The sequence below is a fragment of the Halobellus sp. GM3 genome (assembly GCF_052545375.1).
On the sequence record NZ_JBQWLT010000007.1, the window covers coordinates 166102 to 218142 of the forward strand.

General features: G+C 66.6%; 66 protein-coding genes, 1 tRNA gene and 1 pseudogene (1 of these 68 only partly in view). 45 read left to right on the forward strand and 23 right to left on the reverse strand.

The window, feature by feature from the left end; translation table 11 throughout:
- Positions 1–305: the final stretch of a CPBP family glutamic-type intramembrane protease gene (locus ACT3HL_RS12690; RefSeq protein WP_445087204.1), read on the forward strand. The gene continues 445 nt to the left of window position 1, outside the view; 305 of the gene's 750 nt are visible here — the last part of the coding sequence; the start codon falls outside the window, past its left edge; it ends in the stop codon at positions 303–305.
- A gap of 37 nt (positions 306–342) precedes the next feature.
- On the opposite strand, the gene ACT3HL_RS12695 is transcribed toward ACT3HL_RS12690, so the two are convergent.
- Positions 343–801, reverse strand: a complete 459-nt coding sequence (locus tag ACT3HL_RS12695; RefSeq protein ID WP_445087205.1) for an NOB1 family endonuclease — start codon at positions 799–801, stop codon at positions 343–345.
- Between the two features lie 15 nt (positions 802–816).
- Complete coding sequence (locus tag ACT3HL_RS12700; protein WP_445087206.1) at positions 817–1071, reverse strand: PRC-barrel domain-containing protein; 255 nt, start codon at positions 1069–1071, stop codon at positions 817–819.
- A gap of 295 nt (positions 1072–1366) precedes the next feature.
- On the opposite strand from ACT3HL_RS12700, the gene infB reads away from it, so the two are divergent.
- Both infB and ACT3HL_RS12710 read left to right on the forward strand, forming a co-directional pair.
- Entirely contained in the window at positions 1367–3181 is a 1815-nt protein-coding gene (infB, locus tag ACT3HL_RS12705) for a translation initiation factor IF-2 (protein WP_445087207.1), read from the forward strand.
- Positions 3182–3199: 18 nt separating this feature from the next.
- The gene (locus ACT3HL_RS12710) at positions 3200–3373 is read left to right on the forward strand and encodes a hypothetical protein (protein WP_445087208.1); all 174 of its coding nucleotides are present in this window, start codon (positions 3200–3202) and stop codon (positions 3371–3373) included.
- Positions 3374–3394: 21 nt separating this feature from the next.
- Here ACT3HL_RS12710 and ACT3HL_RS12715 read toward each other — a convergent pair whose 3' ends face one another.
- From ACT3HL_RS12715 to ACT3HL_RS12730, 4 genes are all read right to left on the reverse strand, one after another.
- Positions 3395–3775, reverse strand: coding sequence for a DUF5811 family protein (locus tag ACT3HL_RS12715; protein ID WP_445087209.1), 381 nt, complete (start codon positions 3773–3775; stop codon positions 3395–3397).
- 214 nt (positions 3776–3989) lie between these two features.
- Positions 3990–4460, reverse strand: coding sequence for a pyruvoyl-dependent arginine decarboxylase (locus ACT3HL_RS12720; protein WP_445087210.1), 471 nt, complete (start codon positions 4458–4460; stop codon positions 3990–3992).
- A 76-nt stretch (positions 4461–4536) separates the two neighbouring features.
- On the reverse strand, positions 4537–5766 hold the full coding sequence (gene pan2, locus ACT3HL_RS12725; protein WP_445087211.1) for a proteasome-activating nucleotidase Pan2: 1230 nt from the start codon (positions 5764–5766) through the stop codon (positions 4537–4539).
- Between the two features lie 256 nt (positions 5767–6022).
- Positions 6023–6493 carry a deoxyuridine 5'-triphosphate nucleotidohydrolase gene (locus ACT3HL_RS12730; RefSeq protein WP_445087212.1) on the reverse strand — a complete coding sequence of 157 codons (471 nt, stop codon included), beginning with the start codon at positions 6491–6493 and terminating at the stop codon, positions 6023–6025.
- Positions 6494–6742: 249 nt separating this feature from the next.
- Here ACT3HL_RS12730 and ACT3HL_RS12735 point away from each other — a divergent pair, with 249 nt between their 5' ends.
- The 7 genes from ACT3HL_RS12735 (at position 6743) to engB (ending at position 12534) form a co-directional block, all read left to right on the forward strand.
- Positions 6743–8719, forward strand: a complete 1977-nt coding sequence (locus ACT3HL_RS12735; RefSeq protein ID WP_445087213.1) for an aconitate hydratase — start codon at positions 6743–6745, stop codon at positions 8717–8719.
- 184 nt (positions 8720–8903) lie between these two features.
- The gene (locus tag ACT3HL_RS12740) at positions 8904–9449 is read left to right on the forward strand and encodes a GNAT family N-acetyltransferase (RefSeq protein WP_445087214.1); all 546 of its coding nucleotides are present in this window, start codon (positions 8904–8906) and stop codon (positions 9447–9449) included.
- A 75-nt stretch (positions 9450–9524) separates the two neighbouring features.
- Positions 9525–10004, forward strand: a complete 480-nt coding sequence (locus ACT3HL_RS12745; RefSeq protein WP_445087215.1) for a DUF5810 domain-containing protein — start codon at positions 9525–9527, stop codon at positions 10002–10004.
- Between the two features lie 193 nt (positions 10005–10197).
- Entirely contained in the window at positions 10198–10656 is a 459-nt protein-coding gene (locus ACT3HL_RS12750) for a DUF5809 family protein (protein ID WP_445087216.1), read from the forward strand.
- 58 nt (positions 10657–10714) lie between these two features.
- Positions 10715–11278 carry an NUDIX domain-containing protein gene (locus ACT3HL_RS12755; RefSeq protein WP_445087217.1) on the forward strand — a complete coding sequence of 188 codons (564 nt, stop codon included), beginning with the start codon at positions 10715–10717 and terminating at the stop codon, positions 11276–11278.
- Positions 11279–11328: 50 nt separating this feature from the next.
- Positions 11329–11832: a redoxin domain-containing protein gene (locus tag ACT3HL_RS12760; protein WP_445087218.1), complete on the forward strand. Its 504-nt coding sequence runs from the start codon at positions 11329–11331 to the stop codon at positions 11830–11832.
- An 81-nt stretch (positions 11833–11913) separates the two neighbouring features.
- On the forward strand, positions 11914–12534 hold the full coding sequence (gene engB, locus ACT3HL_RS12765) for a GTP-binding protein EngB (RefSeq protein ID WP_445087219.1): 621 nt from the start codon (positions 11914–11916) through the stop codon (positions 12532–12534).
- A 177-nt stretch (positions 12535–12711) separates the two neighbouring features.
- Here engB and ACT3HL_RS12770 read toward each other — a convergent pair whose 3' ends face one another.
- Positions 12712–14091 (reverse strand): NUDIX domain-containing protein, encoded by a 1380-nt coding sequence (locus ACT3HL_RS12770; protein WP_445087220.1) that lies wholly within the window; start codon positions 14089–14091, stop codon positions 12712–12714.
- 137 nt (positions 14092–14228) lie between these two features.
- On the opposite strand from ACT3HL_RS12770, the gene ACT3HL_RS12775 reads away from it, so the two are divergent.
- Positions 14229–14984 carry a coenzyme F420-0:L-glutamate ligase gene (locus ACT3HL_RS12775; protein WP_445087221.1) on the forward strand — a complete coding sequence of 252 codons (756 nt, stop codon included), beginning with the start codon at positions 14229–14231 and terminating at the stop codon, positions 14982–14984.
- 126 nt (positions 14985–15110) lie between these two features.
- Here the strand turns inward: ACT3HL_RS12775 and ACT3HL_RS12780 are convergent, their stop codons facing one another.
- Positions 15111–15356 (reverse strand): hypothetical protein, encoded by a 246-nt coding sequence (locus ACT3HL_RS12780; RefSeq protein WP_445087222.1) that lies wholly within the window; start codon positions 15354–15356, stop codon positions 15111–15113.
- A 97-nt stretch (positions 15357–15453) separates the two neighbouring features.
- Between ACT3HL_RS12780 and ACT3HL_RS12785 the strand changes: the two genes are divergently transcribed.
- A complete protein-coding gene (locus ACT3HL_RS12785) occupies positions 15454–15729 on the forward strand; it encodes a DUF7573 domain-containing protein (protein ID WP_445087223.1) in 276 nt (91 codons plus the stop codon).
- 85 nt (positions 15730–15814) lie between these two features.
- Positions 15815–16093, forward strand: coding sequence for a helix-turn-helix transcriptional regulator (locus ACT3HL_RS12790; protein ID WP_445087224.1), 279 nt, complete (start codon positions 15815–15817; stop codon positions 16091–16093).
- A 197-nt stretch (positions 16094–16290) separates the two neighbouring features.
- On the opposite strand, the gene ACT3HL_RS12795 is transcribed toward ACT3HL_RS12790, so the two are convergent.
- Both ACT3HL_RS12795 and ACT3HL_RS12800 read right to left on the reverse strand, forming a co-directional pair.
- A complete protein-coding gene (locus ACT3HL_RS12795) occupies positions 16291–17370 on the reverse strand; it encodes a type I restriction enzyme HsdR N-terminal domain-containing protein (RefSeq protein ID WP_445087225.1) in 1080 nt (359 codons plus the stop codon).
- A 161-nt stretch (positions 17371–17531) separates the two neighbouring features.
- Positions 17532–17602: transfer RNA gene (locus ACT3HL_RS12800), tRNA-Gly, on the reverse strand.
- 228 nt (positions 17603–17830) lie between these two features.
- On the opposite strand from ACT3HL_RS12800, the gene ACT3HL_RS12805 reads away from it, so the two are divergent.
- The 25 genes from ACT3HL_RS12805 to secY are packed head-to-tail and all read left to right on the forward strand — an operon-like array spanning position 17831 to position 32305.
- Positions 17831–18664 (forward strand): putative RNA uridine N3 methyltransferase, encoded by an 834-nt coding sequence (locus ACT3HL_RS12805; protein ID WP_445087226.1) that lies wholly within the window; start codon positions 17831–17833, stop codon positions 18662–18664.
- A gap of 4 nt (positions 18665–18668) precedes the next feature.
- On the forward strand, positions 18669–19685 hold the full coding sequence (locus ACT3HL_RS12810) for a 50S ribosomal protein L3 (RefSeq protein ID WP_445087227.1): 1017 nt from the start codon (positions 18669–18671) through the stop codon (positions 19683–19685).
- A gap of 3 nt (positions 19686–19688) precedes the next feature.
- Positions 19689–20435, forward strand: coding sequence for a 50S ribosomal protein L4 (rpl4p, locus tag ACT3HL_RS12815; RefSeq protein ID WP_445087228.1), 747 nt, complete (start codon positions 19689–19691; stop codon positions 20433–20435).
- Positions 20432–20686, forward strand: coding sequence for a 50S ribosomal protein L23 (locus ACT3HL_RS12820; protein ID WP_445087229.1), 255 nt, complete (start codon positions 20432–20434; stop codon positions 20684–20686). Before rpl4p ends, ACT3HL_RS12820 begins: the two co-directional genes overlap by 4 nt.
- Positions 20687–20688: 2 nt before the next feature.
- On the forward strand, positions 20689–21423 hold the full coding sequence (locus ACT3HL_RS12825) for a 50S ribosomal protein L2 (protein ID WP_445087230.1): 735 nt from the start codon (positions 20689–20691) through the stop codon (positions 21421–21423).
- Positions 21423–21845, forward strand: a complete 423-nt coding sequence (locus ACT3HL_RS12830) for a 30S ribosomal protein S19 (RefSeq protein WP_445087231.1) — start codon at positions 21423–21425, stop codon at positions 21843–21845. Before ACT3HL_RS12825 ends, ACT3HL_RS12830 begins: the two co-directional genes overlap by 1 nt.
- Before the next feature lie 2 nt (positions 21846–21847).
- Positions 21848–22318, forward strand: a complete 471-nt coding sequence (locus ACT3HL_RS12835; protein WP_445087232.1) for a 50S ribosomal protein L22 — start codon at positions 21848–21850, stop codon at positions 22316–22318.
- Complete coding sequence (locus ACT3HL_RS12840; RefSeq protein ID WP_445087233.1) at positions 22318–23268, forward strand: 30S ribosomal protein S3; 951 nt, start codon at positions 22318–22320, stop codon at positions 23266–23268. Before ACT3HL_RS12835 ends, ACT3HL_RS12840 begins: the two co-directional genes overlap by 1 nt.
- Positions 23268–23480, forward strand: a complete 213-nt coding sequence (gene rpmC, locus ACT3HL_RS12845) for a 50S ribosomal protein L29 (protein ID WP_445087234.1) — start codon at positions 23268–23270, stop codon at positions 23478–23480. The genes ACT3HL_RS12840 and rpmC overlap by 1 nt, the downstream gene beginning before the upstream one ends.
- 7 nt (positions 23481–23487) lie before the next feature.
- A complete protein-coding gene (locus ACT3HL_RS12850; RefSeq protein ID WP_445087235.1) occupies positions 23488–23994 on the forward strand; it encodes a ribonuclease P protein subunit in 507 nt (168 codons plus the stop codon).
- Positions 23985–24311, forward strand: a complete 327-nt coding sequence (locus ACT3HL_RS12855; RefSeq protein WP_445087236.1) for a 30S ribosomal protein S17 — start codon at positions 23985–23987, stop codon at positions 24309–24311. The genes ACT3HL_RS12850 and ACT3HL_RS12855 overlap by 10 nt, the downstream gene beginning before the upstream one ends.
- The gene (locus ACT3HL_RS12860) at positions 24311–24709 is read left to right on the forward strand and encodes a 50S ribosomal protein L14 (RefSeq protein WP_445087237.1); all 399 of its coding nucleotides are present in this window, start codon (positions 24311–24313) and stop codon (positions 24707–24709) included. Before ACT3HL_RS12855 ends, ACT3HL_RS12860 begins: the two co-directional genes overlap by 1 nt.
- A 7-nt stretch (positions 24710–24716) precedes the next feature.
- Positions 24717–25079: a 50S ribosomal protein L24 gene (rplX, locus tag ACT3HL_RS12865; protein ID WP_445087238.1), complete on the forward strand. Its 363-nt coding sequence runs from the start codon at positions 24717–24719 to the stop codon at positions 25077–25079.
- Entirely contained in the window at positions 25076–25876 is an 801-nt protein-coding gene (locus ACT3HL_RS12870) for a 30S ribosomal protein S4e (protein ID WP_445087239.1), read from the forward strand. The genes rplX and ACT3HL_RS12870 overlap by 4 nt, the downstream gene beginning before the upstream one ends.
- Positions 25873–26403, forward strand: coding sequence for a 50S ribosomal protein L5 (locus ACT3HL_RS12875; RefSeq protein ID WP_445087240.1), 531 nt, complete (start codon positions 25873–25875; stop codon positions 26401–26403). Before ACT3HL_RS12870 ends, ACT3HL_RS12875 begins: the two co-directional genes overlap by 4 nt.
- A complete protein-coding gene (locus ACT3HL_RS12880; RefSeq protein ID WP_445087241.1) occupies positions 26400–26576 on the forward strand; it encodes a 30S ribosomal protein S14 in 177 nt (58 codons plus the stop codon). The genes ACT3HL_RS12875 and ACT3HL_RS12880 overlap by 4 nt, the downstream gene beginning before the upstream one ends.
- A 2-nt stretch (positions 26577–26578) precedes the next feature.
- The gene (locus ACT3HL_RS12885) at positions 26579–26971 is read left to right on the forward strand and encodes a 30S ribosomal protein S8 (protein ID WP_445087242.1); all 393 of its coding nucleotides are present in this window, start codon (positions 26579–26581) and stop codon (positions 26969–26971) included.
- Between the two features lie 4 nt (positions 26972–26975).
- Entirely contained in the window at positions 26976–27512 is a 537-nt protein-coding gene (locus ACT3HL_RS12890; RefSeq protein ID WP_445087243.1) for a 50S ribosomal protein L6, read from the forward strand.
- Between the two features lies 1 nt (position 27513).
- Positions 27514–28215, forward strand: a complete 702-nt coding sequence (locus tag ACT3HL_RS12895) for a 50S ribosomal protein L32e (RefSeq protein WP_445087244.1) — start codon at positions 27514–27516, stop codon at positions 28213–28215.
- Entirely contained in the window at positions 28212–28667 is a 456-nt protein-coding gene (locus ACT3HL_RS12900) for a 50S ribosomal protein L19e (RefSeq protein ID WP_445087245.1), read from the forward strand. The genes ACT3HL_RS12895 and ACT3HL_RS12900 overlap by 4 nt, the downstream gene beginning before the upstream one ends.
- Positions 28667–29221: a 50S ribosomal protein L18 gene (locus ACT3HL_RS12905; protein ID WP_445087246.1), complete on the forward strand. Its 555-nt coding sequence runs from the start codon at positions 28667–28669 to the stop codon at positions 29219–29221. The genes ACT3HL_RS12900 and ACT3HL_RS12905 overlap by 1 nt, the downstream gene beginning before the upstream one ends.
- Positions 29218–29871, forward strand: coding sequence for a 30S ribosomal protein S5 (locus tag ACT3HL_RS12910; RefSeq protein WP_445087247.1), 654 nt, complete (start codon positions 29218–29220; stop codon positions 29869–29871). The genes ACT3HL_RS12905 and ACT3HL_RS12910 overlap by 4 nt, the downstream gene beginning before the upstream one ends.
- Complete coding sequence (locus tag ACT3HL_RS12915; RefSeq protein ID WP_445087248.1) at positions 29871–30335, forward strand: 50S ribosomal protein L30; 465 nt, start codon at positions 29871–29873, stop codon at positions 30333–30335. The genes ACT3HL_RS12910 and ACT3HL_RS12915 overlap by 1 nt, the downstream gene beginning before the upstream one ends.
- Positions 30332–30832, forward strand: a complete 501-nt coding sequence (locus ACT3HL_RS12920) for an uL15 family ribosomal protein (protein WP_445087249.1) — start codon at positions 30332–30334, stop codon at positions 30830–30832. Before ACT3HL_RS12915 ends, ACT3HL_RS12920 begins: the two co-directional genes overlap by 4 nt.
- Before the next feature lie 3 nt (positions 30833–30835).
- A complete protein-coding gene (gene secY / locus ACT3HL_RS12925) occupies positions 30836–32305 on the forward strand; it encodes a preprotein translocase subunit SecY (RefSeq protein WP_445087250.1) in 1470 nt (489 codons plus the stop codon).
- Positions 32306–32689: 384 nt separating this feature from the next.
- Here secY and ACT3HL_RS12930 read toward each other — a convergent pair whose 3' ends face one another.
- The 4 genes from ACT3HL_RS12930 to ACT3HL_RS12945 are packed head-to-tail and all read right to left on the reverse strand — an operon-like array spanning position 32690 to position 37684.
- A complete protein-coding gene (locus tag ACT3HL_RS12930; protein ID WP_445087251.1) occupies positions 32690–34090 on the reverse strand; it encodes a glycosyltransferase in 1401 nt (466 codons plus the stop codon).
- Positions 34081–35163, reverse strand: coding sequence for a HEAT repeat domain-containing protein (locus ACT3HL_RS12935; protein WP_445087252.1), 1083 nt, complete (start codon positions 35161–35163; stop codon positions 34081–34083). The genes ACT3HL_RS12930 and ACT3HL_RS12935 overlap by 10 nt, the downstream gene beginning before the upstream one ends.
- Positions 35164–35217: 54 nt before the next feature.
- Positions 35218–35586: a response regulator gene (locus ACT3HL_RS12940; protein WP_445087253.1), complete on the reverse strand. Its 369-nt coding sequence runs from the start codon at positions 35584–35586 to the stop codon at positions 35218–35220.
- Positions 35587–35632: 46 nt separating this feature from the next.
- Positions 35633–37684 (reverse strand): GAF domain-containing protein, encoded by a 2052-nt coding sequence (locus ACT3HL_RS12945; RefSeq protein ID WP_445087254.1) that lies wholly within the window; start codon positions 37682–37684, stop codon positions 35633–35635.
- Positions 37685–38064: 380 nt separating this feature from the next.
- Here ACT3HL_RS12945 and ACT3HL_RS12950 point away from each other — a divergent pair, with 380 nt between their 5' ends.
- A complete protein-coding gene (locus ACT3HL_RS12950; protein WP_445087255.1) occupies positions 38065–39318 on the forward strand; it encodes a tRNA (N(6)-L-threonylcarbamoyladenosine(37)-C(2))-methylthiotransferase in 1254 nt (417 codons plus the stop codon).
- Between the two features lie 191 nt (positions 39319–39509).
- Here ACT3HL_RS12950 and ACT3HL_RS12955 read toward each other — a convergent pair.
- The 5 genes and pseudogenes from ACT3HL_RS12955 to ACT3HL_RS12975 form a co-directional block, all read right to left on the reverse strand.
- A pseudogene (locus tag ACT3HL_RS12955) lies at positions 39510–40412 on the reverse strand (cation diffusion facilitator family transporter); the annotation flags it as partial.
- 474 nt (positions 40413–40886) lie between these two features.
- A complete protein-coding gene (locus ACT3HL_RS12960) occupies positions 40887–41465 on the reverse strand; it encodes an HIT domain-containing protein (protein WP_445087256.1) in 579 nt (192 codons plus the stop codon).
- Positions 41466–41476: 11 nt separating this feature from the next.
- Positions 41477–42367, reverse strand: a complete 891-nt coding sequence (gene map, locus ACT3HL_RS12965; protein WP_445087257.1) for a type II methionyl aminopeptidase — start codon at positions 42365–42367, stop codon at positions 41477–41479.
- A 129-nt stretch (positions 42368–42496) separates the two neighbouring features.
- Positions 42497–43141, reverse strand: a complete 645-nt coding sequence (locus tag ACT3HL_RS12970; RefSeq protein ID WP_445087258.1) for a dienelactone hydrolase family protein — start codon at positions 43139–43141, stop codon at positions 42497–42499.
- A complete protein-coding gene (locus tag ACT3HL_RS12975; RefSeq protein WP_445087259.1) occupies positions 43138–44139 on the reverse strand; it encodes a VOC family protein in 1002 nt (333 codons plus the stop codon). Before ACT3HL_RS12975 ends, ACT3HL_RS12970 begins: the two co-directional genes overlap by 4 nt.
- 99 nt (positions 44140–44238) lie before the next feature.
- On the opposite strand from ACT3HL_RS12975, the gene ACT3HL_RS12980 reads away from it, so the two are divergent.
- Positions 44239–44643 (forward strand): winged helix-turn-helix transcriptional regulator, encoded by a 405-nt coding sequence (locus ACT3HL_RS12980; RefSeq protein WP_445087291.1) that lies wholly within the window; start codon positions 44239–44241, stop codon positions 44641–44643.
- A 40-nt stretch (positions 44644–44683) separates the two neighbouring features.
- Here ACT3HL_RS12980 and ACT3HL_RS12985 read toward each other — a convergent pair whose 3' ends face one another.
- The gene (locus ACT3HL_RS12985) at positions 44684–45367 is read right to left on the reverse strand and encodes a DsbA family protein (RefSeq protein ID WP_445087260.1); all 684 of its coding nucleotides are present in this window, start codon (positions 45365–45367) and stop codon (positions 44684–44686) included.
- 135 nt (positions 45368–45502) lie between these two features.
- On the opposite strand from ACT3HL_RS12985, the gene ACT3HL_RS12990 reads away from it, so the two are divergent.
- From ACT3HL_RS12990 to ACT3HL_RS13005, 4 genes are all read left to right on the forward strand, one after another.
- Positions 45503–46363 carry a hypothetical protein gene (locus ACT3HL_RS12990; RefSeq protein ID WP_445087261.1) on the forward strand — a complete coding sequence of 287 codons (861 nt, stop codon included), beginning with the start codon at positions 45503–45505 and terminating at the stop codon, positions 46361–46363.
- A gap of 235 nt (positions 46364–46598) precedes the next feature.
- Positions 46599–47861, forward strand: coding sequence for an isocitrate dehydrogenase (NADP(+)) (gene icd / locus ACT3HL_RS12995; RefSeq protein ID WP_445087262.1), 1263 nt, complete (start codon positions 46599–46601; stop codon positions 47859–47861).
- 176 nt (positions 47862–48037) lie between these two features.
- Positions 48038–48574, forward strand: a complete 537-nt coding sequence (locus ACT3HL_RS13000; protein ID WP_445087263.1) for a DUF5817 family protein — start codon at positions 48038–48040, stop codon at positions 48572–48574.
- A 2-nt stretch (positions 48575–48576) separates the two neighbouring features.
- Complete coding sequence (locus ACT3HL_RS13005; RefSeq protein ID WP_445087264.1) at positions 48577–48972, forward strand: hypothetical protein; 396 nt, start codon at positions 48577–48579, stop codon at positions 48970–48972.
- 119 nt (positions 48973–49091) lie between these two features.
- On the opposite strand, the gene hmgA is transcribed toward ACT3HL_RS13005, so the two are convergent.
- Positions 49092–50303, reverse strand: coding sequence for a hydroxymethylglutaryl-CoA reductase (NADPH) (hmgA, locus tag ACT3HL_RS13010; protein WP_445087265.1), 1212 nt, complete (start codon positions 50301–50303; stop codon positions 49092–49094).
- A gap of 143 nt (positions 50304–50446) precedes the next feature.
- Positions 50447–50659, reverse strand: a complete 213-nt coding sequence (locus ACT3HL_RS13015) for a hypothetical protein (RefSeq protein ID WP_445087266.1) — start codon at positions 50657–50659, stop codon at positions 50447–50449.
- Positions 50660–50827: 168 nt separating this feature from the next.
- Between ACT3HL_RS13015 and pyrF the strand changes: the two genes are divergently transcribed.
- The gene (pyrF, locus tag ACT3HL_RS13020) at positions 50828–51640 is read left to right on the forward strand and encodes an orotidine-5'-phosphate decarboxylase (RefSeq protein ID WP_445087267.1); all 813 of its coding nucleotides are present in this window, start codon (positions 50828–50830) and stop codon (positions 51638–51640) included.
- A 115-nt stretch (positions 51641–51755) separates the two neighbouring features.
- On the opposite strand, the gene ACT3HL_RS13025 is transcribed toward pyrF, so the two are convergent.
- A complete protein-coding gene (locus tag ACT3HL_RS13025; protein ID WP_445087268.1) occupies positions 51756–51941 on the reverse strand; it encodes a zinc finger HIT domain-containing protein in 186 nt (61 codons plus the stop codon).
- Positions 51942–52041: the final 100 nt, after the last annotated feature.

Consider the following 52041-nt stretch of genomic DNA (forward strand, 5'->3'; position numbering starts at 1 on the left):
TGCTCGTGGGGCCAACAGAGGAACTGATCTTCCGCGGCATCGTCCAGGGGCTGTTCCGCCGCGCGTACGGGTCCGCGGTCGCGGTCGCCGGCGCGAGCGCCGTCTTCGCGGCCGTTCACATCAGTTCCTACAGCGGCGAGGGCGCGCTCGCGACGCTCGCGACCATCCTGATTCTCGGAGGGGCTCTCGGCGTGCTCTACGAGAAGAGCCAGAATCTGCTCGTGCCGGCCGTCGTTCACGGCCTCTTCAACACGGCCCAGTTCGTCGGCGTCTACGCGACGGCGACCGGGCTCGTCGGCGGCTAAGCGATCTCTCTCCGTCGACCACCCACCGAGTGGGCCGTCAGGCCGGGTTCTTCCGAGCGAGGTCCGTCCCGCAGATCGGACAGCGCTCGCGGTGCTCGTCGAACTCCCGCCCGCATCCTTGACACTGGAACGTCCACTCGCGCGTCTCGGAGATGCCGTCGCGGGCGATCACGGTGACCTCGACGTCGACGCGCTCTGCGACGTTCTGCATCGCGTAATCGTCGGTGACGAGGACGCCGTCGAGCTCGAACGCGGCGGCGAGAAGCCTGACGTCAGTTTCTGAGAGCGTCTCGGCGTCACCGGTCTCCCGTGCCGCTCGACGGATCTTCTCGACGGTGCCGCCGGCGGGGATGTGGATGTGCATCCCCGACCCCTCGTCTGCGTCGAAGCGGTAGGACGCCTCTCCCTCGAGCTCCTCTCGGACCATCGGGATGGAGGCGATGTCGTCTGTGGTGTGGTACTCGTGAATGAACGCTGAAGAATCGAGAACGTGCATCTGAGTTCGTTCGGGTTACTGTTTCACGACGATGGCGTCGTCGACGTTCCGGACCCGCGAAACCGGGATGTTGAGCGTCTCCTCACCGTCTTCGTCCGACGTCGCAAAGGGGAGTTGATCGGGATCGATGTCCTCGTACGGGGAGACGAAGAGGTCGCTTATCGTCCCCGTCTTGACGTTCATATCGATGTTGTGCAGGACCCCGATGTACGTTCCCTTCGAGGTCATCACTTCTTTCCCGGAGAGGTTCTCCGCGAGTTCGTCCGGCATACCCCACGATACTTCGTAGGGTCACATAAACGCCACGGGCGACCACAGCCCGGCGGCAGACGACTGTCACACGACGGGGGATACGCTCGCGACACCCGGACCCGAATCCGGCTGAGTCCTGAACGCGGCCGAGTCCCGAATCCGGCTGAGTTCCGAGCGCTTCCGAGCCCCGAATGCGGCCGAGCCCGCTCCCGTGTCCGAACGCGGCCGAGCGACGCCGTCCACGGATGACGATGGACTTAACTACAGCCCAGCAGTGTTCTACAGACAAGGAACTTCTCCGGGGAGATTCTCTATGTCTGACACCGACGCCGACGCCGCCTCCACAGCCGAACCGACAGCGCTACGGACACCGATCGTCGCCGTCCTCGGGCACGTCGACCACGGGAAGACGACGCTGCTCGATACGATCCGCGGCTCGGCGGTGAGCGAGGGCGAAGCCGGGGCGATCACCCAGCACATCGGCGCGACGGCCGTCCCGCTGGAAACCGTCTCGGAGATGGCCGGGAGCCTCGTCGACCCGACCGACTTCGACCTCCCCGGACTGCTCTTCATCGACACGCCGGGGCATCACTCGTTCACGACCCTCCGCTCGCGCGGGGGCGCGCTGGCCGACATCGCTGTCGTCGTCGTCGACGTCAACGACGGGTTCCAACCCCAGACGATCGAGGCCCTCGAGATCCTCCAGCGGACCGGCACACCGTTCATCGTCGCCGCGAACAAGATCGACACGACGCCGGGGTGGAACCCCAACGAGGGCGCGCCCATCCAAGAGACGTACGAGGAGCAGTCACAGAGCGCCCGGAGCCGACTCGACGAGAACCTCTATGAGATCATCGGCGATCTCTCCGACGAGGGCTTCTCCGCGGACCTGTACTGGCGCGTGCAGAACTTCACGAAGAACGTCGGCGTCGTCCCCCTCTCCGCGATCACGAGCGAGGGGGTTCCGGACCTGCTGGCGGTCCTGATGGGGCTCTCACAGCGCTATATGAAAGAGCAGATGGCCGTCGACGTCACCGGCCCCGGCGCGGGGACGGTCCTCGAAGTCAAAGACGAGCGGGGCTTCGGCGCGACCGTCGACGTCGTCCTCTACGACGGGAGCATCCGCGCGGACGACGTGATCGTCGTCGGGGGGACCGACGGCCCGATCGTGACCGAGGTACGGGCGCTCCTGCAACCGCGCCCGAACGCGGAGATACGGGTCGAAAAGCGCTTCGAGAAGGTCGATGAGGTCCGCGCCGCCGCGGGGATCAAGATCGCCGCGCCCGAGCTCGACGAGGCGATGGCGGGCGCGCCGATCCGCGTCGTTCGCGACCGGGACCGCGACGCGGTCGTCGACGAGGTCGAAGCCGAGCTCGCCGACATTCAGGTCACCACCGAGGAGGACGGCGTCGTCGTCAAAGCCGACACGCTCGGGAGCCTTGAGGCGATCGCGAACGCGCTCCGGGAGGCCGAGGTGCCGATCCTCCGCGCGGAGGTCGGCGACATCGCCCCGCGCGACGTCACCGTCGCCTCGACCGCCGGCGAGGAGAAACACCGCGTCATCCTCGGCTTCAACGTCGAGGTGCTCCCGAACGCCGACGATGACCTCGAAGACAGCGAGGTGCGGCTGTTCGACGACGACGTGATCTACCAGCTCATCGAGGAGTACGAGGGGTACGTCGAGGAGCTCGAGCGCGCCCAACAGGAGACCGTGCTGGACAAGATCGTCCGGCCGTGTCGCTTCCGCGTCCTCGAGGACCACGTCTTCCGGCAGTCCGATCCCGCCGTCGTCGGCGTCGAGGTGCTCTCGGGGACGCTGAAGAACAACCAGAACGTCGTGAAGTGGGAGGGCAACGAGCCGACCCGCGTCGGGCAGCTCTCGGGCATTCAAGAGCAGGGAGAAGACGTCTCGGAGGCGCGCTCGGGCACGCGCGTCTCCGTCGCCATCGACGGACCGACCGTCGGGCGGCAGATCGACGAGGGCGACGAGCTCTGGATCGACCTCCCCGAAAAGCACGCGAAGATCCTCGAACAGGAGCTGACCGACGACATCCCCGCCGACGAGCTCGAGGCGCTGACGAGCTATCTCAACAAACACCGCAAGCGCGATCCGTTCTGGGGCAAGTAGGCCGAACGGAGGACTGTATTGTACGTCGAAACGCCCCGACCGCTCGTCTTGGCCGTCCTCTTCGCGCTTCTCATCGGTTACGGCGGGCTGTGGCTCACGGACCTCCCGCCCGCCCTGTTCGTCGTGATCGTCGCCGCCGCCGGGATCGTCGCATCGCTACTGATCCGGAAGTCCCTCACAATGGACGAGTGAAACGAGTCGCAGTCGCGCCCGCTATCGCGCCGTCGGCGTCAGTCCGTCTCCGACGGTGTTCATCACCTGGAGCGCCGCCGAGGCAGCGAGCCCGCGGGCCACCTCGTCGCGGTCCTCGTCGGTGAGCCCGGATTCGAGGTCCTCCTCGTCGGGTGTGAAGCCCGCGCTGACAGGGCGGCCGGCGGGCGGCCGGACCGCCACCGTGGCCTGCGGCCCGTTCGCGCCGTAGGAGAGTTCAGAGCCGACGGCGTAGCCTTCGGGGAGGTACGCCTCCGTTCGGGAGACGATCCCCGCGACGGCTGTTCGAAGCTGTCGTACTTGCGTCGCCGAGAGGTTGACGTCCTCGGGACGGCCCGCGTCCACGACGCCGGGAGCACCCGCATAGGGATTGTTTCCGTTCATTTCTGAGTGTCGTTGCGTGTAGGGCTAGACGACTGATAAAGGCGTCGGCGGGATCTGCGCGTCGCACAACCGCCGCGTCGAGGGACCGGTTCTCTCGGACGAACACCCTCGAAAAGTCGATTCACCGCACCTCATACTGATTACTCTCGTCTCTGCCCGCCGAGCGCCGTCGGCAGGGGTGGCGCTCGGCAGTGAAAAGTGAGAGTAATCAGTATCAGAAGATCGACTCGCTCTGGCCGTAGACGGCGAGCGTGACCGCCGTGGTGTACCCCTCGCCGTCGGCCTCCGCGGTCGTGACGGCGACCTGTTCGTCGGTGAGCTCCCACTCTCGGAGGTCGCCGCCGGCGTCAAGCCCCACCTCGACGGTTCGGCGGACCGTCGCCGGGTCCTCGCCGGCGGCCTCGTAGAACAGTCCCGGTCCAGCGCCCGTCGCCCAGCCGAGTCCTGCCGAGACGGTGCCGACGCCGCCGGTCGTCGCCCGCGCCTCGACGACGGTGAGTCGGTTCCCCGCCGGCCCGAGGTCCGGCGCGGTCCCGACCTCCTCGACGGTCGCCGCCGCGGGGATCACCGAGGAGACGGCGACGAGGTTGTAGTTGTGGACGTTCGCGGCCGCGAGGGCGGCGTCGTAGGAGGCCATCTCCGTGGGTGCCTCGCCAACGCCGCGAACGACCCGGATAGTGCTCATACCCGAGAACGACGGCGCGAAGAATAAGCGGTTACGGATTCGGACGGCGGGACGCTCGGATTCGGACGGCGAGCCGTCAGTACTGATAGGTCGTCGGCCCCGGAATCGTCGTCTGCGCGTCGGCGTCTTCGATCTTCTCGTAGGCGTCGTCGAAGTCCTGCCGGCGGATTTCGGTGCGGCCGTCGCGGATGGCGAACATCCCTGCCTCGGTCGCCAGCGCGGCGATGTCGGCCCCGGAGTACTCTTCGAGCGACGCCGCGAGGTCCGCGAAGTCGACATCGTCTGCGACGTTCATATCGCGGGTGTGGATCCTGAGGACCTGCTCGCGCCCCTCGGCGTCGGGCTTGGGGACCTCGATGAGGCGGTCGAAGCGGCCGGGGCGGAGGATCGCCTCGTCGAGCATGTCGAAGCGGTTCGTCGCCGCCATGATCCGAATGTCGCCGCGCTCGTCGAAGCCGTCCATCTCCGAGAGCAGCTGCATCATCGTCCGCTGGACCTCCGCGTCGCCGGAGGTCTTCGAGTCCGTCCGCTTGGAGGCGACGGCGTCGATCTCGTCGATGAAGATCACCGCGGGCTCGCGCTCGGCCGCGAGGTCGAAGAGGTCGCGGACGAGCCGGGAGCCCTCACCGATGAACTTCCGGACGAGCTCGGAGCCGGCCATCTTGATGAACGTCGCGTCGGTCTCGTTGGCGACGGCCTTCGCGAGCATCGTCTTGCCCGTTCCCGGGGGGCCGTACAGGAGCACGCCCGAGGGCGGGTCGACCCCGACGGCCTCGAACAGCTCCGGGTTCGTGAGCGGCTCTTCGACCGCCTCGCGGACCTCCCGGATCTGGTCGTCGATCCCGCCGATGTCGTCGTAGGAGACCATCGGGGAGGCGTCGATCTCCATCGCCTGCGCGCGCGAGTCGGTCTCGTCGTCCAGCAACTGCTGGATCGCGAAGGAGTCGTTTATCGCGACCCGATCGCCGGCTTCGATCTCGGCGTCGAGGTGCGGCGACGCGTCCGTCAACACCTCTTGGTTGTTGCCGTGCTGTTTGATCACGATCCCGTCGTCCGTCACTTCCTCGACGGTCGCCAAGTACAGCGAGGAGGTCTTCAGCGTATCGTTGCGTCGCTTGAGCTGTTGGACCTCCGCTTTGAGCTCCTCGCGGCGGTCGGTCGCCGACGCGAGCCGCTCGTCGAGCTCCTCGCTGACGGTGAGGAGGCGTTCGTAGTGCTGGCGGATCGCCGACAGCCGTTCGGCGTCCGACATCTCTGGGTCGAGGTCCAGACTCGGGGTATCTGGGAGCGACGGACTCCGGGACATCAGTTAACCGCCCTTAGGGGTGGGCGTAAATGTGCCTTTGGGTAGGCCCGATATTCTGCGGGTGTCGACGGCGTCGGTTTCCGGCCGTCCAACCCCGTCTCAAAGGGATCGGCGTACGTCCTGACCGGTTCTCGCCGCCCCGTCCGGCGAAAATCGATGAACAGGTAGGATACTCCCGCTCCTCCTGTCTGTTCTCACTGTGTCCCGGTGCGCGCCCGCCCCGTTGAGAGCGCTCACCGGTACGAGACGAGAATAATCATCGGTCTTCGGTCCGCTCGCCCTGATAGGCGCCGTCGTAGACGTCCTCGTGTGCGGCCTCCGCGAGAACGAGTTGTGCAACGCGCGCGCCGCGTTCGAGCCGTATCGGGTGGTGGACCTGCAGCAGACCCTCACCTCGGCCCTCGTAGCCGGCGTCCCAGACGGCCGTGTTGAGCATACAGGAGTTCCGCATCAACGTCGACCGGGGGTACAGAAATCCGACGTGGTTATCGGGAATCGAGATCGTTTCGGCGTACTGGAGGATGTAGCCCCCCCGGTCGAGGTGAAACTCTCCCTCGTCGTCTGCGACGGGTTCGCGTGCGCCCACTGACTTGCCGTCGACGCCGACGCGCCCCGGCTCTCGCTGCTCGAGGACGTCGCCGAGTGTGAGGTCGACGCCGTTCGGCTGTACTTGCGCGTCGTCGATCGGATCGATACGAGTCGCGACGAAGGAACCGGCGCGGAACATACCGACGGAACCGATCCCCGAGCGCAAAACCGTGTCGCTACCGGTCGGCCACCTCGGGGCGAATCGCTACCGCAGTCAGGCCGCCGTAGCCGGGTCTCCGCCGAGATCGGTGTCGGCGGAACGAAAAAAGCGGCCGACGGCGACGGTGGTTGTTCGTATCGAATTAGGTCTCTATATGTGTATAAGGATCATATATCCGGCCTCAAACACGCGGGATTTATAATCGTAGACGGCCGACCCACGGACGTTATGGGACAGACGCTTACGGAACAAATTCTCGACGACCACCTCGTCGAGGGAGAGCTCGAGCCCGGAGAGGAGATCGGGATCGAGATCGATCAGGTACTCGCACAGGACACGACCGGCACGATGGTGTGGCTGCAGTTCGAGGCGCTCGAGCTGGACGAGGTCCAGACCGAGCTGGCCGCGCAGTACTGCGACCACCAGACGTACCAGTTCGACTTCAAGAACACCGACGACCACCGCTTCCTGCGTTCTGCGGCCGGCACCTACGGCGCGTACTTCTCCCGCCCGGGCAACGGCATCTGCCACAACGTCCACAAGGAGAACTTCGCCGCGCCCGGCAAGACGCTGCTCGGCTCTGACTCGCACACGCCGACGCCCGGCGGCCTCGGCCAGCTCGCGATCGGTGCGGGCGGTCTCGACATCTCCGTCGCGATGGGCGGCGGCGCGTACTACGTCGAGATGCCGGAGGTCGTCAACGTCCGCCTCGAGGGCGAGCTCCCCGAGTGGTCGACCGCGAAGGACGTCATCCTCGAGATGCTCCGCCGGCTGTCCGTAAAGGGCGGCGTCGGCAAGGTCTTCGAGTACACCGGCCCCGGCGTCGAGACGCTCTCGGTGCCGGAGCGGACGACGATCACCAACATGGGCACCGAACTCGGCGCGACGTCGTCGATCTTCCCGACCGACGAGGAGACCCGCGATTACCTCGCCCGGCAGGGCCGCGAGGACGAGTACGTCGAGCTCTCGCCCGACGAGGACGCCGAGTACGCCGACGAGATCGTCATCGACCTCTCCGACATAGAACCGCTCATCGCCGCGCCGTCGATGCCCGACAAGGTCGTCCCCGTCCGAGAGGCCGCGGGCGAGTCCGTCGAGCAAGTGATGGTCGGCTCCTGTACGAACGGCGGCTACGAGGACATCCTCCCGGCCGCGAAGATGGTCGAAGGCCGCGAGGTCGACATGAAGACCGAGATGATCGTCGCGCCCGGCTCGAAGCAGGCCTCGGAGATCCTCGCCCGTCAGGGCTGGACCGCCGAGATGATGGCCGCCGGCGTCAACTTCTCGGAGGCGACCTGCGGTGCGTGTATCGGCATCGGTCACGTCCCCGCCTCCGACTCCGTCTCGCTGCGGACCTTCAACCGCAACTTCGAGGGTCGCTCGGGCATCGAGGACGACTCCGTCTACCTCTGCTCGCCGGAGGTCGCCGCCGCCGCGGCGATCAAAGGCGAGATCGTCGATCCGCGAGACCTCGCGGAGGAACTCGGCGACCTCGAGGCCCCCGGCGTCGAACTGCCGGACGCGTACGACGGCTCGAAGACCGACATCATCGAGCCCGACGAGGCCGTCGACGACGGACTCGTCAAGGGGCCGAACATCGGCTCTGCGCCGATCGGCGAACCGCTCGAGGCCGACATTCAGGGTGAAGTGCTCCTGAAGATGGAAGACAACATCACGACGGACCACATCATCCCCGCGACGTCGGACATCCTCAAGTACCGCTCGAACATCGAGAAGCTCTCGGAGTTCACGCTCTCGCGCGTCGACGACACGTTCGCACAGCGCGCGCTCGACTCCCCCGGTGGCGTCCTCGTCGCCGGCGAGAACTACGGACAGGGCTCCTCGCGCGAGCACGCCGCGATGTGCCCGCAGTTCCTCGGCATCGAGGCCGTCCTCGCGCAGTCGTTCGCCCGCATCCACAAGGCGAACCTGTTCAACTTCGGGATCGTCCCGCTGGCGATCGACGAGGAGACCTACCAGAAGATCGATCAGGGTGACGACGTCGAGATCGTCACCGACGTCGCCGAGGCCGTCGCCAACGGCGAGACCGAGTTCACCGTTCGCGTGAACGACAACTGGGAGGCCACCGCCGAACTCGACGCCTCCGAGCGCGAGCGCGGTATCCTCAAAGCGGGCGGTAAGCTCCGCCTCACGAAGGAGCAGTACGCCCAGGACGACAGCGGCGCGACGCCCGCGGACGACTGATACTGATTGCTCTCGCCGTGTCCCGGTGAGTGCCCGCCCCGTTGACGGCGCGCACGGGGACACGACAGGGTCAATCAGTAGAGCGGACGACCAACCGATCGGTTTTTTTGACGTCACCGCGACGAGCGGCAGCGCTCGACGCGGAGTCAGCGGACTTTTGCCGCACAGGCACCTATCGGAGCGCGTGAGCGACACGTCCGGCGACGAGAGCGTCCGACGGAAGCGAGACGGCTCCGAAACCGCGTCCGGGTCGTCGGTCACCGTTCGACCCGCCGACCGCGCGGACCTGCTCGACGTCCTCCGGATCGAACGGCGTTCCTTCTCGGAGCCGTGGCCCTACGCCGCGTTCGAGTCGCTGCTCGACGCCCCGGCCTTTCTGGTCGCCGTCGGCGACGGCGTCGACGGCGAGTGCACGGTGCTCGGGTACGTCGTCGGCGACGTGATGCCGAATCACGGCCGCGACATCGGCCACATCAAGGACCTCGCCGTCCGCCCCGACGCCCGCGGCGCGGGGATCGGCCGGCGGCTGCTCCGCGAGGGGCTCTTCGGGCTCGCGCTGGCGGGCGCGGCGGTGGCGAAACTCGAGGTCCGCGAGGGCAACGACCCCGCGCGGTCGCTGTACCGCGAGATGGGCTTCGAGCCGACGCGACGCGTCCCCGGCTACTACGCCGACGGCGAGGACGCGCTGTTGCTCGTGGTCGACCTCGAGGGCTGGGCCGGAGGCGAGTGAGCGCGCCGGTCTGATCCGTCACTCGCTCTCGGCCGAAACCACACGCCCTTGTACTGCGACGACGTACGCGGGGGTATGGGCTTCGCCTGTCCCGTCTGTGAGACCCCTCAGCAGGACGCGACGCATCTCGCGAACCACCTAGCGTTCACCGCGATGGTCCACAGCGACGGGCACGAGGCGTGGCTGGACGAACACGCGCCCGGGTGGGCGTCCGACGGGGAAGACGAACTCGCACAGAGGGTGGCCGAACTCGCCCCGGAGGCGGACTACGACCAAGTATTCGAGGACACCGCGCACGGGCACGGGGGTCGCGGAACCCAACACCATCACGGAACCGGGCACCACCACGGACGAGGCGAACCGGGGCGGTCCGACGGCGTCGACCCCGAGGTCGCGGCCGCCACCGGAGCGGGAACGCTCGACGAGGAAGCGCGGGCGATCCTCGAAGAGGCGCGCGAGATGACGGCGGAGATGCTCGAATCGGACTCGACAGCGGGCGAGGACGCTGCGGACGATAGCGAAAGCGACGCGGAGAGTCGGGACTCCGGATCGTAAGCTGGCGAACAGTCGGCACACCCGGTTTCCGACGCGGCCGCTTCCGGCCGGGACCCCACGCCGACGTGCCGAGCAACCGTAGCTCGACGCGGGGCGAACGCTACGTCACACGCCGTCTGGGCGCGTGTTCGCTTAAAAACCTACGCCGGAGCGAGACCCAAAGCGTTTGTGCGCGAGTCGACGACCCACGCGTATGGAGACCGAGGGGACGCTGTCGCCGGAGTCGCTCGCGGAGGCCCGCGAGGCGTTTTCGGCCGCCGGACCGACCGCAAAGCAGGTCGTCCGCGAGGCGGCGAAGGCGATGGAGTTCGACCGCGAGGAGTACACAGAGCGCGTGACGGGCGAGGTCGTCGAGCGCGCGCGAAACGTCGTCTTCGCCGACCGGCTGGCAGTTCACGTCGGCTCACGCGCCGCGTTCGACGCGTGGGTCGACGACCACCCCGACTACGAGGTGACGGAACTCGGCAGCGAAGACGTTGACCGCGTCGCGTGGCACGCCGCGCCCTTCGCCGAGGCGGTCGTCGCCGCGACGTTCCAAAACGAGCGCGAGGCCGCGGTGGGGACGCTCCGGCGACAGGCGTTCGCGCGGCTCTACCGACCGCGCTTCGAGGAGTCGGACGATGTCGACGCCGAGAGCGACACGTCCGAGTGACGCCGCACAGCGAGTCGCAGAGACACATCGTTAAGCCGTCGCCGACTGGAGACTGAGTATGACCGACGACGGACGCAGGCACGAGTCGCTCCCCGATCCCGAGTGGCCCGTCCACGAAGCAGTCACCGAGTACGAGACCGGCTGGTACACCGGCGGATACGACCTCGTAGAACAGCCGAACGGATCGACGAAGCGCTACTACTGGGCCGAACTCGCCACGGCCGTCGTCGTCGTCGCTGTGCAGGACGACTCGGTGGTCTTCGTCGAACAGTACCGGCCAACGATCCGCGAGACGCAGATGGAACTCCCCGCTGGTATCGTCGAGCGCGGGGAATCGTTCACCGGCGCGGCGACGCGCGAACTCTGTGAGGAAACCGGCTTCGCCGCCGAGAGCACAGCGCTCCTCGAGACGGTCTGGTGTTCGACTGGCGTCCTCCGGCACCAGCGGGGGTACGTCTTCGCGACGGATCTCTCCCCCGCCGAACAGAATCTCGATGCCAACGAGTTTCTGTCGGTCCATTCGATCCCCGTCGAGACGGCCCTCGAAACGGTACGCGCGGGGACACCGAACGACGCGACCCTGGAGGGTCTCCTGCTGGCACGAGCGGAAGGGCTCATCTGAGGGACCGACTACGGGAAACTGTTAACATATCGTCGCGTCGACCGTCCCGTATGGTCGACATCGGCGACGAGGCCCCCGACTTCACGCTTCCTATGGCCAGCGGCGAGGCCTACAACGATATGGAACCGTTCACGCTCTCGGCTGCGATTCCGGACGGGCCGACGGTCCTTGCGTTCTTTCCGGCCGCCTTCACCAGCGGCTGTACCGAAGAGATGTGCACCTTCCGAGACTCGATGGGGCTGTTCGACGACCTCGACGCGCAGGTGTACGGCGTGAGCGTCGATCTCCCGTTCTCGCAGAACGTCTGGATCCGCGAGGAGAGGCTGAACTTCTCGCTGCTCTCGGACTGGGACCACGAAGTGATCGACGACTACGACGTGGTCCTCGAAGATATATACGGGATGCTCGAAGTCGCAGAGCGGAGCGTCTTCGTCATCGACACCGACGGAGTGGTGACCTACAGGTGGGTCAGGGAGGGGGAGAACCCCGACTTCGACGAACTCGTCCGCGAGGTCGCCGACGCCGTGGCGGAAGCCGCCGGTACACGACGCTAAAGAAGGCGCGCGATCCGCACACGGACCGGACACACGGGGATCGAACGTCAGCGTTAACCCCGGCGACGGCCTGTTTTCGCTATGTTCGAAGATCGCCCGGACCGCGAGGAAGTCGTCCTCCTCGGCCGGTCGAACGTCGGGAAATCGACACTGATGCGGGAGCTGACCGGTCACTCGAAGTTCACGACCGGCGGAAAGCCGGGGGTGACGCGCTCGCCGAATCACTTCGATTGGAACTCGGAGAACTTCATGTTCACCGACCTCCCCGGATTCGGCTTCATGTCCGGCGTCGAGGAGGAGCGACGCGAGCAAATCAAAACAGACGTCGTCAGATACGTCGAATCGAACGCCGACGACGTCCTCGCGGCCGTGCTCGTCGTCGACGGGAAAAGCGCCGTCGACATAATCGACCGCCACTCCGGACCCGACGAGATCCCCCACGACGTCGAGCTGTTTCACTTCCTGTGGGAACTCGACGTGCCGACGGTCGTCGCGGTCAACAAGATGGACAAAGTCGACGACCGCGACGAGCGGCTGGACGCGCTGTGCGATCGGCTCGGCCTCCACCCGCCGTGGCAGCAGTGGCGTGAGACGATCGCACCGATCAGTGCGAAGCGAGGCGATATCGACGCGCTGAACGAGGCGCTCCGGACGCGATTTCACGAGCAGAAGCGCGACGACCTGCTGAAGTTCGTCAGTTGAGCCGACGCTCGCTGTGAATGGTGGCTCGGTGAAACGGTGTCATCACAAGGGGCTGAGTGGGGGTAACCCTCGTCATCGCCACCGTACGTCGTTCCGTACGCGTGGGTGAAGAATCTCTCGCTCCGGTGGTCGAAGGGGCCTGAGGGAAAGAGCGGGACGATCCGACGCTATGGGGTCTCACGCCTCCTGTTCTGCGTCCCACTCCGCGTTCTCGGCGTGCCGTTCGGCCAGTTCTCGCACGTCGGCCGCGTCGAGGAGTCCGTCTTCGGCTGCGATTCCGTCGATCAACCCCGCGGGGACCGCCTCGAACGTCGGCGCGTGGACGTTCACGTCGGCGTCGCCGTCATAGACGGCGTCCGCCGGCGAACGCTGAGTCAGCGGGGCCTCTCCCCGCCCCGCGTTCGCCCGCCCAGCCGGCTGCGTTTTGTCCGCCGCGGCCACGGCGTAGACGGGGGCGCCGTACTCCCGCGCCGCGAGCGCGAGCACCCGCGTCCCCGTTTTGTTCGCGACACCGCCGCTCGGCAGCAGCGAGTCAGCGCCGACGAGGACCGCGTCGATCTCTCGTGATGCAAGCGCCGTCGGGAGCGCCGCCTCGGTCGTGAGCGTCACGGCCGCGGCGGTCTCCTCGGCGGCCCACTCGGCGACGGCCACGCCCTCGCGTTCGGGGCGCGACTCGGCGACGAGCAGCGTTTCGGGCTCGAACGATTCGATCGCCGCGCGGACGGTTCCGGAGCGCGAGAGCGTCGCGACGGCCGTCGCGTCTGTCCCTCGAAGGAGAGCCGCGGCCGTCTCCGCCGCCTCCGCGTCGGCGTCGACCGCGGCATCGATCGCTTCGATCGCCCGTGTCACGACTGACTCCGCGCCGCCGGAAGGCCGGCGGACGTCAGCGAGAACGCGGTTTATGCGGTTCTCGATCGCCACCATCTCCGGGCGAGCGTCCCGGAGGTCGCGAGCGACTGCGGCGATCGACCGCCACGTCTCGTCCTCGTGATTCGCGCCTCCGCCGGTCGCGTCCTCGTCGGTTGCGCCGCGATCTGTCTCCTCCCCAGCGGTCGCGTTCGCGTGCGTCTCTGCGTCCGCGGCGGCGTCGCGGAGGACTTCCAGCGCGCGAACGGAGAGCCACGCCGAGCCGTGCGTTCGGTCCTCGCGGACGGACTCGACGGTCGGTCCGACTCGTCGCCACGTCTCCCAGAGCCGCGGCACCGTCTCGCGCTCTATGATCGCGGTGGGATCCACCCATTCGACGGCGGCGAGTTCCTCGTTCGGCGTCATCGCGCGGGTCCCACACTCGAAGAGAAACGGGTGAACGACGAAGTGACCCTCCGCGTCGTCGACGGCGAGCGGATCGCCGGCGCGGACGAGTTCGAGGGCCGCGCCCGTCAGGCCCACCTCCTCGCGGAGTTCGCGCCGCGCGTCGCGCTCGGCGTCGGAGGGGTCGCCCTCCACGTAGCCTGAAATCCCAGCCCAGCGACCCCGATACGTCCCGACCGCGTCGCTGCGACGGGCGAGAAGCACCTTCCCGCGCTCGCGGAGGAAGCACGTGACGACGTGTGCCATCACCGTCCGTTAGCGCCGGGGGAGAAACGGCTTTTCGGTGGGTCGGGCTCTGGGCGTCGCGGCAACCGTCAGCCACCGACGGTGCCAGTGTATCCGTTATCTGTCCGCTTTTTACCCGATGCGTTCGCATCGTGAGTATGGAACTGTTCGCCGTCCCCGACCTGCCCGAGATTCGGGCGGGTCACGACATCGCAGCGCTGGTCCGCGAGCGCGTCGACCTCCGGTCCGACGACGTCGTCTGCGTCGCGTCGACAGTCGTCTCGAAGGCGGAGGGCCGATGCGTCGACCTCGAGGACTTCCCGCCCGGCCCGCGGGCCCGCGAAGTAGCCGGCGCGCTCGCTGACCACACCGACGGAGAGACGGACCCCCGATTCGTCCAGGCAGTCCTCGAAGAGAGCGTCGAGGTCCTGATGGAGGCGCCCTTCCTCCTGACCGAGACGCGGTTCGGTCACATCACCGTCAACGCCGGCGTCGATCGCTCGAACGTCAGAGACGGAGACGTGCTGTTGCTTCCGAAGCGTCCCTCCGAGAGCGCCGCGCGGATCCGATCGGCGCTCCCGGCCGACCGCGTCGTCGTCACGGACACCAGCGGGCGGCCGTTCCGCCACGGCCAGCGCGGCGTCGCCATCGGCTGGGCCGGTCTCTCGCCCGGCCGCGACTGGCGCGGAGAGCCGGATCGAGACGGACGCGAACTCACGGTCACAGTGGAGAACGTCGCCGACGAACTCGCGGCGGCGGCGAACCTCGTGGCCGGCGAGGGCGACGCCGGAACGCCCGTCGTCGTCGCCCGCGACTTCGAGTGGGGCGCTCACGGTGAGAGCGACGCGCACTTCCGGGACGTCGAGTCCGATTTCGTCCGACAGGCGATCCGGGAGTGGTCCCCCGACTGGTAGGTGCGATTGAGACGGGGGCCGAGCCCGAAGGGTTCGACTGCCTCGCCGACTAGATTCTATACGAGAAGGATCCGCGCCGGGAGCCCCGAACGGCGGAGCCACTTCGATAGCGCGGAGCGCGTGTCGTTACTGAGGCCCGCGAACGGAAGCGGCGTCGGGCGCGCTCGCGCCGAGTCCGGTCAGCTGATTCACGAGCGCGCCGAGTACGAGGTACGCGAAGAACGCGACCGCGCCGGTGGTCAGCACCGCGCCGACGAGGAACGAGACCGAGGTAATCGGGTCCACGCCGAGGAGAACCTCGAAGAGGAAGATCCTGACGAGGTCGACGATGCTCGTGAGCAGCTGCGCGACGAAGTCGATGACCGTGACCATATCCGGCCGTTCGTTCGCCTCGTATATGTGTGTACGGAACTCTCTCGGCCGCCGGCGAGCCGCCACGGCTAAGCCGACGCCGCCACAGTGGTGTCGTATGGTGCGCGACCGGTCACTCGAGGAGTTTCTCAGCGAGGGGGCCGAAGCGTCCTCGGAGCCGACGACCGACGCCGACGACACCCTCGAGGAGGGCGTTGACGACGGGGACGAACGCGAATCCCCGGAAAACCGCGCCGGAGACGACGTCGACGCCGCGGTCTCGACGTATCGATGGGATCCCGACGGTATCGAGTGCGTCGGCTGCGAGCGGATCGTCGAGCGTGCGTGGACGCGGGAGCGCGATTTCGTCTGCTCGGACTGCAAGGCGTGGTGAGTCTCGCGTACCGTTCGGCCCGAGTGCGACGGCGGACTACTCGTATTTCCGACGGTTTTAATAGAACATCTATATTTCTATGGATATGTACGATTTAACAGGGTTTCAGCGCGACCTGCTGTACGTCATCGCCGGTCTCGACCAGCCGCACGGCCTCGCCGTGAAAGACGAACTCGACGAATACTACGAAAAAGAGATCCAGCACGGTCGGCTGTACCCGAATCTCGATACCCTCGTCCAGAAGGGACTCGTCGAAAAGGGCGAGCTGGACCGCCGAACGAACTTCTACAAGCTGACACGCCGCGGACAGCGAGAGATTTCGGCCCGTCAGGACTGGGAACAGCAGTACATCGGCTCCGAGTAGGTTCTCATTGATCGCCCGCCATCCCGAGAATATCAGTACGAGTGATATGATATCCTGCGTGAACGATTTGATGACTTCAAGTGGCGTGACGAGCTGCTCTGGATTCACCGTTCCGTCCGCTGCTCAGTAGCGTCGGATGGAACCTATTGTGGGATGTGTGCCGTTTCAATAGAGGGAAAATCTGAAGTCGACATTCATTACCATTTTCCAGTAAACTCACATCCCAGTCCTACTTTTTTCGAGAGCTCGGAGATATACCGTTTCTTGTCTTTCGAACTCAGATGCGTGAGCAAATAGTAACCGCCAGACATACGCTGATTCCCTTTCATTTGCTTTCCGTTCGGGTGTTCGGGTGTGTCGTTGAGGAGCGCACGACTCCCGCGTCCTGTTCCGGGAATGTACGGGATTTCGATTTCATCTAATAACTCTTCCTCTTCGATAAGATAGTTTACAAGCGAAGCAACCGACTCTGACTGCATTTTCTCGTTCACTCGATGTATCTCATCACCATTTCTCGTGACTCGGATTACGTACTCCGTGTTCTCCGCTTCAGTACTAACAATCCTGTCGTCACGAATACGTTGATTTACTACGTCTTCTCGATGAGTTTGCTCTTCCAGTGACTCGATTAGATCGTCCACGAAGCTCTTTGCGTCGTCCTCCACGTGCTGAGATACAGCGCTGCCAGCAACCCCTGTAACTATCCCCGTCAGATCCTCCGCTAGACTCTCCTTGTTCTTCCGAAGTGCCTCGACGGCCTTCTGTACTGCTTCGATGTTCTCCGCAATCTGTCGCGATTCTCCAGACGTAATAGACCCGCGTGAAAGGGCTCTGAGCGGGTGTTTGTTCTCCGGTGCTTCTTTTATGGAGAACTCCGCGAGAGAGACTTCGTTAGGTCGGTTGCTGGATACGTCTCGGCGGAATATCTCGAAAGTGCGTCCGTTCGAGAGTAGCCCCCAGTCGACTCCGACCTGCCGCATATAGCTTTTCAGTTGGTTCTCGTGGCTCTGTTCGAGTGGAGTATCACACCCCTTCGCCTCAACGAAAACAACCGGAGTCCCCTCCAGTTTGAGCGCGTAGTCCACTTTCTTCGTCCCCGACCCCATCTGAACCGAGTACTCGAGTTCGACACCCGAGGAGAGAATGTTCCACCCGAGCAGTTCTATCAACGGTTCGATGACCTTCCGCTTGGTGTTCTCCTCGTCCATCTGCGGAGAGTCGTCGATAAGGCCAGAGGAGCGTTCTGCATATTCGACTAACTCCTCGCGAAGCGTCATATGGGCTGTAGCTATTTCAGGGAGTCTGATAAAGATGCGGACCAGCGGTTGTACCGCGAGCGAGGCCGCAGGCCGAGCGAGCGGCCTCTTTTTGGTCCAGATTTTTGCAAGGAGCGGTCGCGCTTCGCGCGACCCGACGCAGCAAAAAGGTGGGAGCTGAATGCGCTGGCTGGGATTTGAACCCAGGTTGTGACCATGGCAAGGTCACGTGATACCACTACACTACCAGCGCGTGGTGGTTTGCTTCTGCATTTCTGAAGACACGGGATTCGTAAATAAGGCTTGCGAATCAGCGAAGAAATCGGCCGATGGCGTGGGGACGACTCCCACGATGACCGAACACGAAACGGCCGCCTATCGGGGTGTGACGGCCTCACACCCCAAGCGAGCTTTCGCTACTCTTTTAGGTCCGCTTCCAGTATCAGAGGTACAGTCTAGACGTGACGCTGAAGGGACCGGTATGACGCTGACCGCACTCGTGCCGTCCTCGATCGTCCGAGAGGCCGAAGACAAACGCGAGGCGACTCGCAAACTCGGCTACGTCGCCCGCGCGGCGACGGTGTTTCGGGCGGATCGGCTCGTCGTCTTCCCCGATCGGGAAGGCGAACGACGCCTCGGGGGCGAGTTCGTCGAAACGGTGCTGCGATACGCTGCCACGCCGCCACACCTCCGAAAGGACCTGTGGGGGCGACGCGACGAACTCGAGTACGTCGGTGTCCTTCCGCCCCTCCGCGTCCCGTCTATGACCGGCTCCGAATCAGACGGTTCGGGGTCGTTAACACAGGGAATCGTGACCGAGGTCGGACCTGACGGCCGCGTACGGGTCAATTGCGAACTGCAACACCCGGTCTCGCTCCACGTGCCTCCCGGTATGGAGGTCGAGGAGGGAGCGCGCGTCGCCATCAGGATCTCTTCGCGAGAACCGGTCCGTGCGCGGATCGTCGACGAGCCCGTTCCGGGCTTCGACGTGTCCCACACGGACCTCGAGGAAGCGCTCGGCCGCGCCGACGCGGGCGTCACAATCGCGACGTCCCGCCACGGCGAGGCGCTGACCACCTCGTGGCTGCCGCAGCTCGCCTCCCGCATCGAGCGGGAGGGCGCGACAGTCGCGTTCGGGTCACCCGGTCGTGGGCTTCCGGCCATCCTCGGCGTCGACGTCGAGGATGCGGTCGAACCCGTTGACGGTCCGGGGTTCGATCTCTGGCTGAATACGATTCCGCGACAGGGCAGCGAGGTGGTGCGGACCGAAGAGGCGATGTTCGCCTCCCTCGCGACCCTGACACTCACGGAGTGATCATATGCCACAACCAAGCAGACCACGAAAAGGTTCGATGGGCTTCAGCCCGCGTAAGCGTGCGACCTCAGAGGTCCCGCGCATCCGGTCGTGGCCCGACGACGACGGGTCCCCCGGAATCCAGGGTTTCGCCGGCTACAAAGCCGGAATGACCCAGGTGATGATGGTCAACGACGAGGCCAACTCCCCCCGCGAAGGGATGGAGGAGGCCGTGCCGGTGACCGTCGTGGAGACGCCGCCGATGCGCGCCGTCGCCCTACGAGCCTACGAAGAGACGCCGTACGGTGCAAAGCCCCTGACGGAAGTGTGGGGACGCGAGTTCGAGGAGAGCCTCGACCGCACCCTCGATCTCCCCAACGAGGACACCTTCGAGGATGACGCCGAGGACCTTCGCGCGGCCGTCGAGGCCGGCGACGTCGACGACGTCCGCCTCATCACCCACACCGTCCCGAGCGAGATGAAGAACGTCCCCAAGAAGAAGCCCGACGTGATGGAGACGCGCGTCGGCGGCGGCTCCGTCGAGGAGCGCGTCGACTTCGCGCTCGACCTCGTCGGCGAGGGCGGCGAACACGAGATCGCCGACGTCTTCCGCGCCGGCGAGTACCTCGACGTCGCCGGCGTCACGAAGGGGAAGGGGACGCAGGGTCCCGTCAAGCGATGGGGCGTCCAGAAGCGGAAGGGCAAACACGCTCGCCAGGGATGGCGGCGTCGGATCGGCAACCTCGGTCCGTGGAACCCCTCCCGCGTGCGCTCGACCGTGCCCCAGCAGGGGCAGACGGGGTACCACCAGCGGACCGAACTGAACAAGCGCCTCATCGACATCGGTGAGGGCGCAGAACCGACCGTCGACGGCGGCTTCGTCGGATACGGCGAGGTAGACGGACCGTACGCGCTCGTCAAGGGCTCGCTCCCGGGGCCGGACAAGCGCCTCCTTCGGTTCCGTCCGGCCGTCCGACCGGCCGACCAGCCGCGTCTCGACCCCGAGGTGCGCTACGTGTCGACCCAATCGAATCAGGGATAAACAATGCAGGCAACAATTCGCGACCTGAACGGCGACGACGCCGGTACGCTCGACCTGCCCGAGGTCTTCGAGACGTCTTACCGTCCGGACCTCATCGAGCGCGCCGTGGTCGCCGCGCAGGCGAACCGAAAACAGGCGTACGGTGCCGACCCCTACGCGGGGCTGCGAACTCCGGCCGAGTCGTTCGGTAGCGGCCGCGGGATGTCACACGACCCCCGCGAAAACGGACGCGCACGACGCGTGCCGCACGCGGTCAAGGGCCGGAAGGCGCACCCGCCGAAGGCGGAGAAAGACCAGGGCAAAGACATCAACGACAAAGAGCGCAAACTCGCCGTTCGCTCGGCGATCGCCGCCACGACGGACGAGGAACTCGTCCGCGAGCGCGGCCACCGCTTCGACGACGGCGTCGAGGTCCCGCTCGTCGTCGCCGACGACTTCGAGGAGCTCGTGAAGACCCGCGATGTCGTCGACCTGCTCGAATCGCTCGGCGTCCACGCCGACATCGAGCGCTCCGACGAGAACAGGAAGGTGAAGGCCGGACGCGGCAAAACGCGCGGACGGAAATACACCCGCCCGAAGTCGATCCTCTTCGTCACGAGCGAGGAGCCATCGAAGGCGGCGCGGAACCTCCCCGGCGCGGACGTGGTCACCGCGGCCAACGTCGGTGCCGAGGACCTCGCGCCCGGCACGCAGGCCGGTCGGCTGACGCTCTTTACCGAGAGCGCGATCGAGGAGGTGGCGTCGCGATGAGCTCGCTCATCGAGCACCCGCTCGTCACCGAGAAGGCGATGGACGAGATGGACTTCGACAACAAGCTCCAGTTCATCGTCGACATCGACGCGACGAAGCCCGAGATCAGAGACGAGGTCGAATCGCGCTACGAGGTCGCGGTCACCGACGTGAACACGCAGGTGACGCCGCGCGGAAAGAAGAAAGCGACCGTCCAGCTCGACGAGGACGACGACGCGCAGGAAGTCGCCTCGCGAATCGGGGTGTTCTGAACATGGGACGACGAATTCAGGGTCAGCGCCGCGGTCGCGGGACGTCCACGTTCCGGGCTCCCTCGCACCGGTACAAAGCTGAGCTCTCACACAAGCAGTCGGAATCGGACGACACCGTCTCCGGGACGGTCGTCGACATCGAACACGACCCCGCGCGCAGCGCGCCGGTCGCCGCGGTCGAGTACGACGACGGCGAGCAGCGACTCGTCCTCGTTCCCGAGGGCGTCGCCGTCGGCGAGACGGTCCAGACCGGCGTGTCCGCCGAGATCAAGCCCGGCAACACGCTCCCGCTTTCGGAGATCCCCGAGGGGGTCCCCGTGTGTAACGTCGAGCGCCAGCCCGGCGACGGCGGGAAGTTCGCCCGCGCCTCCGGAACGAGCGCGCAGCTTCTCACCCACGACCGCCGCGTCGCGGTCGTGAAGCTCCCCTCCGGGGAGGTCAAGCGGCTGAACCCGCAGTGCCGCGCCACGGTCGGCGTCGTCGCCGGCGGCGGTCGCACGGAGAAGCCGTTCGTGAAGGCCGGGAAGAAGCACCACAAGATGAAAGCGCGCGGCATCAAGTGGCCGCGCGTCCGCGGGGTCGCGATGAACGCCGTCGACCACCCGTTCGGTGGCGGCGGCCGCCAGCACCCCGGACAGCCGAAGTCCGTCTCCCGGGACGCCCCGCCGGGACGGAAGGTCGGCGATATCGCCTCGAAGCGCACCGGTCGCGGTGGCAAAGGAGGCAAGGATAACTAATGAGTTCGGAATACCGCACCGGCCGCGAAGGTGAGTTCACCTACCGCGGTCACACGCTCGACGAGCTGCAGGAGATGTCGCTCGAGGAGGTCACGGAACTGCTACCCGCACGACAGCGGCGAACCATCGAACGAGGACTGTCGGATCAACAGGAGAAGCTGCTGGAGAGGGCCAGCGAGGCCGACCCCCAGGAGTCCGCCAACGATCCGATCCGGACGCACCTCCGGGACATGCCCATCCTGCCCGAATTCGTCGAGAAGACGTTCGCGGTGTACAACGGGCAGTCCTTCGAGCGCGTCCGCGTCGAGCCCGAGATGATCGGACACTACCTCGGGGAGTTCCAGCTGACCCGGAATTCGGTCGAACACGGGCAGGCCGGAATCGGCGCGACCCGGTCCTCGAAGTTCGTGCCGCTCAAATAACTATGGGTATCAACTACAGCGTCGAGGCCGACCCGGACACCACCGCCAAGGGGATGCTCCGCGATCGGCCCATCAGCCTGAAGCACAGCAAGGCCATCTCGCGAGCGATCAAGGGGATGACCGTTGAGGACGCCGAGGACTACCTCCGGGACGTCATCGACGAGAAGCAGTCCGTTCCGTTCAAACAGCACAATACCGGCGTCGGACACCGCTCCGACATCGACGGCTGGGACGCGGGACGCTACCCCGAGAAGGCCTCGAAGGCGTTTCTCGAACTCCTCGAGAACGTGTCGTCGAACGCCGACGAGCAGGGGTTCGAGGGGGAAGAGATGACGATCAAACACGTCGCCGCCCACAAGGTCGGCGAACGACAGGGTCGAAAGCCCCGCGCGTTCGGGAGCGCCGACCCGTGGAACACGCCGATCTGCGACGTCGAACTCATCGTCGAGGAAGCCGAGGAGGTCGAAGCCTAATGGCGGACGAACACCAGTTCATCGAAGACGGGCTGCAGCGCTCACAGATCGACGAGTTCTTCGCCGACGAACTCGGTCGCGCCGGCTACGGCGGGATGGACGTCGCGAAGACTCCGATGGGCACGCAGATCGTCCTGAAGGCCGAAAAGCCCGGGATGGTCATCGGCAAGGGCGGAAAGAACATCCGCAAGGTCACTCGCGAACTCGAAGAGCGGTTCAACCTCGACGACCCCCAGATCGACGTCCAAGAGGTCGACGAACCCGACCTGAACGCCCGCATCGTCGCGGACCGACTGGCCAACGCTCTCGAGCGCGGCTGGTACTTCCGCAAGGCGGGCCACACGACGATCGACCGCATTATGGAGTCCGGCGCGCTGGGCGCCGAGATCGTCCTGAGCGGGAAGGTCACGGGTGCGCGCTCGCGCGTGGAGAAGTTCAACCGCGGCTACATCAAGCACAACGGCGAACCCGCCCAGGAGATCGTCGACGAGGGCCAGGGCGTCGCCGTGATGAAGCTCGGCACGATCGGCGTGACCGTGAAGATCATCCCGCCGGGCGCGGAGCTGCCCGACGACTTCGAGATTCACGAGGACGTCGAGGTCGAGCCGGTCGAGCAGGTCGCCGAAAGTGAGGGTGTCGAGGCGCTCCTCGAGGAGGAGCCCGAAGAGATCCCCGACGTCGGCGAGGACGAGGACGTCGAAGTCCCCACCGAGTCCCCCGAGGACGTCATCGATGAGGACGTCGTCGAAGAGGTCATCGAGGAGACGGACGAGGAACCCGTCGAGACCGGTGACGTCGACGACGGCGAGGAAGACGTCGAGGCGGAACTCGACGACCTCGACGAGGAGGTCGAGGCGGAAGCCGAAGAGCTCCTCAACGAGATGGAAGAGGCCGAGGCGGACGTCGAGGAAGCGGACGACGCTGACGACGACGAGGAGGTCGAGGAATAATGGCGATCCTCTACCCCGCGGAGATCCGCGACATGACGGCTGCAGAGCGCGAGGCCGAGCTCGAAGAGCTCGAAACCGAGCTGCTCAACACGAAGGCCGTGCAGGCCGCCGGTGGCGCTCCGGAGAACCCGGGACGCGTCGGCGAGCTCAAGCGGACGATCGCGCGGATCAAGACGATCCAAGCGGAAGAAGGCGACCTCGACGACGAGTGAGACCACAATGGCACTGACACCCGAGACGCTGACGCGACACGAACTCAACGGCCTCCGCGTGGCCGTCGTCGACGCGCCCAACCCCGACCTCGTCGGGATCCGTGGCCGCGTCGTCGTCGAGACGATGCGGACGCTGCACGTGGACGTCAGCGAAGGCGACGCGACCGCCGCGGCCGGCGATCGCGACTCCGACGCGGCCACGAGCGGCCGCTCTCGGGTGCTGCAGGTGCCGAAACGCGGCTCGACGTTCGAATTCGAGCTCCCGTCCCGGGGGGATGCGCCCGGCCGCACAGATGAAGCCGCCGACGCTGCGAAGGCGTCGGGGACCGCGTCCGAACTTCGATCGGAAACTGCCGGCGGGCGATCCGCCGGTCAGTCTGGTCGGCCCGCAGCGGCTTCTCGGACTTCGTCCGGGAATTGCGAGGGCGCGGCCTACGTTACGGTGGATGGCACACGTCTGCTCTCACGACCCGCCTTGCGGACCGAGAAGGCAGGTGACACATTATGGCGATAGGACTGAACGTAGAAGAACCGGAGGAGACCTGCTCCGACGAGAACTGTCCGTTCCACGGAACGCTTTCCGTACGCGGACAGACGCTCGAAGGAACAGTCGCCTCCACAGACATGGAGAAAACCGTCATCGTGGAGCGTGAATACGACGTTCACGTTCCCAAGTACGACCGCTACATGAAGCGGCGTAGTCGCATCCCCGCCCACGCACCCCCGTGCGTGGATCTCGCGGTGGGCGATACGGTACGCATCGCAGAGACCCGACCGCTGTCGAAGACCAAGGCTCACGTCGTGGTCGAGACCCTCGGAGGTGAGGAGTGATGGAGGCGCTGAAAGCCGACGTCACCCGCGGCCTCGAACGAGGCTCGCTCATCACGTGCGCCGACAACACCGGCGCGCGCGAGCTGAAGGTCATCAGCGTGAAGGGCTACTCAGGAACGAAGAACCGACACCCCAAGGCGGGCATCGGCGACCAGGTCTCCGTTTCGGTGACCAAGGGGACGCCGGAGATGCGCCGTCAGGTGCTCGATGCCGTCATCGTCCGCCAGCGGAAATCGATCCGCCGGCCGGACGGGACGCGCGTGAAGTTCGAGGACAACGCCGCCGTCATCATCGACGAGATGGACGAGCCTCGCGGGACCGAGATCAAGGGCCCGATCGCGCGCGAAGTGGCAGAGCGCTTCGGGAGCATCGCCTCGACGGCGACGATGATCGTCTAGAGATAGTATGAGCAAACAACCACGCAAACAGCGAACACGGACGCAGAACGCGCCCCTGCACGAGCGGCAGACCCAGGTCCGCGCGACGCTGTCCGAGGACCTCCGCGAGGAGTACGGACAGCGCAACGTTCGCGTCAACGCGGGCGACACCGTCGAGGTGCTCCGCGGGGACCACGCCGGCACGGAAGGCGAAGTCCTCGAGGTGGACCTCACGAAGACGGTCGTCCACGTCGAAGACGTGACGGTCGAGAAGGCCGACGGCGAGGAGGTTCCTCGACCGCTCGACGCCTCGAACCTTCGCGTGACCGAACTGGATCTGGAAGACGACCGCCGCGAGGCGCGGCTGCAGGCGACGGAGGACGAAGAATGACGCGACACCAGAAGCGACTGTCGGCACCGAACGCCTGGCCGGTCGAACGAAAGACGGCGACGTTCACCGTCAAGGCCGGCGCGGGTCCGCACGGAGAGGCGGGGGTCCCCCTGCTCATCCTCCTGCGGGACGTGCTCGGGTACGTCGACTCGAAGAAGGAGGCGCGCTACGCGCTCAACGAGGGCACGGTCCTCGTCAACGGCGACGCCGTCTCCGACGAGCAGCGCCCGGTGGGGATGTTCGACATCCTCGCGTTCACCGAGCGCGAAGAGTACTACCGCGTCTTCCCCGAGGAGGGCGGACGGCTGGCGCTGACGCCCGTCGACGCCGACGCGGCCGGGAGCCGACTCGGCAAGATCGTCGGCAAGCGGGACGTCACCGGCGGCGCGACGCAGCTCACGCTGCACGACGGCACGAACGTCCGCGTCGACGACGGCGGCGAGTACGGCACGAAAGACTCGCTCGTCATCGACAACGAGACGAAAGAGATCGTCGCGCACTTCCCGTACGGGGAGGGCGCGCTCGTCACCGCCGTCGACGGCACCCACTCGGGTGAGATCGGCGAGATCGACGAGATCACCGTCACGGCGGGCAGCGGCGACAACACCGTCGCCGTGACTCACGACGACGGCTCCTTCGAGACGGTCGAGCAGTACGTTGTCGTGATCGACGAGAAGTTCGTCGACGACGACGGCGACTCGGCCGACGAGGAGTCGTCCGAGTCGACCACTGACGAGACGGACGAGGCTGACGCCGAAGCCGTCGACGACTCCGACGACGGAGGTGACGACGAATGAGCGAGGCCGAGTTCCACGAGATGCGCCAGCCGCGCGTCGAGAAGGTCGTCGTCCACATGGGCGTCGGCGAGGGCGGTCGCGAACTCGCGAACGCCGAGGAGATCCTCGAGGAGATCGCCGGACAGGAGGCCGTCCGAACGACGGCCACGCGCGCTGCGACGCAGTTCGGCTCGCGCGTCGGCGACCCCGTCGGCGCGAAGGTCACGCTCCGCGGCGAACGGGCCGAGGAGTTCCTGGCGACGGCGCTGCCGATCACCGACATCTCGGCGCGGCAGTTCGACGAGACGGGGAACTTCAGTTTCGGTGTCGAAGAACACACCGCCTTCCCCTCGCAGGAGTACGACCCGCAGATCGGTATCTACGGACTGGACGTGACGGTCAACCTCGTCCGCCCCGGATACCGCGTGAAAAAGCGCGACAAAGCCGCACAGTCGATTCCGAACCGTCATCGGCTGACGCCCGAGGACGCGGTCGCGTTCGTCGAGGACGCCTTCGACGTCGATGTCGACGCGGAGGACACAGCATGAGCGAATCAGAGACAGAACAGACGGGTGAGCACGCGAGCAGTCGCACGGGCCAGAGCCACGAGTGCCGACGCTGTGGCCGCAGTCAGGGTCTCGTCGGTAAATACGAGATCTACCTGTGCCGGCAGTGCTTCCGCGAGGTCGCCCGCGAGATGGGATTCAAGAAGTATCGATAATTATGGCAGGAAACGATCCACTCGCTAACGCGCTCGCCGGTGTGAACAACGCCGAGAGCGTCGGGCACCTGTCCCACGAGATACAGCCCGCCTCCAACGTCATCGGCTCCGTGCTCGAGGTCTTCTACGACCGCGGGTACGTCGACGGATTCGAGTTCGTCGACGACGGCAAGGCCGGACGGTTCGAGGTCGAACTGAGCGGCGCAATCAACGAATGTGGTGCCGTCAAGCCCCGCTACTCCGCGGGCGCAGACGAGTTCGAGAAGTGGGAGAAGCGATACCTCCCCGCCCGAGACTACGGGACGCTCATCGTCACGACGAGCCACGGCGTCATGAGCCACTACGAGGCCCGCGAACAGGGCATCGGTGGTCAGATAATCGCCTACGTGTACTGAGACAATGACCAGAGTAGAAATCGAAATTCCGGACGAGGTCTCCGCCGAGGTGTCGAACCTCGAGCTGACCGTGGAGGGGCCGAACGGCAGCGTCACGCGGACGCTGTGGTACCCCGCCGTGAGCGTCAGCGTCGAGGGCGACCAGGTCGTCATCGCCTCCGAGGAGGAGGACGCCAAGACGAACGCGACAGTCGGGACCTTCGAGAGCCACGTGACGAACATGCTTCACGGGGTCACCGAAGGCTGGGAGTACGAGATGGAAGTCTACTACGCCCACTTCCCGATGCAGGTCAACGTCGAGGGCGACGAAGTCGTCATCGAGAACTTCCTCGGAGAGCGCGCCGACCGACGGACGCCGATCCGCGGAGACACGGAGGTACAGGTCGACGGCGAAGTGGTCACCCTGACGGGCCCCTCGAAAGAGGACGTCGGGCAGACCGCCGCCGACATCGAACAGCTCACCCGCGTGACGGACAAGGACACGCGCGTCTTCCAGGACGGCGTCTACATCACGCAGAAGCCGCAGACCGGAGGTGCCTGAGATGGCAGACGAAGACATCGAAACCCTCGAAGACATCAGCGGCGTCGGCCCCTCGAAGGCCGAAGCGCTCCGTGAGGCCGGCTACGAGTCGGTCGACGACGTCAAAGCCGCAAGCCAGTCGGAACTCGCAGACGTCGACGGCATCGGCAACGCGCTCGCGGCCCGCATCAAGGCCGACGTGGGCGGACTCGAGGTCTCAGAGGAGACCGAGGCCGAAGTCGAAGACGAGAGCGAAGACGAAGCGGAAGACGAGGACGTCGAGACGGAGCTCCGTCCCCGCGGTCACGCCGAGAAGACGCCCGCGCTCGACGACGAGACGGCGCGTGCGCTCGGACAGAAGCACCGCGAGGGCAAGCCCGCGTTCCGCCGTCAGAAGTACCACGCGAAAAAGCGCGTGCCCGAATCGTGGCGCAAGCCCCGCGGCAACCTCTCGAAGCAGCGCCGCGGCATCAAGGGCAAAGGAGATATGGTCGAGGCGGGTTACCGCTCGCCGAAGGCCGCGCGCGGTCTGCACCCCTCGGGTTTCGAGGAAGTGCGCGTGCACAACGTGGACGACCTCGAAGGCGTCGACGGGGACACGCAGGCCGTCCGCATCGCCTCGAAGGTCGGTGCGCGAAAGCGCGAACAGATCGAGGAAGTGGCTGAGGACCGCGAGATCCGCGTCCTCAACCCGACCTACGTCGAAGTGGAGGTCGAAGAATGACGGATCTGAAAGCACAGAAACGGATGGCGGCAGACGTCCTCGACGTCGGGAAGAGCCGCGTCTGGTTCGATCCGGAGGAACAGTCCGAGATCGCGGAGGCCATCACTCGCGATGACGTTCGCGACCTGGTCGATCAGGGTGTCATTCGCGCCAAGGACGCGAAGGGCAACTCCAAGGGTCGCGCCCGCGAGCGCGCCGCAAAGCGCGCCTACGGCCACCGCAAGGGCCCCGGCTCCCGCAAAGGGAGAGCCGGCGGCCGAAAGAACTCGAAAGACGAATGGGTCAGCCGCATCCGCGCACAGCGTCGTCGCCTCAAAGAACTCCGCGACGACGGCCCGCTCACGCCGACGCAGTACCGCGAAGTGTACAACAAGGCGTCGGGTGGCGAGTTCGAAGACGTGGCGCGGCTCGAAGCGTACCTCAGAAACAACTACGACGTGGAGATAGAATAATGGCAACAGGACCACGCTACAAGGTGCCGATGCGACGTCGGCGCGAGGTCCGGACGGACTACCACCAGAGGTTGCGCCTGCTGAAATCGGGCAAGCCCCGCCTCGTTGCTCGCGGGAGCAACAAGCACATCAGGGCGCAGCTGATCACCCCCGGACCTGACGGAGACGAAACGCACGCGGCCGCGTCCTCGGAGGACCTCGAGGAGTACGGCTGGGAGGCCCCCACGGGGAACCTTCCCAGCGCGTACCTGACGGGATTCCTCGCCGGAACGCGCGCCGTCGACGCCGGCCTCGAAGAGGCCGTCCTCGACATCGGATTGAACACCGCGACGCCCGGAAACAAGGTGTTCGCGGTACAGGAAGGAGCAATAGACGCTGGCCTCGAGATCCCGCACAACGAGTCGGTGCTCGCGGACTGGTCTCGGAACCGCGGCGAGCACATCGCCGAGTACGCCGAGCAGCTCGACGAGCCCCTCTACGCCGGGGACTTCGACGCCACGAAACTCCCTGAGCACTTCGACGACGTGCTCGAGCGACTACAGGAGGACGTATGAGCCAACGCAACAACGACGGCTGGACGCCGCGCACGCGGCTCGGCCGAATGGTACAGGACGGCGACATCACCTCGATGGAACAGGCCCTCGAATCGGGGCTCCCGCTGAAAGAGTACGAACTCGTCGACCAGCTCCTTCCCGGACTGGACGACGAGGTGCTGGACATCAATATGGTCCAGCGGATGACCGACTCCGGCCGCCGGGTCAAGTTCCGCTGCGTCGTCGCGATCGGTAACCGCGACGGCTACCTCGGCTACGCCGAGGCGCGGGACGACCAGGTCGGATCGGCCATCCAGAAGGCCATCAACGTCGCGAAACTCAACATCATCTCGGTGGACCGCGGCTCGGGGTCGTGGGAGGACTCCGCCGGTGGACTCAACTCCCTCACCCGGAAGGCGGAGGGGAAAGCCGGCTCGGTCACCGTCGAGATCATGCCCGCACCGCAGGGGCTCGGCCTCGCGGCCGCCCCGACGGTCCGCAATATCCTCGAACTGGCGGGCGTCCAGGACGCTTGGACCCGCTCGAACGGGAACACGCGGACCACGGTCAACCTCGCGAAGGCGACGTACAACGCGCTGAAGAACGCGGCGCAGTCGCGGACGCCCCGTCGCGCCGCGGCCAAGCAGCGAGAAGGCGAGGTGAGCGAGTGATGCAGGCTATCGTTCAGCTCCGCGGCGAGGTCAATATGAGCTCGGCCGTGCGCGACACGCTCTCGATGCTCAACGTGCACCGCGTGAACCACTGCGCGCTCGTCCCCGAGACGGAGACGTACCGCGGGATGATCACGAAGGTCAACGACTACGTCGCACACGGCGAACCGAGCGTCGACGTCGTCGAGACGCTCCTGCGAAAGCGCGCCGAGCCCGAGGCGGGCGAGGCCGACGTCGACGACGAGTGGCTCGAAGAGAACACCGATTACGACGACTTCGGGTCGCTCGCACAGGCGCTCGTCGACGAGGAGACGACGCTCCGCGAGCAGGGGCTCTCTCCGGTGCTTCGACTGCACCCGCCGCGCGGCGGTCACCGCGGGCAGAAGCACCCGACGACCGAGGGCGGACAGATCGGAAAGCACGATACGGCGCAGATCGACGAACTGCTGGAGGCAATGCGATGACCTCGAAGAAACGACGCCAGCGCGGCTCTCGAACGCACGGCGGCGGCACGCACAAGAACCGGCGCGGCGCCGGTCACCGCGGCGGCCGCGGGCGCGCGGGTCGCTCCAAACACGAGTTCCACAACTACGAGCCGATCGGCAAACACGGCTTCAAGCGTCCCGAGGACGCGGTCCGAACGGTCGCCGAAGTCAACGTCCAGCGGCTGGACGAGGACGTGGCGCTGCTCGCGGCCGACGGGATCGCGGAATCTGAGGGCGACGGCTACCGCATCGACGCCCGCGACGTCGCCGAGGACGGCGACGAGGCCGACTTCGTGAAGGTGCTCGGCGGCGGGCAGGTCCGCGGGGAGCTGCACGTCGTCGCCGACGCGTTCACCGAGGGCGCCGCCGAACTCATCGAAGACGCCGGCGGCAGCGTCGAACTCACCGAGCGCGGCGAGGAGCTCGCCGCCGAGGACGAGGACGACGCGGCCGAAGCACAAGACACAGAGGAGTAATCTATGGGATGGAAGGAGGCCGCCGAACCGGTGCTGACGCGGATGCCGTCAGTCACGCGTCCGGAGGGACACGTCCCGTTCCGCCGGAAGCTGGGCTGGACCGCCGGCATTCTCGTGCTGTATTTCTTCCTGACGAACGTGATGCTGTTCGGACTGGCGACCGGAGGCGGGGGAACGGACTTCTTCGGACAGTTCCGTAGCATCCTCGCCGGCGCGCAGGGCTCGATCCTGCAGCTGGGGATCGGTCCGATCGTCACTGCGAGCATCGTGCTCCAGCTGCTCGGCGGCGCGGACCTACTGGGACTCGACACCGACGATCCCCGCGATCAGGTGCTCTATCAGGGCCTCCAGAAGCTGCTGGTGATCGTGATGATCTGTCTGACGGGGCTGCCGATGGTGTTCGCCGGCAACTTCCTCCCTCCGAGTCAGGCGCTCGGGCAGTCGCTCGGTATCGGAACGGGCGGCGTGCGAGGGATCATCTTCGCGCAGATCTTCGTCGGCGGCGTCCTCATCCTGTTTATGGACGAGATCGTGAGCAAGTGGGGCGTCGGCTCCGGCGTCGGGCTGTTCATCATCGCCGGCGTCAGCCAGCAGCTCGTCGCCGGGCTGTTCAGCTGGCAGAGCCTGGGCGGACAGAGCGGTCTCTTCCCGACGTGGATCGGCATCATCACCGGTGCCGTCGAGATGGGATCGCCGCTGACGCCGGGCGGCCTCTCGGACCTCTTCCTCGGGCAGGGGCAGATCCTCGCGCTGATCACGACGCTTCTCATCTTCGGGATCGTCGTCTACGCCGAGAGCGTTCGCGTGGAGATCCCCCTCTCGCACGCGAACGTCAAGGGCGCGCGCGGTCGCTTCCCCGTGAAGCTCATCTACGCGAGCGTCCTGCCGATGATCCTCGTTCGCGCGCTGCAGGCGAACCTCCAGTTCCTCGGGCAGATCCTGAACAACTGGTGGACGGGGATGCCCGCGTGGCTCGGTCAGTACAGTCAGGGGCAGGTCACCGGCGGCCTGTTCTGGTATCTCGCGCCGATCCAGTCGAGACAGGACTGGATGTGGTTCCTCGGATTCACCTCCCAAGAGCCCGCGGCGATCGCCGCGCGCGTGGCGATCGACCTGATCTTCATGATCATCGGCGGCGCGATCTTCGCCATCTTCTGGGTCGAGACGACGGGAATGGGTCCCGAAGCGACCGCCCGGCAGATCCAGAACTCCGGGATGCAGATCCCCGGCTTCCGGCGGAACCCGCAGGTGATCGAGAAGGTGATGGAGCGGTACATCCCGCAGGTGACTGTCATCGGCGGCGCGCTCGTCGGCCTTCTGGCCGTCCTCGCGAACATGCTCGGAACCATCGGCGGCGTCTCCGGAACGGGGCTGCTGCTTACGGTCTCTATCACGTACAAGCTGTACGAGGAGATTGCAGAGGAGCAGCTGATGGAGATGCACCCGATGATGCGCGAGATGTTCAACAACTAGTCCCGAACTTCTACCCTTCTGTGACTTCTTCTCCGGACCCCAGCGGCCGCCTCATCTTCACTCTTGTTCCCGCCGGGGGCGTTGGTGTGACCGCCCGGACGATTTCTTCGATCGGCTCAACGCGGCTGGAGTCGTCACCGATGACGACACAGATCCCGTTCACTCTCCCGTCGAGCAATCGGCGGCGGTCCGTCTCAGCCCCGGAACGGTGGGACTCCCGTCCGTGATGACGACGGGGTGACGAGCGTTTCAGTACCGATATCTCCGGGTCCAAAGAGACGACCGGACGAGCGGGTGGTCGAGCGCGACGAAGTCGACGTCACCCGTTCCGGTACTGGCGGCGGAGCGGCTGTGACCCCGTCGGTCCGTGACGTGCCCGTCCCGTTACTTTTCGAGTCCGACGCGGGTCATCTCACCCCACGAGGTGTCCCCGCGGAGGAACTGGACGAGTCCCTTCCACGCCACGAACGCTTTCCACTGGCGGAATAACACGTTCTCGACGACGCCGTAGAACAGGATCCCGACGACGTCGCGCGGGTGGACGTACCGCCGGAACCCGTACACCTCGCTGAACGCGCTGAGCCACGACATAAGCGTGCCGAGGCCGACCGCGACGGCGACGAACAACACAAAGAAGGGGACGTTGAGCACCCCAAGCAGGAACGCGATCGGGACGATCAGGTACCCGATCCCCTCGATCAGCGGGCCGAGGGTCTCGACGAGGACGAAGAACGGGAGCGCCACGAGTCCGATGGCGCCGTACTTCGGTCGCCCGATCATCCCGCGGTGTACCAGCAGGGACTCGATCAGCCCCCGGAACCACCGGCTGCGCTGGCGGCCGAGCACGTGCCGGGATTCCGGCACCTCTGTCCAGACGACGGCGTCGGGGACGAACTCCACTCGATACGCCGCTTCGAGGTCCCCGAAGTGGCGGTGGAGTCGCACGACGAGTTCCATGTCCTCGGTGATCGTGTCGGTCGAGTAGCCACCGATCTCGCGGACTGCGTTCGTCCGGAACAGCCCGAACGCGCCCGAAACGATGAGCAGACTCTTAATCACGCTCAGTCCGACCCGGCCGGCGAGGAACGCCCGGATGTACTCCATCGTCTGGAGGTTCACCAGCGCCGACCCGGACAGACGGACCCGTTCGACGACGCCGTCGCGGATCGTACAGCCGTTGGCGACCCTGACCGTGCCGCCGGTCGCGATCATCCGCTCGGGGTCGCGGAGGAACGGCCGGACGATCTCGATAAGGCCGCCGCGTTCGATCACCGTGTCGGCGTCGATGGCACAGAACAGCGGCTGGTCAGTGAAGAACACGCCTGCGTTGAGCGCGTCCGCCTTCCCGCCGTTCTCCTTGTCGATGACGACTAAGTCGGCGTCGGACGCGCGGTAGACGTCCCGAATCGGCTCACAGGGGATGTCGGCCGGATAATCGGCGTCGACACGTTCGAGGTCGAACGCGTTCCGGAGCCGATCGAGCGTGTCGTCGGTCGATCCGTCGTTGACGGCGACGACCTCGAAGTCCGGGTACTCGACGCTCAACAGCGACCGGACGCTGGACGCGACGACCGGCCCCTCGTTGTACGCCGGTAAGACGATCGCAATCCCCGGAATCACCGGGCTCTCGTGGATGTCGTACGCCGGATCGACGCGTCGCTCGCGGCGGTTCCGCCGGATGCCGACGAGCGCCGCGAGGTGTATCACAAGGTAGCTGCCGTTGATGAGGACAAAATAGGCGACGAAGAACCACGTGCTCGCCGTGAGAACCGTGTCTACGACCATGCGGCGGAAACACCCCATACTCGCCGGCGTCGGCCGACCGCCTCGTCGGCGAGCACCCAGTCAACGAACGGTTCCAACCGCTGTGTCGCGTTCGAGACGTCGGTTCGCGGATGCGACAGGTGGGCTCTGGCAAGCGCGAGGCCGTCGGCGTCGTCGGCCTCCGTGAGCGCCCAGCGGAGCCACGCCGCGGACCGGTCCGTATTCCACGACGAGAGCAGCAGGTACGTGTCGTGGCGGACGGCGGCTTCGGAGTCGTCAAGCAGCCTGCCGATGTCGATCCGCGACTGGAACGCCTCACGCCAACCGTGGCGTTCGACGACGCCAACGGCGGCCGCCCTCACTCGCGGCGAGTCGTGGGAGAGGAGCGGCGGCAGCCAATCGAGCCGGCCGTCCGGGTCCGCGATGTCGCAGTATCGGAGGACGATGAGCACCTGAACGAGTAATCGCTCGTCCCAGTCGTCGACCGCTTCGGCTAGTCTCGTGAGCAGCGGCGTCTCGGTACCGTTGTTGAGACGATAGAGCGTGTCGAGCCCGAACGCGGTGAGCGAGTCGCCGTCGACGACCAGTTCGGTCCCGATCGCGGCCGCGTCCGGGTGCTCGCTCTCGTGAAGCACCCGCGCGGCACCGGCGCGGAGTCGGGGGGTCACGGTACACGACGAGACGAGCAGGTCCGGGTCGACCGGTTCCTTCAGCAGTGCGAGCCACGTGAGCGCGCGGAACCGGTGTCGGCCCCGTTCGACGTTGCGCTCGGCCCGCGCCGTGATTCCGAGCGCTGAGGCGAGTCCGCGGAGCCGGCTGTGTTCGGTCCCGCGCAGCTTCCGGAGGTACTCGTCGAGCAGGATCCGGAGTCGGCCGCGCTCGACCCGTGAGAGGCTCGACACCCACGCGTCCCAGTCTGGATCGTCTGCGAACAACCGCTCGAACAGTTCCGGGCGAAGGTTCCCCTGAACGCGTTCGTTGCGCCGACGAACGTAGTATATCCATACGGACGTCACCAGCGTGAGGACACCGACGCCGAGGGCGAAGAGCGCAATTGCCCCAGCGGTCCACACGAGTACCGCGTCGGCGATCATCGGGACCGCCTCGTCAGGGTCATTGGAGCGATCTCCGGGATCATCGGGACCGACTCATCGGAGCCGGCTGTTCACTCGCGCGACCAGTTCGTTCGGGCTGAACGGTTTCGTCATATAATCGGTCGCGCCGCGTTCGAACCCCTCGACGACGTGCTCTTCCCGTCCGCGGGAGGTCAACATAATCACCGGCACCGACGAGAGGCCGTCGGCCTCGCGGATCCGTTCGAGCACCTGAAGCCCCGTGAGGCCGGGCATCATAACGTCGAGGACAATCAAGTCCGGGGAGTCGCCCGATTCGAGGTGCTCCCAACACTCCCGTCCGTTCTCGAACGCGGTCACGGACCGGTCACGGCCGCTCAGTTTGAATTCGACGATCTCCCGTATCGTGTCGTCGTCGTCGGCGATAACGATCTTATGTGTCATATCCTTCCCGCGACGTATCCGTCAGTATCCGTGTCTACCCGAATCATTAACCTTCCGCCTCCGTCGTGGCGTTGGCCGGCCCAGCCGCGCCGTCGGTTCGGATCTCGATCCGGGTACCGACCGCCGTATCCGGGATCTCGAGCTCCCACCCGTGTGCCTCGACGATGTCGGTCACGCTGCTCAGGCCGATCCCGGTCCCCTTCGCCGAGTGGGTTCTCCCGAGGGTGAGCACGTCTTCGCGCGCGCCCTCGGGGAGCCCAGGGCCGTCGTCGGCGACGTAGAACCCGCCAGCATCGACCGGGCCGACCTCGACGCGGACGCCCGGCCCGGCGTGTTCGACGCTGTTGCGGAACAGGTTACCGAATAGCTGGAGCATCCGCGTCTCGTCAGCGTTGATCTCCCCGAAGTCGCCCGCTATCGAGAGGGTCGCGTCGGGCGCGTCGACGTACGACCACGCCTCCGCGACGACGCCCTCCAGAGAGAGGCTGCGGGGCTCGACCGCAGTGCGCTGCCCGCGGGCGATGTCGAGCAGTTCGTTGATGAGCCCTTGCATCCGGTCGTGAGAGCTCTTCACCCGGTCGAAGTGGGCCTCGTCGTGAGTCTCGCGGGCGATCTCGAGGAACCCGACCGCGCCGGAGAGGGGGTTCCGCAGGTCGTGGGCCACCACGCGGGCGAACTCCTCGAGTTGTTTGTTCTGTCGTTGGAGCGCCACACCGCGCCTCGCGAGCGCCTCCTGCTTCTCGACGTCCAGGAGGGCGTTCGTAACGAGGTTACCGAGGAGCGAGAGACTCTCAACGTCGATGCCCTCGAACACGTGTGGCTCTGTCGCCCCGCTCACGAGCACGCCCTGCTGGCCGAGTGGGATGTGGATCTCCGAACACAACGAGGTGTCCATATTGTGCCCGCCATCCTCAGTAGAAAGGTCCTCGAACTGTCGAACCTCCCTCGCGTCGAAACACTCCCAGACGAGCGCTTCGCCCCGCTCGAACGTCGGCATCTCCCCGACGAGATCGCGGGCCGCATCCGTCGCCGCGAGCGGTTGGAGCGAGTCGTTCGACTCGTCGTACCGCCAGCAGGCTGTTATCGGCAGGTCGAACAGTTCCGCGGCGTCGTCGACCGCGATCTGTGCGACTGCTGGCTTCGACTCGGAAACCATCAGCTCACCGCCCGCCTCTTGGAGTCTGCGGAGCACCCGTTCGGTCCGCTGCCGTTCGAGGTTGTGGCCGGCCCACAGCCCGAGCAGTCGGACGAACTCGCGTTCACTGGCCGAGAACGACCGGTCGCGGGCGTCCGCCGCGGCGAAACAGAACGTCCCGTATACCGCCCCGTTGACAGGGACCTTTGTACCGATGTAACAGCTTATTCCGGTCTCGACGTACGTCGGGTCGTCCGGCCCGAGGTCCGTCTCGGCGTCCTGGATCGCCACCGGATCGTCGCTTGTGACCGTCATCCGGCAGTACGACGACTCAAGCGGCATCGACGTGTCCTTGAGCCCCTCGAAACCGACGACTCGATCGAACCGCTGGGTGTCTCCGTCGACAGACGACAGATACCCGATGGGGAGGTCAAGGAACACACAGCCAACGTCGAGGGCTCGCTCGATTTTCTCTTCAGCGGTCAGTTCCGTGTTTACGTCGGCCTCGTATAGCCGGTAGAGCGACAGCTGCTGCCGTTCGACGGTTTCGAGCGCCAGCTCGCGGTCCGTCACGTCACGAACCGTGCCGACGATCCCGTTGCCGTCCGCTTTCTGACCGCGACTACAGAGCCGCAGTTCCAGTTTCGTTCCGTCGGTGGTCTCGACCGTCACTCGGCGTTCGTCCTCCGCGTCCTCGCGGAGGACCACCAGCGCTTGGGCGAACCGGTCGTACTCCGCGGTGTCGAGTACGCCAGCATCGACCAACTGATCGAATGTCGCGCCAACCAACGTCCCGCGCTCGATTCCGGTGAACGACTCGATCGCGTCGTTGACGTATGCGATCGTGCCGTCTGGGTCGAGGGTAAATACGCCGTCGGCTATCGTCTCGACGATAGACTCGAAACGGTTCGACGGCGCTCCTCCGGTGTACCCACCCGAGCCGTCCGTCCCTTCGGACGTCATCCGCCCGGTCCTCCAGCAGTCATCCGCCCGGTCCTCCGGACGTCGATCGCCTCTGATACGCGTCTGTCATACCGACGGCAACGGATTATCTGCAATAAAACGTGTCGATAGATCAAATAATGCCCCGTATTCTGTTATCCAATCAATAACGTATACGTTGACGTGTCATCGCGACAGCCGTCGACGCTGCTGACATCCTCGGAAGGTATCGCCCCATCGTGACTCAGTCGGAACGGGACGGTGCGCTCGATGCAACGAACGCCGACTCGATCACGACCGTGTAGTGCCCTCACCCGAGGGGATCACGCGGAACGCGCTCGCGTGGTCTACACTGAACCGTCGCGCTTTTGGCCGCGGATCGGGTAGCCTGTACCGACCGAATGGCCCGATATCACATCGAGACGTACGGCTGTACCTCCAACCGCGGCGAGAGCCGGCAGATCGAGAGCGCGCTCCGCGACGCCGGCCACTACCCCGTCGACGGTCCGGAGGAAGCCGACGTCGCTATTATGAACACCTGCACGGTGGTCGAGAAGACGGAGCGCAATATGCTCCGCCGGGCCAAAGAACTGGAGTCGGAGACGGCGGACCTCATCGTCACGGGCTGTATGGCGCTCGCGCAGGGCGAGGAGTTCCGCGAGGAGGGCGTCGACGCGCAGATCCTCCACTGGGACGACGTCCCGGCGGCGGTCACCAACGGCGAGTGTCCCACGCCCGGGCCGGGGACCGAGCCAGTCCTCGACGGCGTCGTCGGCATCCTCCCGATCGCTCGCGGCTGTCTGTCGAACTGCTCGTACTGCATCACGAAGTTCGCGACCGGCCGCGTCGACTCGCCGCCGGTCGAGGAGAACCTCCGAAAGGCCCGCGCGCTCGTCCACGCCGGCGCGAAGGAATTGCGAATAACGGGACAGGACACCGGGGTCTACGGCTGGGACGAGGGTGAGCGGAAGCTCCCCGAACTCCTCGATCGAATCTGCACGGAGATCGACGGCGACTTCCGCGTCCGCGTGGGGATGGCCAACCCCGGCGGGGTCCACGGCATCCGAGCGGAACTCGCCGACGTCTTCGACCGTCACGAGAAGCTCTATAACTTCATTCACCTGCCCGTCCAGTCCGGCTCCGACACCGTCTTAGAGGATATGCGGCGGCAACACCGCGTCGAGGGGTTCACCGAGATCGTCGAAACGTTCGCAGAGCGGCTGGATCACTGGACGCTCTCGACGGACTTCATCGTCGGATTCCCGACCGAAACCGAGGCGGACCACGCCCAGAGTATGGCGCTGTTCCGCGAGGTTCGCCCCGAGAAGGTGAACGTCACCCGCTTCTCGAAGCGTCCCGGTACCGACGCCGCCGATCTGAAGGGCCTCGGCGGCACGACGAAGAAGGAGCGCTCGAAGGAGATGTCCGAACTCAAGATGGACGTCGTCGCCGACGCCTACGAGTCGATGATCGGCGAGACGCACCGGGTGCTGGCCGTCCGCGAGGGCACGGGAGACTCGATGAAGTGCCGCGATGAGGCCTACCGGCAGATCATCGTCCGCAACGCCGCCGAGCGCGGCATCGAACCCGGGGATTTCCTCGACGTGGAAGTGACCAGCCACCAGACGGTCTACGCGTTCGGCGATCCGGTCTGATCGCCGTCGGAGCCGTCCGCCGGCTCCGACTGCGTGCGGCCGGTCTCGTCGTGTTCTTCGTTCTGTCCGCCGTCTTCGCTCTGACCCTCGGTGTGTTCGCCCGCGCCGCCGCGCTCGCCCGCCCGCTCTGTCGTGGACGCCTGCCGCGCTCGGCCCCCGCCGCGCTCGCGCGCGACGGCCGTACCGATCAGGCGGTTCGCGGCGGCGTCTTCCTTCCACTCGCCGAGTTCCCTCGGATCGACGTGGACGAACACGTCGTCGACCTCGGGCATCTCGCGGACGGACTGGACGACGGCGGACTCGATATCGTGCGCCTCGAACAGCGTCATATCGCCCTCGACCTCGATGTGGAGGCTGACGTCTACTTCCGGGCCGACGTAGTGGGCGACGACGTCGTGTGCGCCCCGCACCTCCGGGTGCGCGAGCGCGCGCTCGAGGATCTCCCGACGGAACTCCTCGGGCGGGGCCGCGCCGACGAGGTAGTTCACGTTGTCGCGGACGATCTCGTAGCCGGTGTAGAAGATGCCGAGCGAGACGACGCCGGCGGCGATCGGATCGAGGACCGGCGCGCCGAACGACGCGCCGACGACGCCGACGAGCGCTGCGCCCGCGGTGAGGATGTCGTTTCGGTTGTCGAGCGCCGCGGCGATAATCGCCGGCGAGTGTCGCTGCTCGCCGATCCGCAGACAGTAGCGGTAGAGGCCGTACTTCGCGACCGCCGTCCCGACGAGCACGACGACGCCCGCGGTTCCGGCCCGGACGCCGTAGGTCCCGTTCAGCACCGACGTCGTCGCGTTCCAGAGGACGGCCCCGCCGGCGGCGAAGACGCCCACGGCGACGAACAGCGAGACGAAGGGTTCGATGCGCTCGTGCCCGTGCGGGTGCTCGAAGTCCGGCGGCTGTGTCGTCAGATACAGCCCCGCGAGCACGACCAGACTGTAGACGCTGTCGGCGACGCTGTTGACCGCCTCCGAGCCGACGGCGAGGCTGCCGGTGGTCCACCAGACGCCTCCCTTCGCGAGCGCCAGCGCGAGGTTGACGGCGAGGATGACCGCGCCCACCCGGCGGACGGTTCGCCGCCGATCGTCGCTCATCGTCCGTGCGTACTCCCCTGAGGGCTAAGTCGCTTCGGTCGCCGTACGAATTTTCGATAAACGGACCAGTCGGTCTCGACACAGAGACGTTGCTGTCCTCGGAAGCCCCCACGCTCTCGACTCGGGGGACCACTTCTGCGCTCCTCGCTCCCTGCGCTCGCTGCGGTGCTTGAAGGGTCCACCTTCGCCGAGAGCGCGGCCCCTTCCATTCCCGCCCGGCGGTTCTTTTGCCGATCGTCGCCCGCCGAAGGTCGTTCTGCGCCGTAGAGCCGAAGCTGTCTCTTGGCGAACAGTCGGCACCCGCGTCGACGACGTCCCCGTCGCAGCGTCGTCGCTCTCGTCCCCGCGCCGACGTGCCGAACAACCGCGGGCGACGCGGGATCGCCGTCAGATCACGGGGCGTCTGGCCGCGGGTTCGTATATAAACACACGGCTGCACGATCGGGACTGCGAGTGTCAGGAGTAGCTGTCGGCTCAGCGGTCGAAATCAAGTCGGACGGCGCGCGTCGGGTCGGCGCCCCCGCTCTCCGCGTTGGTCACCGCGTCAGTCGCCGCCGGCAGCGACGCGAACGACTCGCGGAGCCGGTCGTAGGTGTCTTCGAGCGCCTCGACGATCACCTTCGTGTCGCCGATCACGGGCATGAAGTTCGTGTCGCCGCCCCACCGCGGCACGAGGTGCGTGTGGACGTGGTCGTCGATCGACCCGCCGGCGGCGGCGCTGCCGAGGTTCTCGCCCGCGTTGACCCCGTCGGGGGCGAGCGCGTCTTCGAGCGCGTCGATCGCCGCGACCTTCAGCCGGGCGTGATCCAGCAGTTCGGCGTCAGCGAGGTCGCCCCACTCGCCGGTGTGGCGGTACGGGACGATCATCACGTGACCGGGGTTGTACGGGTAGTTGTTCAGGATGACGAACGCGTGCTCGCTGCGGGCGACGATCCGGCTCTCCCTGTCGTCGTCGCGTTCCGGCAGGACGCAGAACGGACAGCCGTCGATCCCCTTTTCCTCGGGGTCGCGCTCGACCCACTCGATCCGCCAGGGGGCGAATACGTTCTCCATTCGCGCTCGGCTCACTCGGTCAGGATCTCACAGCCGTCCTCGGTGACGACGACGGTGTGTTCGGCCTGACTGACGAGTTCGCCGTCGTCCTCCTTCAGCACGGGGTAGCCGTGGAGGACCCCCTGCTGCTTCAGCCGGCGGACGGCCATCTCGGCGCGGGGGGCCTCCAGCCAGCGGGCCGCGAAGGGCAGCGTCTTGTACTCCTCAGTCACCTGATCGAGGACTTCTCGCGCCGCTCGGTTCCGGACCGAGCGATCGCGCTTGAGGCTGTAGATCTCCTCTTTCGACCCCTCGGTGACCTTCCCGCGGCCGGTCGTCGCGAACGGTTCGATCGCGACGACGTCGCCGACCTCGAGCTCGACGCCGCGGTCAGTGCCGCGGTTCGGGACGTTCGGGCCCGTGTGGGCGTCCCACTGGGCGACGCCGTGCCCCGAGAGGTTCAGGACGGGCGTGTAGCCGTACCCGCGGATCACGTCCTCGATCTCCGCGCCGACCTCGCCGGTCTCGACGCCCGGTGCGACCGCGTCGAGCGCGGCGTCGAGCGCCTCCTCGGCGGCCTCGACGAGTTCGGGGTTCCCGGAGAGGTCAACCGTCACGGCGGCGTCGGCGATGTAGCCGTCGACGTGGACGCCGCAGTCCAGACAGACCATCTCCTCGCCGAACTCGGTGTCGTCGTCGCGGCCGGGGGAGGCGTGAGAGGCCTCCTCGTTGACGCTGATGTTCGCGGGGAAGGCGCAGCCGTCGGCTCGCTCTCGGATCTCGCGCTCGGCGAACTCGGCCACTTCGAGCTGTGTGACGCCCGGTTCGACCATCTCCGCGGCCTCGTCGAGTACCTCCCGAAGGACCGCTCCGGCCTCCCGGTACTTCTCCAGCGTCTCCTCCTCGAGGGGTCCGTCGCTCATACCCGTTCCAACGGAGGAGCCGCCCAAAGAGGTTCCGAAGGCGAGACCGCGGGCCGCGGCGGGAGAGCCCCGCTCGCGGACGACGCGAACGTCCAACGCCGCGACGCGCCCGCGGACGACGCGAACCTCCTACCGCGTAACGCGCTCGAGGAGCGCGCCGAGGTACTCGATCTCCTCTTCGAAGATGCCGTGGCCTCGCCCTTCGTAGCGGTCGAACCGCACGTCGGCGCCGAGCCGCTCGAAGACCTCGACTGTCTCCTCGGCGCGCGACATCGGGATGTGCGGGTCGTCGTCGCTGACGCCGAGGAAGAAGGGCATCCCCTCGACGTCGCCCTGGTGGTCAAACTCGGTGCCGTCCTCGCCGATCAGTCCGCCCGAGAGGAGCACGAGGCCGCCGTAGCGCCGCGGGTCGCGGGCGACGAACTCGGAGACGAGACACGCGCCCTGCGAGAAGCCGACGAGGACGATCCGTTCGGACGCGAGCCCGCCCGAGCGCGCCTCGTCGACGGCGCGTCCGAGGTGAGCGAGCGCCGAGTCGAGGTGGGGTTGGTTCCGCTCGATCGGCGCGACGAAGCGGTTCGGATACCACGTGCCGCGCTCTGCCTGCGGCGCGACGTAGCGGACTCCCTCGCGACCGAACTCCCGGGCGAACTGGAGCATCCCGTCCGCCCGCGCGCCGCGACCGTGGACGAGCACGACGGCGGCGTCCGCGTCTTCCGGCGACGCGCCGGCGGTGCGGATCGGCTGCGTTCCGTGCGGGTCCGTTTGGCTCATTTGTCCGCCCCTCCGTCAGCCGCCGCCTTTTCGCTTTTCACCGACGCATCGCTCGCCCCGTCCAGCGACGGCAGCGCGGCTTCGATGCGCTCGCGATCGTCTTCGAGCCACGACGGGAGTTTGAGCGCCGACCCGAGGTCCTCGACCGGCTCATCGATCGCGAATCCCGGGCCGTCGGTGGCGATCTCGAAGAGGATTCCCCCGGGCTCGCGGAAGTAGATCGAGCGGAAGTACTGTCGGTCCTTCTGCGGCGTCACGAACTGCCCCGCCTCCGAGAGGCGCTCGCGCCACGCGAGCTGCTCCGCCTCGTCGTCGGCGCGGAACGCGACGTGGTGGACGGTGCCGACGCCGGGGCGGCCGCGCGGCGGGCCGCGGTGCAGCACGTCGACGGCGGTCGCGTGGTCGCCGTCGGCGGCGTAGCGGACGCGCTCTGTGCCGTCGTCGGGTTCGGTCTCCGACCCAGAGCGCTCGAGTCCGAGCACCTCGAGGACGTTCTCCGTCGCCGCCGGCTCCGCCGAGTGCAGCGTGACGCCGAAGAAGCCGCGGATGCCGTGCGCCTCGGGCACGGGACTGTCGCCCCCTGGTTCGATCGGCGACCCGTCGACGCCGCCCTCGACGAGCTCCAGCGGCTGGCCGTCCGGGTCCTCGAACGGGAGGACGGCCGCGCCGAAGCGCGTCCGCCGGTCGTGGACGGCCGCGTCTGACTCGCGGAGTCGGTCCGACCAGTAGTCGAGACTGCCCTCGGGGACGGCGAAGGCCGTCGCGACCGCCTGTCCGCGACCCGGTCGCCCCTGCCGCGTGCCCTCGAACGGGAAGAAGGTGAGTGCGGTTCCCGGCGTGCCCGTCTCGTCGCCGTAGTAGAGGTGATACGTCGTCGTGTCGTCGAAGTTGACCGTCCGCTTGAGGAGCCGCAGGCCGAGGACCTCCGTGTAAAATCGGAGATTCTCCCGCGGGTCACTGGCGACGGCACTTACGTGGTGGAGTCCGTTGGTTTTCATCATCGTGTTTCCTGATCCGATCAGGTATCTCTCTGTTACCTACTATAGAGGCGAAACCATATGTACCTTCGCGGACGAAGAAGCCACTAGGTGACACCAGTGTCCCCAGACCCCCAAGAGACCTACGACGACGACGCGTGCTCGGTCATCGACTCGCTCGAACAGATCGGGTCGCAGTGGCGACTCATCGTCCTGCACGACCTCCAGGAGGGCGAGAAACGCTTCAACGAGCTCAAGCGATCGACGGACGCCAGCTCTCGGACCCTTTCGCGCGTGCTCGACGACCTCCAAGAGCTCGGCTTCGTGAACCGACGGCTGGAGGAGGACGCGCCCGTCGCGACGTACTACTCGCTGACGCCGAAGGGACGCTCGCTCTGTCCCGTGTTCGACGAGATCGAGTCGTGGGCCGACGAGTGGCTGCACGCGACGCCGACCGGCGAGGACCCAGAGCAGGTCGCCGCCGACGGCGGTTCGGCCGTCCCGCACGGGACCGCGGACAACTGAATCTGCGGTCGAAGTTCCGGCGACGGGCGGGGATGGCACATCACGCGCCCTCGACGAGCCGTCTGAGCTGCTCGGGCGGGACGGCTCCGCGGGCGACGTGTTCGTCGTACACGAACGTCGGAACGCCCGTGATTCCCCGTTTTTGGGCGTCCCGGAACTGCGACCGAAGCGCGTCTCGACGGTCCTCGTCTGCGAGTACCTCGCGGACGGCGTCGCCGTCGATACCGGTTTCCTCGGCGATTTCGACGAGCGCGTCCGCGTCACCGATGTCGCGCCCCTCGTGCCAGAGCGCCTCGAACACTCGCTCGTCGAAGTCGAGCCACGTGTCGTAGCCGCGGGTCTCGCGGACCCACACCGAGACCACCTGCGCGGGGAGCGAGTCGACGTCGGTCGCGATCTCGACGTCCATCTCGTCGGCGCCGTACTGCTCGCGGAGCTTTCTGACGTTCGCTTTCGCCTGCTCGAAATACGCGTCGTCCTTGCCGTCGTCGACGTCGTGGTCGATCGTTCCGTCGGGTCGACGCTTCCCCGACCGGAGGTCGAACGGTCGCCAGTCGATCTCCAGCGCCGCATCGCGTTCGGACTGGTACGTCGAGAGCGACTGTCGGCCGAGATAGCAGAACGGACAGACGTAATCGGAGTAGACTGTGATTCGCTCGGGACCCGGTTCCGTCTCGGGGCCGTCGGTATCGGGCTGCTCGGTGGACTCTGACGCGTCGTGCATTCGTCGTACTCGATGGGACGGACGGGTATAGGAGTGTTTGTGTCGTGGACGCGTCGGTTGCGTCGACACCCCACTTCGGAGAGGTGTCGGGAAACAGTACTACTACGGTGTCCGAGAAATAACGATCGACCGGTGATGAAGGCGCAGGATTTCCTCGGATCCGATTGGGACTTCTGTCTGGTTCTGGACGCGTGCCGATACGACGTGTTCTGCGATGTCTACGACGAGTATCTCGACGGGACGGTCGAAAAGCGCCGGAGCGTGGGCTCGTCGACCCCCGAGTGGGCCTCCCGGACGTTCACCGGCGAGCACGACATCGCGTACTTCTCGGGGAACCCGTTCATCAACGATCTGGGCATCCCGCTGAACGAACTCAAGTGGGGGGCCAGCTGCGAGTACGAGTGGACGGCGAACGAACACATCGCCGACGTCGTCGACGTCTGGAAGCACGGCTGGGACGACGACCTCGGGACGGTCCCGCCCGAGAGCCTCGAAGCGTCCCTCGCGGAGCATCGGGACCTCGTCGAGCGAAACGAGCGGACGGTGCTCCACTACATGCAGCCGCACGCGCCGTATCTCTCGCGGGGGGCGGGACAGAAGCTCAAACAGATTCAGAAGGGAATCCGGCGGCAGGAAGAAGCCGACGAGCGGGCGGCAGACGGCGGGAGTCGGATCGCGTCGCTCGGGCAGTCGGTCCGCCCCCGTATCGAGAGCGCGCTGGAGGGCAGCGAACTCGCACAGAAGGCCGGCCTCTGGCTCGAGCTCGACCCCGTCGATCTCGTACAGCAGGGGACGCGAGAGACCGCTTTCGAGCTCTACGAGGAGAACCTCAGAATCGCGCTCGAGTCCGTCGCGGAGCTGGTCCCGAAACTCGACGGTACGGTCGTCGTCACGGCCGACCACGGGGAGGCGTTCGGCGAGGAGGGCGTCTGGGAGCACCACATCGAGACGCACATTCCGCCGCTGGTGGACGTCCCCTGGCTCGTCGTCGAGTGACACTGATTGGTCTCACGTTTCACCGGTGAGCGCCCACCCCGGTGACGGCGCTCACCGGGACGAGACCAATCCGTGTGAGAGCCCGCGGAACGTAGACTCGATACCGAGTGAATTCGGGGCGCGATCGATTGACAGAAACCGCCCGCACAACTCCCCATGGTACCGGTAGACAGGGTTCTGGCCCAGAGCGATAACGGCAGTAATTTACGCCCGGTGCGGAAAGAGACGGATGTTTATGAGCTACGACCAGATCGAAGTCCCCGAATCCGGGGAGAAGATCACGCTCGCCGACGAGGAGACCGGTGAGCTGAACGTGCCGGAGACGCCGATTATCCCGATTATTCACGGCGACGGGATCGGGACCGACGTCGGCCCCGCGGCCCAGACGGTTCTCGACGCCGCGGCGGAGGCGACCGGGCGCTCGATCGAGTGGATGCGCCTCTACGCCGGCGAGTCCGCCCGCGAGAAGTACGGAGAGAACCTCCCCGACGACACGGTGCAGGCGATCAGAGACCACCGCGTCGCGATCAAGGGCCCGCTCACGACGCCCGTCGGCGCGGGCTACCGCTCGCTGAACGTCGCGCTGCGGCAGAAGCTCGACCTCTACGCGAACGTCCGCCCGACCTACTACATCGACGGCGTCCCCTCGCCGGTCAAAGACCCCTCGCAGATGGACATGGTCACGTTCCGCGAGAACACCGAGGACGTCTACGCCGGCATCGAGTGGGAGGCCGGCACCGACGAGGTCGAGCAGGTCAAGGCGTTCGTCGAAGACGAGATGGGCTACGACGAGATGCTGCACGACGGTCCGATCGGCATCGGCGTCAAGCCCATCACCGAGTTCGGGACGAAGCGGCTCGTCCGACAGGCCATCGAGTACGCCCTCGAGAACGACCGCGACTCGGTCACGCTCGTCCACAAGGGCAACATTATGAAGTTCACCGAGGGCGCCTTCCGCGATTGGGGCTACGAACTCGCAGCCGAGGAGTTCGGGGACGTCACGATCACCGAAGACGAGCTCTGGGAGGAGTACGACGGCGAACAGCCCGACGACAAGCTGGTGGTAAAAGACCGCATCGCGGACAACATGCTCCAGCAGCTTCTCACCCGGACCGACGAGTACGGCGTCATCGCGACGATGAACCTCAACGGCGACTACATGTCCGACGCCGCCGGCGCGCAGATCGGCGGCCTCGGCATCGCGCCGGGCGCGAACTACGGTGACGGCCTCTGTCTGGCCGAACCGGTCCACGGCTCCGCGCCCAAGTACGCCGGTCAGGACAAGGTGAACCCGACCGCGATGATCCTCTCGGGGCGGGAGATGTTCGAGTACATGGGCTGGAAGGACGCCGGGTCGCTCATCCGCGACGCCGTCGAGAAGACGATCTCCGAGGGCGACGTCACCTACGACCTCCACCGACAGATCGAGGGCGGCACGAAGCTCGCGACCTCCGAGTTCGCCGAGGCCGTCGTCGAGAACATCGACGAGCTGGCGTAAGCCAACTCGTCGAGCAGCCAGGTATCGGAGATTTCTGGCCACATCGACACGGACTGGCGTAACGTCACGCCGCGGCCGCACCGCCGCCACGCCGCGATCTCACACTGAGCTTTTTCGGGCGGTCGGACTCCCGCCCGAGCCGAAGGTTCAAATCCGAACGCGGAGAACCGAGAGCCATGTACGTCGTCGTGGGCTGCAGCGACTGCGAACACCTGTGGCTGGTACGGAATCTGCGGGCCGCGGAGACCGCGACGTGTCCGCGCTGCGGTCGGACGCACCGGACGAAGACGCTCCGCCGGCTCGCCGAGGACGAGGACCGGGAGGCGGCCAGACAGGCGCGGTCGGCGCTGCTCGCAAAGCGCGGCGGCAACAGCGAGGCGTTCGCGAAAACGGCGCACGTCGCGGAGATGGAACGCGAGGTTGACGAGCGCGGCGTCGACGACCGCGAGTACCTCGAGGGGGCGGGCCTCGACGCCGACGAAGTCGCGGCCGCCGGCGAGCGCGCGGGCGAGGGAGCGCAGGCGGGGTCGTCCGGGAGCCAACTCGACGTCGTCCGCGAGGCGCTCTCTGTGTGCGACGCGCCGACCGCCGAGGACGTCGTCGCGTACGCCGAGGAACGGGGTGTTCCCGGCGAGAAGGCCCGCGAGATCCTCGAGAAACTGACCAGACGCGGGGACGCCTCCGAGTCGCGGGGGACCTACCGGCTCCTCTGACGATGCCGGGAGAGACATCGGGGACCGGACCGGGGCTCGCCGGGACGCTCGCGCGCGTCGCCGTCGCGGTCTGCTTCGTCGGCGGGGCCGCGCTGGCGGTCACCGGACGGCTCGTCCTCGCGGGGACCGCGTTTCTCGTCGGTCACACGTTCCTCGCGGCGGCGGCGATCGCGGGGGGACGGCGGCGCCGCGGCGTCGGCCTCTCGCTGTCCGGCGTCGGCTGGGTCGCGCTCTCGATCGGTCTGGGCGCCAACAGCGGAGCCGGCGCCCCCGGCGTCGAAGCGTTCGGCACGCCGCTGCTCGTCGCCGGAATGGGACTGGTCACCGTCGGGATGCTGCTCGTGATCAGCGCCTCCGGCGGCGATGGCGACGACGCGCGTCTCGAAACGCGGGGGTGATACTGGTTGTTCTCACTGTGTTCCGGTGAGCGCCCACTACGTTGACGGCGCTCACCGGGAGGAGACGAGAACAACCAGTATGAGTGGATCTGCGGGCGCCGGGGTAACGCGGCTCCGATCTACCGCCCCAGCTCCGCGTGGGCGCTGGAGAGGTGTCGGGAGGCGAGCGCCGAGAGGAGCGAGAGCTCGCCCGCCAGCGCGCCCACGGCGATGTACTCCGCGAACGCCTCGGCGTTCGACCCCGGCGGGTCGCCGCCGCCGCGGACGCCGAGGACGTCGAGCGCCTCCGCCTGCATCGGGAGTTTCGTCCCGCCGCCGACGGTCCCGACCTCGAGCGACGCGAGCGAGACCGACAGGTAGAGATCGCCGTCGCGGACGTCAGCGGTCGTGATGGCGTTCGCGCCCTCGACGACCTGCGCCTCGTCCTGCCCGGTCGCGAGGAACATCGCCGCGACGACGTTCGCGACGTGGGCGTTGAAGCCGAGGCTGCCGGCCTTCGCGGAGCCGACGAGGTTCTTCCGCGTGTTCAGCTCCGCGACGTCCGCGGGCGTCGTGTGGAGTCGGTCCTCGACGACCGCTCCGGGGATCGTCACGTCCGCGGTAACGGTCCTTCCGCGCCCCTCGACCGCGTTGATCGCGGCCGGCTTTTTGTCCGTACAGAGGTTGCCCGAGAGCGCCACGAGTTCCGCCTCGGTCTCGGCTTCGACGACGTCGCAGGCGGCCTCGGTGGCGATCGTAGCCATGTTCATCCCCATCGCGTCCTTCGTATCGTAGCGGAACCGGAGGTAGACGGAGTTGCCGACGACGTACGGCGTCACACCGAGCAGTTCGCCATGGCTCGTCGTCGACTCCGCGGCCTCGACCAGCCGGTCGGTGTTGTCGCGCACCCACGAGACGAGCGCCTCGGCCTCGACGACGTCGGTGACGCGGAAGACGGGCGCGCGGGTCATCCCCGATTTGAGCACGCGCGCGTTCGCGCCGCCCGCCGCCGACAGCACCGAACAGCCGCGGTTGACGCTCGCGAGGAGCGCGCCCTCGGTCGTCGCCAGCGGGAGGTACGCCTCCCCGGAGGCGGCGCCGCCGTTCACCGGAACGGGCCCGGCGACGCCCATCGGGACCTGCACGGCCCCGACCATGTTCTCGATGTTCGATTCCGCGCGCTCGGCCGGGAAGCCGTAGTCGCCGACGGAATCGAGCGACGCGCCCGTCTCGGTCTCGACGAGCAGTCGTCGCGCCGCGGCCGCGACGTCGGCGTCGGCGTGATCGTCCAGTTCGTGCAGCCGAAGCTCCCCCTCGCGGACCCGCGCTGCGAGGTCGGCGGCGTCAGTCATACCGCTTCCTTCCGCGGCGTGGCCCTAACGGTTTCCGGTTTCTCAGTTCCGCTCTTCGTTTTCTCGCTCCTTCGACGGTCGCCGCGCCGCCGGAGCTCAGCGCGCGAACGCGACGGCCGGAACGCCGACCGGGCGTCGGGAAGTCACTCTAGATACCCGAGCCGTTCGAGCCGGTCTCGCGCCTCGTCGTCGAGTTCGACTTCGTCGAGCGCCTGTCGGCCGGCGTCCTCGCGCTCCTGTAACAGGAGCAGCAGTTGCCGCGCCGTTCTGAGTTTGAAGACGAGATCGGCGTCTTCGACGTCCGCCTGTACCCCCTCCAGCAGCGTATCGATGGTCTCGAATGTGGTCTTGGGCATAGTGTATCGTAGCGTTTCCTCACCGATAAACACTGTATGCATTGTCAGTTTTTAGTATCCACCACTGCTCTTTTGTCTCGGATATTATGCGAACGTGACCCCGTGGCGAAGCCGGTCGGCCCGCCTCGGAAGGGAAACCTACTCGGCCCCCCGCGGAGAGTGCAGCGTATGACCGCGCCGTTCTTCGAGCGCCTCGCGGACCGCATCGAGCAGGTCGACAGCGTCGTCTCCGTCGGCCTCGACGCCGACCGGGCCCGACTGCCCGAGCACCTCCTCGAGAAGGACCTCCCGCAGTGGGCGTTCAACCGCCGGATCATCGACGCCACGCACGAGTACGCCGCCTGCTACAAGCCGAACGCGGCCTTCTACGAGACTGTCGACGGCTGGCGGTCGCTCAGGGAGACGATCGCGTACGCGAAGGGCAAGGACGTCCCGGTCCTCCTCGACGCCAAGCGCGCCGACATCGGCAACACGACGCGCCAGTACGCGAAGCTGCTCGACGAGGTCGACGCGATCACGGTCAATCCGTATCTCGGTCGCGACTCCCTCCAGCCCTTCTTGGACCGCGAGGACAAGGGCGTCTTCGTGCTCTGTCGGACGTCGAACCCCGGCGGCGCGGACCTGCAGGACCTCGAACTCTCCTCGGGCGAGGCCGTCTACGAGCGGGTCGCCGCGCTGGCGGACGTCTGGAACACACACGACAACGTCGGCCTCGTCGTCGGCGCGACCGCGCCCGAGGAACTGGAGTCGATCCGCGAGCAGGTGCCGGGCCTCCCGTTTCTCGTCCCCGGCGTCGGCGCGCAGGGCGGCGACGCGGAGGCGGCCGTCGAACACGGGCTCGCGGAGGGCGTCGGCCTCGTCAACTCCTCGCGCGGCATCATCTTCGCCGGCGAGGACCAGGGCGAGGCCTTCGCGAAGGCCGCCGGCGACGCGGCGCGTCGACTCCAGCGACGGCTGAATCAGTATCGTTCGGAGGCGTAGCCCAGCCCCACGCGTCGACCGGCGACGGGCTCGGTCACTCGCTCACCGCTCGCCACCGGTCCACGGCGCGTCGACCCCTCGAGGCGCGCGTCAGGCTCACGAGTCGTGCGTCGGCTCACCGGAACTCCGGGACGTCGTCGCCCTCGGCGAACACGTCTGAGTTGCCGTCCGGATCGGCGCAGTGGACGCAGAGGCCCTCGTCCTGATCGAAGTGCACCGAGCAGACGGCCGCGCCGCACCGGTGGCAGACGTACTCGGCCTCGCGCGTTTCGCACACCTGACAGACACCCGTCACGCTCATACTGTCACCGTACGCGGCGCGCCCACTTCACTCGGGGGGTCGCGGGCGGGCGGACCACTCCGACCACCTCACTCACGCGCATCACCAACTCCCACCCCGC

What these genes read in the sequence shown, in the direction of transcription:
- ACT3HL_RS12990 (WP_445087261.1), top strand. Translation starts at nt 45,503, where the DNA reads ATGAAGGCGCAGGATTTCCTCGGATCCGATTGGGACTTCTGTCTGGTT.
- ACT3HL_RS12920 (WP_445087249.1), top strand. Translation starts at nt 30,332, where the DNA reads ATGACCTCGAAGAAACGACGCCAGCGCGGCTCTCGAACGCACGGCGGC.
- ACT3HL_RS12985 (WP_445087260.1), bottom strand. Translation starts at nt 45,367, where the DNA reads ATGCACGACGCGTCAGAGTCCACCGAGCAGCCCGATACCGACGGCCCC.
- icd (WP_445087262.1), top strand. Translation starts at nt 46,599, where the DNA reads ATGAGCTACGACCAGATCGAAGTCCCCGAATCCGGGGAGAAGATCACG.
- ACT3HL_RS12790 (WP_445087224.1), top strand. Translation starts at nt 15,815, where the DNA reads ATGTACGATTTAACAGGGTTTCAGCGCGACCTGCTGTACGTCATCGCC.
- ACT3HL_RS12700 (WP_445087206.1), bottom strand. Translation starts at nt 1,071, where the DNA reads ATGCCGGACGAACTCGCGGAGAACCTCTCCGGGAAAGAAGTGATGACC.
- secY (WP_445087250.1), top strand. Translation starts at nt 30,836, where the DNA reads ATGGGATGGAAGGAGGCCGCCGAACCGGTGCTGACGCGGATGCCGTCA.
- ACT3HL_RS12720 (WP_445087210.1), bottom strand. Translation starts at nt 4,460, where the DNA reads ATGAGCACTATCCGGGTCGTTCGCGGCGTTGGCGAGGCACCCACGGAG.
- map (WP_445087257.1), bottom strand. Translation starts at nt 42,367, where the DNA reads ATGAGCGACGGACCCCTCGAGGAGGAGACGCTGGAGAAGTACCGGGAG.
- ACT3HL_RS12830 (WP_445087231.1), top strand. Translation starts at nt 21,423, where the DNA reads ATGAGTTCGGAATACCGCACCGGCCGCGAAGGTGAGTTCACCTACCGC.
- ACT3HL_RS12750 (WP_445087216.1), top strand. Translation starts at nt 10,198, where the DNA reads ATGGAGACCGAGGGGACGCTGTCGCCGGAGTCGCTCGCGGAGGCCCGC.
- ACT3HL_RS12875 (WP_445087240.1), top strand. Translation starts at nt 25,873, where the DNA reads ATGAGCGAGGCCGAGTTCCACGAGATGCGCCAGCCGCGCGTCGAGAAG.
- ACT3HL_RS12745 (WP_445087215.1), top strand. Translation starts at nt 9,525, where the DNA reads ATGGGCTTCGCCTGTCCCGTCTGTGAGACCCCTCAGCAGGACGCGACG.
- ACT3HL_RS13015 (WP_445087266.1), bottom strand. Translation starts at nt 50,659, where the DNA reads ATGCCCAAGACCACATTCGAGACCATCGATACGCTGCTGGAGGGGGTA.
- ACT3HL_RS12950 (WP_445087255.1), top strand. Translation starts at nt 38,065, where the DNA reads ATGGCCCGATATCACATCGAGACGTACGGCTGTACCTCCAACCGCGGC.
- rpl4p (WP_445087228.1), top strand. Translation starts at nt 19,689, where the DNA reads ATGCAGGCAACAATTCGCGACCTGAACGGCGACGACGCCGGTACGCTC.
- ACT3HL_RS12810 (WP_445087227.1), top strand. Translation starts at nt 18,669, where the DNA reads ATGCCACAACCAAGCAGACCACGAAAAGGTTCGATGGGCTTCAGCCCG.
- ACT3HL_RS12900 (WP_445087245.1), top strand. Translation starts at nt 28,212, where the DNA reads ATGACGGATCTGAAAGCACAGAAACGGATGGCGGCAGACGTCCTCGAC.
- ACT3HL_RS12860 (WP_445087237.1), top strand. Translation starts at nt 24,311, where the DNA reads ATGGAGGCGCTGAAAGCCGACGTCACCCGCGGCCTCGAACGAGGCTCG.
- pan2 (WP_445087211.1), bottom strand. Translation starts at nt 5,766, where the DNA reads ATGTCCCGGAGTCCGTCGCTCCCAGATACCCCGAGTCTGGACCTCGAC.
- ACT3HL_RS12770 (WP_445087220.1), bottom strand. Translation starts at nt 14,091, where the DNA reads ATGGCACACGTCGTCACGTGCTTCCTCCGCGAGCGCGGGAAGGTGCTT.
- hmgA (WP_445087265.1), bottom strand. Translation starts at nt 50,303, where the DNA reads ATGACTGACGCCGCCGACCTCGCAGCGCGGGTCCGCGAGGGGGAGCTT.
- ACT3HL_RS12910 (WP_445087247.1), top strand. Translation starts at nt 29,218, where the DNA reads ATGAGCCAACGCAACAACGACGGCTGGACGCCGCGCACGCGGCTCGGC.
- ACT3HL_RS12975 (WP_445087259.1), bottom strand. Translation starts at nt 44,139, where the DNA reads ATGAAAACCAACGGACTCCACCACGTAAGTGCCGTCGCCAGTGACCCG.
- ACT3HL_RS12735 (WP_445087213.1), top strand. Translation starts at nt 6,743, where the DNA reads ATGGGACAGACGCTTACGGAACAAATTCTCGACGACCACCTCGTCGAG.
- ACT3HL_RS13000 (WP_445087263.1), top strand. Translation starts at nt 48,038, where the DNA reads ATGTACGTCGTCGTGGGCTGCAGCGACTGCGAACACCTGTGGCTGGTA.
- ACT3HL_RS12850 (WP_445087235.1), top strand. Translation starts at nt 23,488, where the DNA reads ATGGCACTGACACCCGAGACGCTGACGCGACACGAACTCAACGGCCTC.
- ACT3HL_RS12960 (WP_445087256.1), bottom strand. Translation starts at nt 41,465, where the DNA reads ATGGAGAACGTATTCGCCCCCTGGCGGATCGAGTGGGTCGAGCGCGAC.
- ACT3HL_RS12970 (WP_445087258.1), bottom strand. Translation starts at nt 43,141, where the DNA reads ATGAGCCAAACGGACCCGCACGGAACGCAGCCGATCCGCACCGCCGGC.
- rplX (WP_445087238.1), top strand. Translation starts at nt 24,717, where the DNA reads ATGAGCAAACAACCACGCAAACAGCGAACACGGACGCAGAACGCGCCC.
- ACT3HL_RS12715 (WP_445087209.1), bottom strand. Translation starts at nt 3,775, where the DNA reads ATGAACGGAAACAATCCCTATGCGGGTGCTCCCGGCGTCGTGGACGCG.
- ACT3HL_RS12855 (WP_445087236.1), top strand. Translation starts at nt 23,985, where the DNA reads ATGGCGATAGGACTGAACGTAGAAGAACCGGAGGAGACCTGCTCCGAC.
- ACT3HL_RS12805 (WP_445087226.1), top strand. Translation starts at nt 17,831, where the DNA reads ATGACGCTGACCGCACTCGTGCCGTCCTCGATCGTCCGAGAGGCCGAA.
- pyrF (WP_445087267.1), top strand. Translation starts at nt 50,828, where the DNA reads ATGACCGCGCCGTTCTTCGAGCGCCTCGCGGACCGCATCGAGCAGGTC.
- ACT3HL_RS12935 (WP_445087252.1), bottom strand. Translation starts at nt 35,163, where the DNA reads ATGATCGCCGACGCGGTACTCGTGTGGACCGCTGGGGCAATTGCGCTC.
- ACT3HL_RS12755 (WP_445087217.1), top strand. Translation starts at nt 10,715, where the DNA reads ATGACCGACGACGGACGCAGGCACGAGTCGCTCCCCGATCCCGAGTGG.
- ACT3HL_RS12905 (WP_445087246.1), top strand. Translation starts at nt 28,667, where the DNA reads ATGGCAACAGGACCACGCTACAAGGTGCCGATGCGACGTCGGCGCGAG.
- ACT3HL_RS12795 (WP_445087225.1), bottom strand. Translation starts at nt 17,370, where the DNA reads ATGACGCTTCGCGAGGAGTTAGTCGAATATGCAGAACGCTCCTCTGGC.
- ACT3HL_RS12760 (WP_445087218.1), top strand. Translation starts at nt 11,329, where the DNA reads ATGGTCGACATCGGCGACGAGGCCCCCGACTTCACGCTTCCTATGGCC.
- ACT3HL_RS12930 (WP_445087251.1), bottom strand. Translation starts at nt 34,090, where the DNA reads ATGGTCGTAGACACGGTTCTCACGGCGAGCACGTGGTTCTTCGTCGCC.
- ACT3HL_RS12820 (WP_445087229.1), top strand. Translation starts at nt 20,432, where the DNA reads ATGAGCTCGCTCATCGAGCACCCGCTCGTCACCGAGAAGGCGATGGAC.
- ACT3HL_RS12880 (WP_445087241.1), top strand. Translation starts at nt 26,400, where the DNA reads ATGAGCGAATCAGAGACAGAACAGACGGGTGAGCACGCGAGCAGTCGC.
- ACT3HL_RS12940 (WP_445087253.1), bottom strand. Translation starts at nt 35,586, where the DNA reads ATGACACATAAGATCGTTATCGCCGACGACGACGACACGATACGGGAG.
- ACT3HL_RS12835 (WP_445087232.1), top strand. Translation starts at nt 21,848, where the DNA reads ATGGGTATCAACTACAGCGTCGAGGCCGACCCGGACACCACCGCCAAG.
- ACT3HL_RS12775 (WP_445087221.1), top strand. Translation starts at nt 14,229, where the DNA reads ATGGAACTGTTCGCCGTCCCCGACCTGCCCGAGATTCGGGCGGGTCAC.
- ACT3HL_RS12890 (WP_445087243.1), top strand. Translation starts at nt 26,976, where the DNA reads ATGACCAGAGTAGAAATCGAAATTCCGGACGAGGTCTCCGCCGAGGTG.
- ACT3HL_RS12825 (WP_445087230.1), top strand. Translation starts at nt 20,689, where the DNA reads ATGGGACGACGAATTCAGGGTCAGCGCCGCGGTCGCGGGACGTCCACG.
- ACT3HL_RS13025 (WP_445087268.1), bottom strand. Translation starts at nt 51,941, where the DNA reads ATGAGCGTGACGGGTGTCTGTCAGGTGTGCGAAACGCGCGAGGCCGAG.
- ACT3HL_RS12730 (WP_445087212.1), bottom strand. Translation starts at nt 6,493, where the DNA reads ATGTTCCGCGCCGGTTCCTTCGTCGCGACTCGTATCGATCCGATCGAC.
- infB (WP_445087207.1), top strand. Translation starts at nt 1,367, where the DNA reads ATGTCTGACACCGACGCCGACGCCGCCTCCACAGCCGAACCGACAGCG.
- ACT3HL_RS13005 (WP_445087264.1), top strand. Translation starts at nt 48,577, where the DNA reads ATGCCGGGAGAGACATCGGGGACCGGACCGGGGCTCGCCGGGACGCTC.
- ACT3HL_RS12870 (WP_445087239.1), top strand. Translation starts at nt 25,076, where the DNA reads ATGACGCGACACCAGAAGCGACTGTCGGCACCGAACGCCTGGCCGGTC.
- ACT3HL_RS12895 (WP_445087244.1), top strand. Translation starts at nt 27,514, where the DNA reads ATGGCAGACGAAGACATCGAAACCCTCGAAGACATCAGCGGCGTCGGC.
- ACT3HL_RS12780 (WP_445087222.1), bottom strand. Translation starts at nt 15,356, where the DNA reads ATGGTCACGGTCATCGACTTCGTCGCGCAGCTGCTCACGAGCATCGTC.
- rpmC (WP_445087234.1), top strand. Translation starts at nt 23,268, where the DNA reads ATGGCGATCCTCTACCCCGCGGAGATCCGCGACATGACGGCTGCAGAG.
- ACT3HL_RS12695 (WP_445087205.1), bottom strand. Translation starts at nt 801, where the DNA reads ATGCACGTTCTCGATTCTTCAGCGTTCATTCACGAGTACCACACCACA.
- ACT3HL_RS12885 (WP_445087242.1), top strand. Translation starts at nt 26,579, where the DNA reads ATGGCAGGAAACGATCCACTCGCTAACGCGCTCGCCGGTGTGAACAAC.
- ACT3HL_RS12945 (WP_445087254.1), bottom strand. Translation starts at nt 37,684, where the DNA reads ATGACGTCCGAAGGGACGGACGGCTCGGGTGGGTACACCGGAGGAGCG.
- ACT3HL_RS12785 (WP_445087223.1), top strand. Translation starts at nt 15,454, where the DNA reads ATGGTGCGCGACCGGTCACTCGAGGAGTTTCTCAGCGAGGGGGCCGAA.
- ACT3HL_RS12840 (WP_445087233.1), top strand. Translation starts at nt 22,318, where the DNA reads ATGGCGGACGAACACCAGTTCATCGAAGACGGGCTGCAGCGCTCACAG.
- ACT3HL_RS12915 (WP_445087248.1), top strand. Translation starts at nt 29,871, where the DNA reads ATGCAGGCTATCGTTCAGCTCCGCGGCGAGGTCAATATGAGCTCGGCC.
- engB (WP_445087219.1), top strand. Translation starts at nt 11,914, where the DNA reads ATGTTCGAAGATCGCCCGGACCGCGAGGAAGTCGTCCTCCTCGGCCGG.